55 protein-coding genes (1 of these 55 running past the window's edge) are annotated in these 57,671 nt (G+C 41.0%); 25 read left to right on the top strand and 30 right to left on the bottom strand.

All coding sequences use genetic code 11. From position 1 onward, the window contains the following. Positions 1-514, top strand: partial view of a pyridoxal phosphate-dependent decarboxylase family protein gene (locus OQ279_RS12810; protein ID WP_266070365.1) — the final stretch only. The gene continues 851 nt to the left of window position 1, outside the view; only the last 514 of its 1,365 coding nucleotides appear in the window; the start codon falls outside the window, past its left edge; its stop codon occupies positions 512-514. Positions 515-1,143: 629 nt separating this feature from the next. Here OQ279_RS12810 and OQ279_RS12805 read toward each other — a convergent pair. After that, positions 1,144-1,857, bottom strand: coding sequence for a DUF2071 domain-containing protein (locus OQ279_RS12805; protein ID WP_266070334.1), 714 nt, complete (start codon positions 1,855-1,857; stop codon positions 1,144-1,146). Positions 1,858-2,054: 197 nt separating this feature from the next. Further along, a complete protein-coding gene (locus tag OQ279_RS12800) occupies positions 2,055-2,780 on the bottom strand; it encodes an SIMPL domain-containing protein (protein ID WP_266070332.1) in 726 nt (241 codons plus the stop codon). 87 nt (positions 2,781-2,867) lie between these two features. Between OQ279_RS12800 and guaA the strand changes: the two genes are divergently transcribed. Genes guaA through OQ279_RS12780 form a run of 4 tightly spaced genes read left to right on the top strand, consistent with a single transcriptional unit; the run spans position 2,868 to position 7,281 of the window. After that, a complete protein-coding gene (gene guaA, locus OQ279_RS12795) occupies positions 2,868-4,397 on the top strand; it encodes a glutamine-hydrolyzing GMP synthase (RefSeq protein WP_266070331.1) in 1,530 nt (509 codons plus the stop codon). Positions 4,398-4,407: 10 nt separating this feature from the next. Further along, entirely contained in the window at positions 4,408-6,339 is a 1,932-nt protein-coding gene (locus OQ279_RS12790) for a LysM peptidoglycan-binding domain-containing protein (RefSeq protein WP_266070328.1), read from the top strand. Next, the gene (locus tag OQ279_RS12785; RefSeq protein WP_266070327.1) at positions 6,339-6,755 is read left to right on the top strand and encodes an OsmC family protein; all 417 of its coding nucleotides are present in this window, start codon (positions 6,339-6,341) and stop codon (positions 6,753-6,755) included. The genes OQ279_RS12790 and OQ279_RS12785 overlap by 1 nt, the downstream gene beginning before the upstream one ends. Further along, positions 6,733-7,281, top strand: coding sequence for a DUF922 domain-containing protein (locus OQ279_RS12780; RefSeq protein WP_266070326.1), 549 nt, complete (start codon positions 6,733-6,735; stop codon positions 7,279-7,281). The genes OQ279_RS12785 and OQ279_RS12780 overlap by 23 nt, the downstream gene beginning before the upstream one ends. Here OQ279_RS12780 and OQ279_RS12775 read toward each other — a convergent pair. The 4 genes from OQ279_RS12775 to OQ279_RS12760 form a co-directional block, all read right to left on the bottom strand. Then, a complete protein-coding gene (locus OQ279_RS12775) occupies positions 7,278-8,222 on the bottom strand; it encodes an NAD(P)H-dependent flavin oxidoreductase (protein ID WP_266070364.1) in 945 nt (314 codons plus the stop codon). The two genes, OQ279_RS12780 and OQ279_RS12775, sit on opposite strands and share 4 nt — an antisense overlap. 61 nt (positions 8,223-8,283) lie before the next feature. Beyond that, positions 8,284-9,471 carry a tRNA 2-thiouridine(34) synthase MnmA gene (gene mnmA / locus OQ279_RS12770; RefSeq protein ID WP_266070325.1) on the bottom strand — a complete coding sequence of 396 codons (1,188 nt, stop codon included), beginning with the start codon at positions 9,469-9,471 and terminating at the stop codon, positions 8,284-8,286. 142 nt (positions 9,472-9,613) lie between these two features. Beyond that, complete coding sequence (locus OQ279_RS12765) at positions 9,614-10,000, bottom strand: lipocalin family protein (protein WP_266070324.1); 387 nt, start codon at positions 9,998-10,000, stop codon at positions 9,614-9,616. A 58-nt stretch (positions 10,001-10,058) separates the two neighbouring features. Beyond that, positions 10,059-10,739: a toxin-antitoxin system YwqK family antitoxin gene (locus OQ279_RS12760; protein WP_266070323.1), complete on the bottom strand. Its 681-nt coding sequence runs from the start codon at positions 10,737-10,739 to the stop codon at positions 10,059-10,061. A gap of 89 nt (positions 10,740-10,828) precedes the next feature. On the opposite strand from OQ279_RS12760, the gene OQ279_RS12755 reads away from it, so the two are divergent. Further along, positions 10,829-11,803 carry a fasciclin domain-containing protein gene (locus tag OQ279_RS12755; protein WP_266070322.1) on the top strand — a complete coding sequence of 325 codons (975 nt, stop codon included), beginning with the start codon at positions 10,829-10,831 and terminating at the stop codon, positions 11,801-11,803. A gap of 82 nt (positions 11,804-11,885) precedes the next feature. Here OQ279_RS12755 and yidC read toward each other — a convergent pair whose 3' ends face one another. From yidC to OQ279_RS12740, 3 genes are all read right to left on the bottom strand, one after another. Next, the gene (yidC, locus tag OQ279_RS12750) at positions 11,886-13,724 is read right to left on the bottom strand and encodes a membrane protein insertase YidC (RefSeq protein WP_266070321.1); all 1,839 of its coding nucleotides are present in this window, start codon (positions 13,722-13,724) and stop codon (positions 11,886-11,888) included. Positions 13,725-13,789: 65 nt separating this feature from the next. Further along, on the bottom strand, positions 13,790-15,427 hold the full coding sequence (gene pyrG, locus OQ279_RS12745) for a CTP synthase (RefSeq protein ID WP_266070320.1): 1,638 nt from the start codon (positions 15,425-15,427) through the stop codon (positions 13,790-13,792). A 137-nt stretch (positions 15,428-15,564) separates the two neighbouring features. Then, the gene (locus OQ279_RS12740; RefSeq protein ID WP_266070319.1) at positions 15,565-15,798 is read right to left on the bottom strand and encodes a DUF3820 family protein; all 234 of its coding nucleotides are present in this window, start codon (positions 15,796-15,798) and stop codon (positions 15,565-15,567) included. Positions 15,799-15,966: 168 nt separating this feature from the next. Here OQ279_RS12740 and OQ279_RS12735 point away from each other — a divergent pair, with 168 nt between their 5' ends. Next, on the top strand, positions 15,967-17,508 hold the full coding sequence (locus OQ279_RS12735) for a GH3 family acyl-acid amido synthetase (RefSeq protein ID WP_266070318.1): 1,542 nt from the start codon (positions 15,967-15,969) through the stop codon (positions 17,506-17,508). A 3-nt stretch (positions 17,509-17,511) separates the two neighbouring features. Here the strand turns inward: OQ279_RS12735 and OQ279_RS12730 are convergent, their stop codons facing one another. Next, a complete protein-coding gene (locus OQ279_RS12730) occupies positions 17,512-18,192 on the bottom strand; it encodes a hypothetical protein (RefSeq protein WP_266070317.1) in 681 nt (226 codons plus the stop codon). Positions 18,193-18,320: 128 nt separating this feature from the next. Here OQ279_RS12730 and OQ279_RS12725 point away from each other — a divergent pair, with 128 nt between their 5' ends. Together OQ279_RS12725 and OQ279_RS12720 are read left to right on the top strand one after the other, a co-directional pair. Further along, complete coding sequence (locus OQ279_RS12725) at positions 18,321-19,106, top strand: Fpg/Nei family DNA glycosylase (protein ID WP_266070316.1); 786 nt, start codon at positions 18,321-18,323, stop codon at positions 19,104-19,106. Beyond that, the gene (locus tag OQ279_RS12720) at positions 19,103-19,828 is read left to right on the top strand and encodes a DUF72 domain-containing protein (protein ID WP_266070315.1); all 726 of its coding nucleotides are present in this window, start codon (positions 19,103-19,105) and stop codon (positions 19,826-19,828) included. The genes OQ279_RS12725 and OQ279_RS12720 overlap by 4 nt, the downstream gene beginning before the upstream one ends. On the opposite strand, the gene OQ279_RS12715 is transcribed toward OQ279_RS12720, so the two are convergent. Beyond that, positions 19,825-20,511, bottom strand: coding sequence for an MBL fold metallo-hydrolase (locus tag OQ279_RS12715; protein ID WP_266070314.1), 687 nt, complete (start codon positions 20,509-20,511; stop codon positions 19,825-19,827). The genes OQ279_RS12720 and OQ279_RS12715 overlap by 4 nt on opposite strands. Positions 20,512-20,519: 8 nt before the next feature. Beyond that, positions 20,520-21,806 carry an erythromycin esterase family protein gene (locus OQ279_RS12710; protein WP_266070312.1) on the bottom strand — a complete coding sequence of 429 codons (1,287 nt, stop codon included), beginning with the start codon at positions 21,804-21,806 and terminating at the stop codon, positions 20,520-20,522. A 127-nt stretch (positions 21,807-21,933) separates the two neighbouring features. On the opposite strand from OQ279_RS12710, the gene OQ279_RS12705 reads away from it, so the two are divergent. Further along, positions 21,934-22,908, top strand: a complete 975-nt coding sequence (locus tag OQ279_RS12705; protein ID WP_266070311.1) for a potassium channel family protein — start codon at positions 21,934-21,936, stop codon at positions 22,906-22,908. A 63-nt stretch (positions 22,909-22,971) separates the two neighbouring features. Here the strand turns inward: OQ279_RS12705 and OQ279_RS12700 are convergent, their stop codons facing one another. Beyond that, positions 22,972-23,415 carry a DUF4168 domain-containing protein gene (locus OQ279_RS12700; RefSeq protein WP_266070310.1) on the bottom strand — a complete coding sequence of 148 codons (444 nt, stop codon included), beginning with the start codon at positions 23,413-23,415 and terminating at the stop codon, positions 22,972-22,974. 142 nt (positions 23,416-23,557) lie between these two features. Next, positions 23,558-24,784, bottom strand: a complete 1,227-nt coding sequence (lysA, locus tag OQ279_RS12695) for a diaminopimelate decarboxylase (protein ID WP_266070309.1) — start codon at positions 24,782-24,784, stop codon at positions 23,558-23,560. Between the two features lie 181 nt (positions 24,785-24,965). Between lysA and OQ279_RS12690 the strand changes: the two genes are divergently transcribed. The 4 genes from OQ279_RS12690 (at position 24,966) to OQ279_RS12675 (ending at position 28,229) form a co-directional block, all read left to right on the top strand. After that, on the top strand, positions 24,966-25,622 hold the full coding sequence (locus OQ279_RS12690; RefSeq protein WP_266070308.1) for an LON peptidase substrate-binding domain-containing protein: 657 nt from the start codon (positions 24,966-24,968) through the stop codon (positions 25,620-25,622). A 102-nt stretch (positions 25,623-25,724) separates the two neighbouring features. Beyond that, a complete protein-coding gene (gene sucC / locus OQ279_RS12685; protein ID WP_266070307.1) occupies positions 25,725-26,918 on the top strand; it encodes an ADP-forming succinate--CoA ligase subunit beta in 1,194 nt (397 codons plus the stop codon). Between the two features lie 395 nt (positions 26,919-27,313). After that, positions 27,314-27,661 (top strand): hypothetical protein, encoded by a 348-nt coding sequence (locus OQ279_RS12680; protein WP_266070306.1) that lies wholly within the window; start codon positions 27,314-27,316, stop codon positions 27,659-27,661. Positions 27,662-27,890: 229 nt separating this feature from the next. Continuing rightward, positions 27,891-28,229 (top strand): hypothetical protein, encoded by a 339-nt coding sequence (locus OQ279_RS12675; RefSeq protein ID WP_266070305.1) that lies wholly within the window; start codon positions 27,891-27,893, stop codon positions 28,227-28,229. 58 nt (positions 28,230-28,287) lie between these two features. Here the strand turns inward: OQ279_RS12675 and OQ279_RS12670 are convergent, their stop codons facing one another. Next, the gene (locus tag OQ279_RS12670; RefSeq protein WP_266070304.1) at positions 28,288-28,977 is read right to left on the bottom strand and encodes a phosphoadenylyl-sulfate reductase; all 690 of its coding nucleotides are present in this window, start codon (positions 28,975-28,977) and stop codon (positions 28,288-28,290) included. A 3-nt stretch (positions 28,978-28,980) separates the two neighbouring features. Next, positions 28,981-29,226: a DUF1456 family protein gene (locus OQ279_RS12665; RefSeq protein ID WP_168136812.1), complete on the bottom strand. Its 246-nt coding sequence runs from the start codon at positions 29,224-29,226 to the stop codon at positions 28,981-28,983. Between the two features lie 219 nt (positions 29,227-29,445). Here OQ279_RS12665 and OQ279_RS12660 point away from each other — a divergent pair, with 219 nt between their 5' ends. Continuing rightward, positions 29,446-29,892: an Hsp20/alpha crystallin family protein gene (locus OQ279_RS12660; protein WP_266070303.1), complete on the top strand. Its 447-nt coding sequence runs from the start codon at positions 29,446-29,448 to the stop codon at positions 29,890-29,892. Positions 29,893-29,944: 52 nt separating this feature from the next. Here the strand turns inward: OQ279_RS12660 and OQ279_RS12655 are convergent, their stop codons facing one another. The 4 genes from OQ279_RS12655 to OQ279_RS12640 form a co-directional block, all read right to left on the bottom strand. Then, a complete protein-coding gene (locus OQ279_RS12655; RefSeq protein WP_266070301.1) occupies positions 29,945-31,156 on the bottom strand; it encodes a phage tail-like protein in 1,212 nt (403 codons plus the stop codon). An 89-nt stretch (positions 31,157-31,245) separates the two neighbouring features. Further along, entirely contained in the window at positions 31,246-33,249 is a 2,004-nt protein-coding gene (uvrB, locus tag OQ279_RS12650) for an excinuclease ABC subunit UvrB (RefSeq protein ID WP_266070299.1), read from the bottom strand. 86 nt (positions 33,250-33,335) lie between these two features. Next, positions 33,336-34,172, bottom strand: coding sequence for an ABC transporter permease (locus tag OQ279_RS12645; RefSeq protein WP_266070298.1), 837 nt, complete (start codon positions 34,170-34,172; stop codon positions 33,336-33,338). Further along, positions 34,172-35,074 carry an ABC transporter ATP-binding protein gene (locus OQ279_RS12640; protein WP_266070297.1) on the bottom strand — a complete coding sequence of 301 codons (903 nt, stop codon included), beginning with the start codon at positions 35,072-35,074 and terminating at the stop codon, positions 34,172-34,174. Before OQ279_RS12640 ends, OQ279_RS12645 begins: the two co-directional genes overlap by 1 nt. 89 nt (positions 35,075-35,163) lie before the next feature. Between OQ279_RS12640 and OQ279_RS12635 the strand changes: the two genes are divergently transcribed. Continuing rightward, entirely contained in the window at positions 35,164-36,225 is a 1,062-nt protein-coding gene (locus tag OQ279_RS12635) for a hypothetical protein (protein ID WP_266070296.1), read from the top strand. Positions 36,226-36,331: 106 nt separating this feature from the next. Here the strand turns inward: OQ279_RS12635 and OQ279_RS12630 are convergent, their stop codons facing one another. The 7 genes from OQ279_RS12630 to OQ279_RS12600 form a co-directional block, all read right to left on the bottom strand. Next, entirely contained in the window at positions 36,332-37,390 is a 1,059-nt protein-coding gene (locus OQ279_RS12630; RefSeq protein WP_266070295.1) for a nucleoid-associated protein, read from the bottom strand. Positions 37,391-37,449: 59 nt separating this feature from the next. Next, complete coding sequence (locus OQ279_RS12625) at positions 37,450-37,959, bottom strand: IS1096 element passenger TnpR family protein (protein ID WP_266070294.1); 510 nt, start codon at positions 37,957-37,959, stop codon at positions 37,450-37,452. A gap of 50 nt (positions 37,960-38,009) precedes the next feature. Continuing rightward, positions 38,010-39,023 carry a COX15/CtaA family protein gene (locus OQ279_RS12620; protein ID WP_266070293.1) on the bottom strand — a complete coding sequence of 338 codons (1,014 nt, stop codon included), beginning with the start codon at positions 39,021-39,023 and terminating at the stop codon, positions 38,010-38,012. A gap of 28 nt (positions 39,024-39,051) precedes the next feature. After that, complete coding sequence (locus tag OQ279_RS12615; RefSeq protein ID WP_266070363.1) at positions 39,052-40,476, bottom strand: CCA tRNA nucleotidyltransferase; 1,425 nt, start codon at positions 40,474-40,476, stop codon at positions 39,052-39,054. A gap of 77 nt (positions 40,477-40,553) precedes the next feature. Continuing rightward, on the bottom strand, positions 40,554-40,928 hold the full coding sequence (locus tag OQ279_RS12610; protein ID WP_266070292.1) for a GxxExxY protein: 375 nt from the start codon (positions 40,926-40,928) through the stop codon (positions 40,554-40,556). A gap of 71 nt (positions 40,929-40,999) precedes the next feature. Next, positions 41,000-41,569, bottom strand: coding sequence for an L-threonylcarbamoyladenylate synthase (locus OQ279_RS12605; protein ID WP_266070290.1), 570 nt, complete (start codon positions 41,567-41,569; stop codon positions 41,000-41,002). Then, a complete protein-coding gene (locus tag OQ279_RS12600; RefSeq protein ID WP_266070289.1) occupies positions 41,553-42,668 on the bottom strand; it encodes a glycosyltransferase family 4 protein in 1,116 nt (371 codons plus the stop codon). Before OQ279_RS12600 ends, OQ279_RS12605 begins: the two co-directional genes overlap by 17 nt. Before the next feature lie 191 nt (positions 42,669-42,859). Here OQ279_RS12600 and OQ279_RS12595 point away from each other — a divergent pair, with 191 nt between their 5' ends. Further along, on the top strand, positions 42,860-43,618 hold the full coding sequence (locus OQ279_RS12595) for a lipopolysaccharide kinase InaA family protein (protein ID WP_266070288.1): 759 nt from the start codon (positions 42,860-42,862) through the stop codon (positions 43,616-43,618). 89 nt (positions 43,619-43,707) lie between these two features. Here OQ279_RS12595 and OQ279_RS12590 read toward each other — a convergent pair whose 3' ends face one another. The 3 genes from OQ279_RS12590 to OQ279_RS12580 form a co-directional block, all read right to left on the bottom strand. Then, positions 43,708-44,397 carry a glycoside hydrolase family 20 zincin-like fold domain-containing protein gene (locus OQ279_RS12590; RefSeq protein ID WP_266070286.1) on the bottom strand — a complete coding sequence of 230 codons (690 nt, stop codon included), beginning with the start codon at positions 44,395-44,397 and terminating at the stop codon, positions 43,708-43,710. Positions 44,398-44,538: 141 nt separating this feature from the next. Then, a complete protein-coding gene (locus tag OQ279_RS12585; protein WP_266070285.1) occupies positions 44,539-46,245 on the bottom strand; it encodes a RagB/SusD family nutrient uptake outer membrane protein in 1,707 nt (568 codons plus the stop codon). Positions 46,246-46,256: 11 nt separating this feature from the next. After that, complete coding sequence (locus tag OQ279_RS12580) at positions 46,257-49,262, bottom strand: SusC/RagA family TonB-linked outer membrane protein (RefSeq protein WP_266070284.1); 3,006 nt, start codon at positions 49,260-49,262, stop codon at positions 46,257-46,259. 421 nt (positions 49,263-49,683) lie between these two features. Here OQ279_RS12580 and OQ279_RS12575 point away from each other — a divergent pair, with 421 nt between their 5' ends. From OQ279_RS12575 to OQ279_RS12540, 8 genes are all read left to right on the top strand, one after another. Further along, positions 49,684-50,814: an SIS domain-containing protein gene (locus tag OQ279_RS12575; protein ID WP_266070283.1), complete on the top strand. Its 1,131-nt coding sequence runs from the start codon at positions 49,684-49,686 to the stop codon at positions 50,812-50,814. Further along, positions 50,811-51,737 (top strand): 1-phosphofructokinase family hexose kinase, encoded by a 927-nt coding sequence (locus tag OQ279_RS12570; RefSeq protein WP_266070282.1) that lies wholly within the window; start codon positions 50,811-50,813, stop codon positions 51,735-51,737. The genes OQ279_RS12575 and OQ279_RS12570 overlap by 4 nt, the downstream gene beginning before the upstream one ends. Then, positions 51,727-52,671, top strand: a complete 945-nt coding sequence (locus tag OQ279_RS12565; protein ID WP_266070281.1) for a carbohydrate kinase family protein — start codon at positions 51,727-51,729, stop codon at positions 52,669-52,671. The genes OQ279_RS12570 and OQ279_RS12565 overlap by 11 nt, the downstream gene beginning before the upstream one ends. 2 nt (positions 52,672-52,673) lie before the next feature. After that, on the top strand, positions 52,674-53,495 hold the full coding sequence (locus OQ279_RS12560) for a class II fructose-bisphosphate aldolase (RefSeq protein ID WP_266070280.1): 822 nt from the start codon (positions 52,674-52,676) through the stop codon (positions 53,493-53,495). 104 nt (positions 53,496-53,599) lie between these two features. Continuing rightward, positions 53,600-54,592 (top strand): amidohydrolase family protein, encoded by a 993-nt coding sequence (locus OQ279_RS12555; RefSeq protein ID WP_266070279.1) that lies wholly within the window; start codon positions 53,600-53,602, stop codon positions 54,590-54,592. Positions 54,593-54,767: 175 nt separating this feature from the next. Then, the gene (gene agaR, locus OQ279_RS12550) at positions 54,768-55,529 is read left to right on the top strand and encodes a transcriptional repressor AgaR (protein WP_266070277.1); all 762 of its coding nucleotides are present in this window, start codon (positions 54,768-54,770) and stop codon (positions 55,527-55,529) included. A gap of 51 nt (positions 55,530-55,580) precedes the next feature. After that, entirely contained in the window at positions 55,581-56,126 is a 546-nt protein-coding gene (locus OQ279_RS12545) for a hypothetical protein (RefSeq protein ID WP_266070275.1), read from the top strand. Further along, the coding region (locus OQ279_RS12540; RefSeq protein ID WP_266070274.1) for a glycoside hydrolase 5 family protein at positions 56,113-57,671 on the top strand (1,559 nt) is incomplete at its 3' end. The genes OQ279_RS12545 and OQ279_RS12540, both read left to right, overlap by 14 nt.

Here is a 57,671-nt window from a genome sequence, read left to right as displayed (position 1 = left end):
AGATCCTCATAAATGGCTTTTTTCACCCTATGACTGTGGGGCTATTCTTTATAAGGATATGAGCCTGGCCGCCGAAGCCCATTCACAAAAAGGGGCTTACCTCGAGATCTTTAAAGATGGAGGTGCAGATGGCTTTAACCCTTCCGATTATCAGATCCAGCTTACCCGGAGGGTCCGCGGAATGCCTTTATGGTTTTCCCTGGCAATGCACGGAACCGATAAGTATACCACTGCCATTGAAAAAGGGATCGAGCTTGCGAGGATTGCTGCGGAAAAGATTGAGCAGGATGACAACCTTGAACTGGTAAGGCCAGCGAGTTTATCAGTAGTTTTATTCCGAAGAAAAGGCTGGACTCCCGACGAGTACCGCGACTGGACCTATAGAAATCACAAATCAGGTATGGCTTTAGTGACACCCACGAAGTGGAAGGGAGAAACTATTTCACGTTTCTGTTTCATCAATCCCGAAACCACCGAAGCCGATATTGATGCTATTTTGGAAACGATGAAATAATTCTAAATTCGAGATTCAAAATTCAATATTTAAAATTCCAGATTTAAAGTTCAGGATTCGGGAGCAGATTCAAGTGGAAACCAGGTCACCTCGAGCGGAGTCGAGAGGTTGGGAACCGTGATTTAAAAGCCACGGATGCACGGATGTCTTTTTTTTCCGCGGGAAGATAGATTTGAAAATTTGAAGATGTGTTGATTTGAAGATGAGCACGGATGTTCTATAATAAATTCCTCTACGAAATCTCTTTGTGTGCTTATTTGAACCTTCGTGCTCTTTGTGTGAAATGAAATTCTGTAGTATAGGAGTCACGGATGCACGGATTTCTTTTTTTATTCTGCGGAAATCTGCGAGATCTGTGGGAAATTTCAGCCACGGATGCACGGATATCCATTAATTTGTGTACGGAATTTCTCTGTGAGCTTTTTTGAATCTTTGTGCTCTTCGTGTGAAATGAAATCCTGTAGTTTAAAAGCCACCGATCCTCACGGATATCTTTTCATTTTCTACGGAAATCTGCGAAATCTGCGGGAAAATGAAATTTGACAATTCTGGCATTTGAATATTTTGGGTGATTTAGCGGCCTCTGCGAAAGTTCTTTGCGCTCTCTGCGAGAAATTTTATCTCACATCTCAAGAAGTAACCTCCACATTCTCCCCAATCTCAACTGTTGAGCCTTCTGTAAAGATCACCGAATGCGGGGTTTGGGAATTGAGAATATTAAACGCAGGATCGAACTGCCGGGAGAAATCGACGTCAACGGAATATTCTTCTACACTGTAAAGATGCCAGTCCACGTGATTGAGCCCATATTCGTAGGTCTTTTCCCGGGCTTTGATGTATCCAAAAGAGCGATCTAGAAAAAATGCCACTTTGCTGTCCTTATCATATGGTGCAGCGAGGCGGTTACTTTTTACCCCAAAATTTTGCTGTATACCTTTGTATTGCCAGGAATAATTCGCTTTGATATCGTCCTGTGTTTCCTCTACAGCACTACTTGTGGGAAGGGCTATATAGTTGGTTTTAAATATGGTATTTGCCAATATGGCAGAGCCCGGTTGCTCTAAGATCCGGTGTATAACCACCACTCCTTTTTGCCATTTTGCACCATCAAAACGCCTGACGTAGATCTGAAGATCAATCTCTTCAAAATCCTTCAAAAATGGCAATTTCACGTCGGCTACTTTTAGCTTTTTTACCTGGAAACCCACAAGGCTTATCATGCATAATCCGTTGTAGAGGTCGGGTTTTGTGTGCTTTGGCAGGTATTTCTCCACTACTTCAGCAGGAATAGCGTATTTTATAAGGGCAACCTTCCCAAATTCAGAAGAAATATGCAGTTTCATGGTTTGTACTAATGGGTTTTACCCAAAAATATCGAAAGGATGAGAGGAAATTAGTCAGTTTGGGAAAAATTTAGAATTTCTGGAAAGGTAAATCCTTCAGCATAAAACTTTCAGAAAAGAGCTGAAGATTAAACAAAAATACCTTCCAAAAATGACATTTTCAGAAGGTATTTTTACCAGTTAAAGATGATATTTTCTTAGTCTATTTCAAACTCCAGCCTCATGGTCACCGAGGCTGTTTTCTTCTTATCGGCAGTGTTGTAGGCGCCGCCCCAGGTGAAGCTTTCGCCACTGTTCTGGCCAATGATCTGGAAAACGCCAAGATCGGCACTGCGTAAAGATCCCAGTTCGCTACCGCTGTTTTGGGCAATTTTTTCGGCCCTTATACGAGCATCTTCTGTGGCGGCCGAGATCATCTGGATCTTGAGGTCACTTAATTTTGTGTAGTAGTAGCGGGGAGGAGTAGAATTGAACTGCACCCCTTTTTGGAGAAGTTCGGTGATCTCCCGTGATACTTTTTCGACCATAGGCACATCTGTAGACTCAATTTTTACGGTTTGCTGGAGTTGGTAGCCCTTAAAGATTTCTCCTACATAATTGCCATTCTGGTATTGTGCCTCTCTAAGTTCGGTAGTCTTTACCGAATTGAAGACGATATTCTTTTCGTCTATACCTTTTGAAATGAGGTATTGTCTTACGGTTTCTTTGTCTGCATTGAGTCTTTCAAAAGCAGCCTGTAGCTCCATGCTGGTTTGAGAAAACGTCCCTTCCCACACAATAAGGTCTGAAGTGAAATCTTCACTTCCCGATCCCGTTACTGCAATGACTCCGGGGGGAGTGGCTCTTTTGAGATAAAAATTACCGGCAATGTAGGCGGCCAGTACTATGGCGACCGATACGAAGATGGGAGCAATGTATTTCATAGGGGGTAAACTGAACGATTTTAAGTTTAAAGATATAAAATAAGTCGGCACAGGGGTTAATTTTACCTCAAATTCCTATTTTTGCGCATGCACAACAACGTCCTTATCTTAGATTTTGGCTCTCAATACACACAATTGATTGCCCGCCGGGTTCGAGAACTCAATATTTACTGCGAGATTCACCCTTACAACAAAATTCCAACTGATCTTTCCGGTTTTAAAGCTGTAATACTTTCGGGAAGTCCTTTTTCTGTTAGAGCAGAAGATGCGCCACACCCCGATCTTTCGAAGATTAGGAAGCAGCTTCCCGTTCTGGCCGTTTGTTATGGAGCGCAATATCTCGCGCATTTTAACGGCGGAAAGGTAGAAGCTTCAGAAATAAGAGAATACGGCCGCGCTAATCTTTCGGTGATCAAAGATGATGAAGCCTTGTTTGCCGATATTACTGAAAACTCACAGGTATGGATGAGCCACAGTGATACTATTAAAGAATTACCCGAGAATGGGGTGAGGTTGGCAAGTACACCAGATGTACTGAATGCCGCTTACCGCATAGACGGAGAAGATACTTATGCCATCCAGTTCCACCCCGAAGTTTACCACTCAACAGATGGAAAACAACTTTTGGAAAACTTCCTTGTAAACATTGCAAAAGTTGAGCAGGAATGGACTCCGGAAGCTTTTGTAGACATGACGGTAGCCGACCTTAAGAAACAAATAGGCGATGATAAAGTAGTGTTAGGGTTAAGCGGAGGCGTGGATTCTACCGTTGCCGCCGTACTTCTTCATAAAGCCATTGGTAAGAACCTTTACTGCATCTTCGTAAATAACGGCCTGCTAAGAAAGAATGAATTTGAAAGCGTGCTTGACCAGTACAAGCACATGGGCCTTAACGTAAAAGGGGTTGATGCTTCGGCACGTTTTTTGGATGCTCTGGCAGGAATCTCAGACCCTGAAGGGAAGCGGAAGGCGATAGGCAAGACCTTTATTGATGTATTTGACGATGAGGCTCACTGCATAAAAGATGTGAAGTACCTGGCACAGGGAACCATTTATCCCGATGTTATTGAATCTGTCTCGGTGAACGGGCCTTCGGTGACCATCAAGTCTCACCACAATGTGGGCGGTTTACCTGCTTATATGAAGCTTAAGGTAGTGGAGCCGTTGAGAATGTTGTTCAAGGATGAGGTGAGAAGAGTAGGAGCAGAGCTGGAGATAGATAAGGAACTATTGGGAAGACATCCTTTTCCCGGGCCCGGACTGGCGATTAGGATTCTTGGCGACATCACTCCCGAAAAAGTTCGTATTTTACAGGAGGTTGATGCCATTTTTGTGAATGGATTAAAAGAATGGGAGTTATATGACAAGGTTTGGCAGGCAGGAGCAATTCTTTTGCCAGTGAACTCGGTAGGTGTAATGGGAGATGAAAGAACCTATGAAAAAGTAGTTGCCCTGCGTGCAGTTGAATCTACCGATGGGATGACGGCCGACTGGGTGAATCTACCGTATGATTTTTTGCAAAAAACTTCCAATACAATAATTAACAGAGTTAAAGGCGTTAATAGGGTAGTGTACGACATAAGTTCTAAACCGCCTGCCACTATTGAGTGGGAATAAACAATGATCTATGAAAAAAATTGCAGTTCTTTTTCTCTTTTTGCAAATGTTCGCTGTTCAGGCTTTTGCACAAGAGTATAAATACCACATTGTAAAGAGAGGGGAAACAACAGCGGAAATTGCAAGGCAATACAATATTTCTGAAGAAACGCTCTTTAGGTACAACCCCGATGCCCGTCGCGGGATACAGCCCGATGGAAAACTGGTAGTGCCTCTTAATAGCGGTAGGGATGAAGATATACAGACTTCAGCACAGGAAGATCAAAAATTTGTGACTCATCGCGTGAAGCGGAAAGAGACACTTTTTAGTCTTTCACAGGAGTATAATGTGAGTATTGAAGACATTAAAAGATTCAATAAACATCTTTATTCCGAAGAACTTCGCAGGGGAGAAAAGATCAGGATTCCTAAAAGTACACCTGCCGCAATAGCCAACAATCCTAATCCTTCACCCTCGCCTTCAAATATATTTGATCTAAGTGTGAAGGAGCACGTGGTGCTTCCGCAGGAAACCCTTTACGGCATTTCCAGGAAATACAACATTACCATTGCCGATTTGCAAAGGCTTAATCCAAACATGCAGAACCTGCAACCGGGGATGGTGATCACGGTTAGGAATGGAAATGTCGAGAAAGTGGTTGATGTAGATGGTAAACTTTTCAAGTACTACCAGGTGCAGCCACAGGAGACTATTTTTAGTCTTACGCGTCGCTTCGGAATAAGTCGCGATTCATTGGTGTCTCTAAACCCGGCACTTGCCGACGGATTAAAATCGGGTATGGTGCTTAAAATTCCAAATATTGAGCTTGCTGAAGGTGTAGGTGAATATGAGGCTGAAGAATACGTAAACCTGGAGCGTAAGATCAATAATTATAAAACAAAGAACCTGGTGGTGATGTTGCCGTTCAACAAGAATAAACTTGTAGTTACCGACACATCTGATAATTATGCCGAAAGGATCAAGAAAGACCAGGTAATGCAATTGTCTCTCGATTTCTACACCGGAATTTTAATGGCAGTAGATTCAGCTAAGACTTTGGGAATCTCTACAGATCTTACTGTATTGGATACCGAGCAAAATCCCGGAAAGGTTAATTTGCTGCTCAACACCCAAAATTTTGATAACGTTGATGCTGTGATTGGGCCACTTTTACAGTCTACCGTAGAAACTGCCGCAAGAGGCCTGGAACGTAGGAATATTCCTGTGGTTTCCCCTCTTTCAAAAAATCAAATTACCGCTCTTGATAATTACCTGCAAACCCGTCCTACAGACGAGATGCTGCGTGAAGCGATGATCTCATTTATTTCAGAAAATTCTGCGGGTAAGAACCTTGTGATCATTGCCGACGGGAGCGCAGCCGAGAACAGGAGACGGCTTTCTGCTGCTTTTCCCGCTGCCAGGTTGGTAACGCCCTCAGAAGGTGGTTCCATCAATCAGGCGCAGGTTGCAGGTGCTCTGGATAAAACCCGTCCTAACTGGATCATCCTGGAGTCGAGCAAGATTGGAGTATTGAGCAATGCCACTTCATACCTTAATTCTATTGCCGATGCATACAAGATCACGCTGTTGACAACCGACAGGAATAAGTCTTTTGAAAGTGATAATATTTCCAATAGTCATTTGGGGAAACTCAATTTCCATTACCCTTCTGTTGATCGTAATTTTGATCCTGAAAAGAACCGGAATTTTATTGAGAAATATGTCGAAAAGTATGGCGTAGTGCCAAATGCTGCTGCAGTAAGAGGTTTTGATGTGACTTATGATGTGCTGTTGAGGCTGGCTTCGGCAGAAAATCTCTATGAGTCGTTAAAGACAGACAGCACTACCCAGTATGTAGAAAATAAATTCAGTTACGGAATACGTCCCGATGGTGGCTATATCAATAACTCGGTTTATATCTTATCCTACGGAAGGGATCTCAATTTAAAAGTAGTTAGATAATGACTTCAAAAGTGACTTATCTGGGCGATCTAAGAACCCAGTGTGAACATTTACAAAGCAGTAATACCTTTATTACAGATGCGCCTGTAGACAATGAGGGAAGGGGAGAGGCTTTTTCTCCCACCGATACGGTTGCCACAGCCCTGGGAAGCTGTATGATGACCATTATTGGTATTAAGGCCAGAGATCTGGGTATTAATGTGGAAGGGACCACTGCCGGTATCACAAAAACTATGGCTGCAGATCCAAGAAGGATTTCAGGCATAAAAGTTGAACTTAGCTTTCCGGCTTCCTATGATGAGAAAAACAGGAAGATCCTGGAGCGCGCAGCAAAGACATGTCCGGTGCTGTACAGCCTGCATCCCGATATCGTTCTGGACATTAGTTTTCACTATGAAAATACCATTTCTAAGTAGCCTTTTAATTCTTCTAGCCTCTTTTGGAGCGCAGGCCCAGGTGCCGGAAGAAAAGATAGGATGGGAGGAAAATGCTCTCACCTGGAAAAATTTTCAGGCCGCACCAGATCCTAACAGCTCATTTTCTGCAAATACCAGTTCGGGCATCTCATACTCCTGGTCGCTTAAAACTTCTGTTTTAGGTAAAGAATATCAATTTGAAGTAGAATCTTTTTTCAATCCGCAGAGATCGTGGGTGAAAGACAGTAATTCTGTCCACTTGCTGGCTCATGAGCAGCTGCACTTTGATATCACAGAATTGCACGCAAGAAAGCTTCGGAAAGCGATGGTGGAATTTGATTTCAAAAAAAGCAGGGAGGTAAAATCTTCTTTGCAGGAGATCTATAAAAAAGTTGAAAAGGAGCGGGCACTCATGCAGCAAAAATTTGACAGAGAGACAGGGCACAGTATGAATAAAGAAGCCCAGCTCAAGTGGCAAATATTGGTTAATGAAGAACTGAAAAAGCTGGAGGAATTCTCTTCTTAAAAGCTGGCGACTTCGGCTTTGGCTGCTTCAAATTCTTTGAGCATATCCTGAATAATTTCGGCTGCAGGTTTGATGTCGTGAATCAATCCCGAAATCTGCCCTATTTCCAGTTCTCCTTCCTCTAGATCTCCTTCAAACATGCCTTTTTTGGCTCTTGCACGTCCCAGCAGTTCAATGAGTTGATCTTTTGTAGGGCTTGTAGCATACAGCTCGGTTACCTGCTCAAAAAAGCGGTTTTTCAATAGCCTTACAGGGGCGAGTTCTTTGAGAGTAAGCACTGTGTCGCCTTCTTTGGCCTGTACCACCATTTCCTTGAAGTTTGGATGAGAGGAAGCTTCATTGCAGGCAACAAACCTGCTGCCCACCTGCACGGCATCGGCTCCCAGAACGATCGCAGCCAGCATTCCGCGGCCGGTGGCAATACCTCCTGCAGCTATAAGCGGAATTTTGATTTGTTCCCTAACCATGGGAATTAGGGTAAAAGTTGTGGTCTCATCCCTGCCATTGTGGCCTCCGGCTTCAAAACCTTCAGCTACCACTGCATCTACACCGGCGGCTTCAGCTTTAAGGGCAAATTTTACACTGCTCACCACATGAACCACTTTGATTCCTTTTTCCTGTAAATAGGGCGTCCAGGTCTTCGGGTTTCCGGCAGAGGTAAAGACGATTTTCACTCCTTCTTCTATGATGATCTCCATGATCTTTTCCAGGTTGGGGTAGAGCATGGGAATATTAACGGCAAAAGGAAAGGAGGTCGCTTTTTGACATTTTTGGATGTGCTCCCTAAGAACTTCAGGATACATAGAGCCTGCACCAATAATTCCCAGTCCTCCTTCATTGCTCACGGCGCTGGCAAGTTTCCATCCGCTGGCCCAAATCATTCCGGCCTGTATTATGGGATATTTTATGTCAAAGAGTTGGGTGATCCTGTTGTTGGTCATAATTGGCGGGTATAGTCCCTGTCGTGAAGCCACGACAGGGTTAAAAAGTTCTTTTTCGAAGTTAAGAAATTACTCCTGAACCTATTAGTTCATCTTCCCGGTACCAGGCCACAAACTGGCCTTCGGTAATAGAAGGTTGTGCTTTGTCAAAAATAATATAGAGGCCGTGCTCTGTTTGGTAAAGCCTTGCCTCCTGAAGTTCCTGCCGGTAACGAATTCTGGCCTTTACAGGCATTTCTTCATCTGCCTCCAGCTTTAAATCGGGCCGCACCCAGTGAATTTCATCGGGAGAAATAAAGAGGCCACGACGGTAAATTCCGGGGTGATCTTTTCCCTGTCCGGTGTAAATCACGTTTTCTTTCACATCGGTTTCAATTACGAAAAGCGGTTCGGGGGTACCACCCACGGCAAGACCTTTTCGTTGCCCCTTGGTAAAATAATGAGCCCCCTGGTGACGCCCCACTTTTTTACCTTCGGAAGGCTGATATGAATATTTACGGGACATGAATTGTAGCTCTTCCAGTTTATTCTGAAATTCTTTGGTTTCAGACTGAAATTTTTCTTCTGAAGCAGGAATTTCTACGATGTCACCTTCTTTAGGTTGCAACTTCTGCTGAAGGAACTCCGGAAGTCTCACTTTCCCGATAAAACAAAGTCCTTGTGAGTCCTTTTTTTCAGCAGTAACAAGATCCTGTTCCGCAGCAATTTTTCGTACTTCACTTTTTTGAAGTTCTCCTATAGGGAACAGCGTTTTTGCAAGTTGCTCCTGTGAAAGCTGACAAAGAAAATATGACTGATCTTTGTTTTTATCTTTTCCCGCAAGCAGTTGAAAAGCTGTTTTACCATCAACCTGTGTTTCTCCCTTGCGACAATAGTGACCTGTTGCAACATAATCGGCACCCAGAGAAAGGGCGATCTTCATAAAGACGTCAAACTTAATTTCCCGGTTACAAAGTACATCGGGGTTTGGCGTGCGGCCACGTTCATATTCGTTGAACATGTAATCTACGATACGTTCTTTGTATTCGGCGCTAAGGTCTACGGTTTGAAACGGAATTCCGAGTTTATCGGCTACCAGCATGGCATCGTTTGAATCGTCCAGCCACGGGCATTCCTTGGAAATTGTTACCCCTTCATCATGCCAGTTCTTCATGAACAAGCCAATAACTTCATAGCCCTTCTCTTTTAACAGATAGGCTGCAACACTTGAATCTACCCCGCCAGATAAACCTACAACTACTCTTTTCATAATCTTTCTCTCCCCTTTTTAAAGGTCTTGAATTAAGCTGCAAAAATACAGAAAATTTGCCACTTTTGGAGAGGAAGGGCTTTGAGGAAAAATCATAAAAAAAGCGACTTATTTAAGTCGCTTTTTTTCATTCTGCAAAATTTTATTGTTTTTCAAAAGTAAAACTACCTGTTGAGGCTGTCTGGAATGTAAAGCTGTCATCACCTGTAAAAACTACTGTGCCTTCTACAGCTCCAATGACTGGTACGGCAAGTTTATAACGTGAATCTCCTAAATTTTCCCATTCTCCAGAGGAGGATTGAGGGGTACAGTCAGCCTGCTGAAGATAAAAAGTCGCGCTCCCGGTATTTCCTTTTTTAAGAGTGACAAAAGATTGTTCAGTACAGCCTTCCACATCGAATAGGCTGGCTTCTACCAATGTCCACGTGCCTATTATAGGATCTGCCTCACCGCCGTTGTCATCATCACTACTGCAAGAGGAGAAAAAAATTAGTGTAAATGCCGCTAGTAAGAATAGGTACTTTTTCATAAGGTTCATTTTTTAGGGTTTTGGTAAATATATTAAATCTATAAATGTTGAGGATTGCTTAAAATTCTTTTTCTTCTTTAAGTTTTCCGTTTTCGTAGTATTTCCAGGTGCCGTGGTGTTTGTCGTTTTCATAAATCCCCTTGCTTACAAGCTCACCTTTGCCGTTATAGATCTTTGCAGGGCCGTGAAGTTTACCGGCTTTATAGAGCAGGTCTTCAAGAACAACGCCTTTAACAGAATATAGTTTTCGGAGGCCATCCAGGTGTCCTTTATTATATGTGGCTTCTTCGGCAAGTTGACCATTATCGTAATAGATTTTCTTCTGCCCGTGTAATTCCCCGTTCACATATTGTTCTGTCATCATCACATCATCAGAATCTTGGTGGTAGTAGGTCCAGGTACCGGTGCGTTGTTGACCTGTAAATTCGCCCTCACTTATTGTACTTCCATCCTGCGCCAGGTATCTTGCTGCTACCTTTTCAGAATTGGGGTCAAAATTCATTACGGCAACAGGATGTTTAAGTCCTTCCTGGTAAAATTTAAACAATCCGATTCTTTTTCCATGTTCGTATCTGCCCTCAAATTTTGGTTGGGACTGGTTATTGTCATAATATTCTATCCAGTCTCCATGCTTCTCTCCTCTGTTATCATAGGCGTTGAGCGAGGTTTGAGCCATAGCAGGGGAGGTCAATAAAAGTATTAAGTATAAGGCGCTGAATGTTTTAAATGTTGCTGACATATTTTTGTTTAAAAAAAATTAACTAAACTTAAACATTGTTGTTTGTTCTTTTACTTTAGATTTGAATTGTAACTTAAAATAAACTACAAATGAAAGATTTATTAAACTTAAAAAAAATAGCGGCGGGCCTATTTTTTGTATTGGCTTTTACAGCCTGTAGCGATGATGACGATGACACTGCCGTTCCGGTTGTGGAGACTAACACTATAGCCGACTTTGTTGCGTCAAATGACAATTATTCTTCGCTTGCAGCGGCACTCGAAGTTGCCGGTCTTACTGCAACGCTAGATGGAACACAAAATTATACAGTATTTGCACCCGATAATGATGCATTTGCTGCTTTTCTCTCTGATAACGGGTTTTCTACCCTTGCTGATGTTCCTGTAGACCTGCTTACCCAGGTATTGCTCAACCATGTACAAATGGGGGAAATTATGGCAGCCGATCTTTCTACAGGTTATATTGAAAGTATGGCTACCGGAAGTGCTTCCGAAGAAAACCTTTCTATGTATATAAGTACAGAAAATGGGGTGATGATCAACGGAGTAGCCACTGTGACTGCAGCCGACATTGAGGTAGATAACGGAATTATACATGCAGTAGATGAAGTGATTGGCTTGCCAAGCGTTGTTACTTTTGCACTTGCCGATCCTACTTTTAATAGTTTAGTGGCAGCACTTACCAGGGAAGATGATTTTACTTTCGTATCTACTCTTATGGAAACCGGTTCACCCGCGCCATTTACAGTATTTGCGCCTACAAATGAAGCTTTTGCTGCTTTGCTTGGAGAGCTGGAATTGAACTCTTTAAATGATATCCCTGAAGATGTTTTGGCGTCGGTATTGAGCTATCACGTAGTGGCCGGGGCAAACGTAAGATCATCGGCCCTTACAGATGATATGGAAGTTTCTACGCTGCTGGGACAGTCATTCACTATAGACCTTGATAATGGGGCAGTGATCACTGATGCCAGTGGAAGAACAGCAAATATTATAGTTGTAGATGTACAGGCCAATAACGGTGTTGTTCATGTTCTTGATACTGTTTTGTTACCTGCTATGTAATTGATTGTTTTGGTGGTTGGTTAAATGTAGAAGAGCCCGGGAAATTCCCGGGCTCTTCTTTTTTACTGGTAAATAAAAGCTGTTATTTCTTTCCTTTCTTTTGTTGTTCTGCCTGCTCCATCATCTCCTGCATCTTGCGGGCAAATTTCCCCTGTTTCTTAGGCTTCTTCTTGTTCTCCTGGATTTGTGCGTGAATCTTATCTTCATCAATAATGAAGTTTTTGATCACCAGCATGATTCCAATAGTAATAAGGTTTGAAGTCAAATAGTACAGTGAAAGTCCACTTGCGTAGTTGTTGAAGAAGATCAACATAAAGAGCGGGGAAAGGTACATGATGAACTTCATGTTAGGCATTCCCGGCTGTTGCGTATTCTGCATCGTTTGCCCGGTGGTCATCATCATATAGATAAAGATGGCAATAGAGGCGAGAATTGGAAACAAACTCACGTGATCTCCGTAGAAAGGTATATAAAAAGGAAGCTCTGCAATCTTATCATAACTTGAAAGATCATCTGCCCAAAGGAAGCCTTTTTGCCTTAACTGGAAAGCACTGGGGAAGAACATGAAGAGCGCATAGAATACCGGCAGCTGCATTAAGGCAGGAAGACAACCACTCATGGGGCTGGCGCCGGCTTTACTGTACAGCTTCATAGTTTCCTGCTGCTTTTTCATTGGGTTGTCCTTGTACTTCTCGTTGAGCTCGTTGATCTCAGGTCTTAAAACCTTCATCTTTGCCTGTGAGAGGTACTGCTTGTATTGAACAGGGGAGAGCACAAGTTTAATTGCAATAGTCATTACAATAATGGCTATCCCATACCCCATGTAATTGGTAATAAAGGCAAAGAAAGGAATGAATAAATACCTGTTGATCCAGCCAAAGATTCCCCATCCAAGGGGCATTATTTCGTCAAGGTTCCTGTCGTAATCATTAAGGATCTTGTAATCACTGGGGCCATAGTACCAGTTCATGTTGTAATTAAGCTCCCCGCCGTTAAGCTGTAGCGGCATGGTAGAAGCAAAGGCCTTGGTGTATAATGTATCTACTTCTTCATCTTCCACAAGGTTTTCTGCCTCAAATGTTCCGGTTTCAAAAGGAGTGTCAGTAAGTAGTATAGATGTAAAGAAATGCTGTTTATAAGCGACATAAGAAATGTCCTTTTCTTCATCTTCCCCGTCGTTCACTTCATCATCGTTACCGCCATCATACTCATATACAAGTTTGGTGTACCGGTTTTCATAAGTGATACTTTTTGCATGCCTGTAGCCTTTAAGTTTCCAATCCAGAACTATAGGTGCCGAAGAATTTAGAACGTCATTTAAACCTTGTGATCTAACCGTAAAGTCTATCATGTACTCGCCAGGCTTCAGCACGTAACGATATTCAAGAAATTCTTCAGGAGAAACCTTAAGTTTCATCGAAACAATGGTGTTGTCTCCATTTTTGGTTACAGTCGGCTCAAAATAAAGATCCTTTGTATTGAGTACCCGGCCATCTACAGTTGAAAAACTGAGGTTAAAAGATGCATTATCATCTTTTATAAGGTATACAGGAATAGAATCAAAGGTCTTGTAATTCTTCATCCTTGCTTCGGAAAGGTATCCGCCTTTGTTTGAAAAATTCAAAGCAAGAACATCGTTTTCAACTGAAGTAGTATTCTCTGAAGCTGAAGGTAAAGTAGCCGAATATCCAAATGCACCCAACCTGGCTGCTGCCCGGGCTACCGCTGCCGAATCTGTCTCCTGTACCGCATCGTACTGCGGCACTTCTTCCTGCGCATCGGGAGTGACTACAACTTCATCATTTGCCGGTTCTTCCACAACTTCGGGAGCCGAAGGATTCATGTACAACATCCATAACAGGATTCCCCCAATGAGAAGGAATCCTATTAAAGAATTAATATCTAATTTTTTTTCTTCCATTATAAAAATTAATAAACGCGGATCTTTCCGCTGTCATTGCCAGTCAAAATTGTGACCAAAAAAGACTATTGTGCCAGGCTGGCATTATTTTTTTTCTGTGAGTATTCTTTTGCAGCTTTAATAAAAGCTATAAAAAGAGGGTGCGGGTTCGCAACCGTACTTTTATATTCGGGGTGATATTGCACCCCAACAAACCACGGGTGGTCTTCTATTTCTACAATCTCTACCAGGTTCGTTTTAGGATTTACTCCGGTGCTTTTAAGTCCGTGAGATTCCATTTGGGTGGTGTATTGATTGTTGTATTCGTAGCGGTGGCGGTGTCTTTCAAAGATCTGGTTGGTGCCGTAAACTTCTTTGGCAGTAGAATCATCTTTTACGGTACATTCCCACGAGCCTAACCTCATGGTACCACCAAGGTGGGTAATTTCCTTTTGCTCCTTCATAAGGTCAATCACCGGGTGAGGTGTGTTGGGATCCATCTCTGTAGAATTTGCCTTTTTAAGTTGTAGTACATTTCGGGCAAACTCAATTACTGCCATTTGCATCCCAAGACAAATACCCAAAAAGGGCAATTTGTGCTCTCTTGCAAAACGCACGGCATCAATCTTTCCTTCAACTCCACGCTCCCCAAATCCGGGGGCAACTAAAATTCCGTCAAGGTGAGAGATCTTGTTCTGTATAGTGCTTTGGTTGATAAATTCAGAATGAATGCTTTCTACTTTTACCTTCACTTCATTTGCAGCACCGGCGTGAATAAAAGCTTCCAGAATAGATTTATAAGAATCCTGAAGTTCTACATATTTACCTATCAGGCCAATGGTCACTTCATGTTTTGGATTCTTGTGACGCTTTAAAAATTCATTCCACTGTGTAAGGTTTGGGGTGGTGTCATCGGGAAGGTTAAGCTTCTTCAAAGTCACCGTATCCAGGCCTTCCTGCAGCATCATATTTGGCACGTCATAAATGGTAGAAGCATCTATAGATTGTATAACAGCTTCCTGTTTTACGTTGCAAAAAAGTGCCAGTTTACGTCTTATGTCGTCAGAGAGTTCGTGTTCGGTACGGCATACCAGGATATCGGCCCTAAGTCCGCTTTCCATGAGCGTCTTCACGCTGTGTTGGGTAGGTTTCGTCTTAAGTTCGCCAGCTGCCGAGAGAAAGGGAACCAGCGTAAGGTGAATTACCAGCGCATTGTCATCTCCTAATTCCCACTTTAACTGCCTCACAGCCTCAATGTACGGCAGGGATTCAATATCCCCCACAGTTCCGCCAATCTCGGTGATCACGATATCATACTCGTGGTTCTTGCCAAGTAACTGTACCCGCTCCTTAATCTCATTGGTGATGTGCGGAATAACCTGTACGGTTTTCCCCAAAAATTCCCCGCGGCGCTCTTTTTCAATTACGCTTTGGTAGATGCGGCCGGTGGTAACATTATTGGCCTGGGAGGTGTTCACGTTTAGAAAACGTTCATAATGCCCCAGGTCGAGATCGGTTTCTGCCCCGTCTTCGGTGACGTAGCATTCGCCGTGCTCATAAGGGTTTAACGTACCGGGGTCAACGTTGATGTAAGGATCCAGTTTCTGAATAGTGGTCTTGTATCCACGCGCTTGCAGTAATTTTGCCAGGGAAGCAGCAATTATGCCTTTTCCAAGCGAAGAGGAAACGCCGCCGGTGACAAAGATATACTTGGTTTCAGCCATTGTAGAGAGATGTTTGTGCGTCTTTTTATTCAGGGCGCTAAATTACAAAGAAGAAAAGAAAAAGAAACCATTTGCAGGAGAATATGTTAGCAAAACTTTAAGGAATGAAATCTTAGTAAAATACCGGCAAAACTGCGCTATCTCGGGTATTTTCTTCTAATAGTCCGCAGGATATCTTCCATGCCGTTCACTTTAAGATCCAGCACCTGCTGTAGTTGATCTCCGGTTTTTCCCTTCGGAAATCCCTGTTGCCTAAACCAGACCAGATAGAATTCCGGTAGTTCTGAAAGATATCGGCCTTTGTATTTGCCAAAATGCATCTTCGCATGAGCGAGATCGAGAAGGGCTTTGTAATCTGGTTTAAGATCCATGCCGCTAAGGTCTCAAAAATGGCAAAATTGAGGAGGATTTTTTCCGAAGTATTTCTGAAGAATTTCAGCCTGGCACCAGATCTTTTGAAAGGTTAAAATCTTGGTAATTCCGCCTGTGTTTTCTGGCAAATAATGAGCTTTTGAGTAATTTCAGCCAAAAAGGAATCAATGGCAGTAATAGGATCAATAATAAAAGGACTAATCCAGGTAACCGATGCAGTTTCTTCGGAACCCAAACCTCATGAAGCGCAGGCCGAAGTGTTGAAAAACCTGCTGAAAAAGGCAAAAAATACTGCTTTTGGTCTACATTATAATTTTGAAGAACTTTTAGAAGCAGATGACATAAAGGCAGAATTTGCCCGCCAAATTCCCATTTTTGACTACAATAAGATCAATGAAGAGTGGTGGAGCAAAATGCACGAGGGGGAAGAAAATGTTACCTGGCCCGGCAAACCTCCTTATTTTGCGCTGAGTTCGGGTACTACGGGTAAATCGAGCAAGAGAATTCCCGTTACCGATGATATGGTAGAGGCAATTCGCCAAACCGGGATCAAACAGGTGGCTTCTTTGGCGAATTACGACCTGCCTTCCGATTTTTTTCAGAAGGAGATCATGATGCTGGGCAGTTCCACCGATCTTAAGCAGGTTGAAGACCACGAAGAAGGAGAGATAAGCGGGATTAGTGCCAGCAATATCCCTTTTTGGTTCCGTAATTTTTACAAACCCGGGGTAGAGATTTCCCAAATTGAAGATTGGGATGAGCGGGTACTGCAAATCGCAAAAGAGGCCAAAAACTGGGATATAGGCGCCCTCACCGGAATCCCGTCATGGACAGAGCTTATGCTCAAAAAGATCATTGAATATCACAATGCTTCCAATATTCATGAAATCTGGCCAAATCTTATGGTATATTCAACGGGTGGAGTTGCCTTTGAACCGTATGAAAAAGCTTTTGATAAACTTGTTTCCCATCCGCTGGTGGTGATAGATACTTACCTGGCTTCCGAGGGATTTATGGCTTTTCAGTCACGGCCCGAAACCCGATCAATGCAGCTGGTTGTTGACAATGGGATATATTTCGAATTTGTGCCTTTTAAGCCTGAATATATTGGAGAAAACGGCGCTGTAACCCCCGATGCCCCCGTGCTGCCACTGGAAAAGGTAGAGCCCGAAAAAGATTACGTACTGTTAATTAGTACGGTTTCGGGAGCCTGGAGATATGTCATTGGTGATACCGTAAAATTCACCGACGTAGACCGGCTGGAGATAAGGATCACGGGGAGAACAAAATTTTTTCTGAATGTGGTGGGTTCTCAGCTATCGGTTAATAAAATGAATGATGCCATTAAAGAAATGGAACAAAAATTCAATATTACCATCCCCGAGTTTACTGTGGCCGCGATTAAAAAAGACAGGGAATACATCCATAAATGGTACCTGGGTACCGAAGCTGAAATCAATAACGAAGAACTGGCAGCAGCCCTGGATAAAGCCCTCCAGGAAGCCAATAAAAACTATGGGGTGGCCCGCAGTAAAGCTTTAAAAGGGGTGGAGGTCGTGAAAACCTCTCCCGAGATGTTTACCTCGTGGAGCGCAGCCAATAAAAAGAAAGGCGGACAGGTGAAAATGGAAAAGGTAATGAATGAAGAAAAGTTTGCAGAGTGGGAAGAGTTCGTCGTGAAACAATATTCAATAAACAATAAACAATAATCCTTACTCCTTTAAGAGTTCTTCCGGTTCTTCTTCCAGTTTATTTACCAACACCAGGATTTCTTCGGGCGAGAGGTAGAGGCGGGCGATTCTTTCCTTATAAGTATCAGATAAATGGGAGTTGTTCAGGATAAAATTCTTGGTGGCGAGTATATATTCACTCATTCCGGCATTTACAGCGTAGGTATCGGCAGCACGTTCGGCCCGTTTGATGTAATTTTCTGAAGTGATATACCTGAATCCAAAAATAATAAGGCCCATAGCCGATTTGTCCCGATAGTCCATAACATGCCCCAGCTCATGGCCCAGCCAGCCTATTAGAACTTCTGAAGGTACATCGGACATTGTAAATTCTTCTTTTTCAATCAAAAATCTACTGCTGATGAAAATGTTATAAGTACGGTCATTTTTGCCCTTGAACAAATTCGATTTGTTGGGCTGGGCCTGCATGAAAGATTTCTTGATGTCTTTCTTGTACTTAAAATCAATTTCTACATCCTTGAGTTCGGGGTAGTAGGAGAGAGCCACTTTGGCCTCGTGTAGTAGACTTTCGGGAATGAATTTATTGCCCTGGTAAACGATTTTTTTTTCTTCCATGTCTTTTTTTGCAGCACAGCTCCAGTGTCCTCCCAGCAACGGCAGCAGGAATAGTATCGCGAACATTTTTTTGAGGGATCTATGCATTGAATTTTTTTAATCCTGCCCAGATAAGATATAGTTTCCAACTCCAAATTCTTTGAAATATTTCTTAAAAAATAGGGTCTTCGGCTGATTTTAGGTAATTTGAAAGGAGAACAGAAAAATCAACCACTATGCCAGAACTACCCGAAATTACGCTGTATAAAGAATATCTCGATGCTACTGCACTGGATAAAAAAATCACCTCTATAGATTTTTTGAATACCAGCGGATTACAGGCACCAAAAGAAGCGTTTATTAAAGCTTTTGAAGGAAATAAATTTACAGGAAGCCGTAGGTTGGGGAAATATCTTTTTATCGAAACCTCGGGAGAAAAAGCTTTGGTTTTGCATTTTGGAATGACAGGAAAGCTGGAGTATTACAAGAATCAGGATCCGCCGAAGTATTCCGGAGTGGTTTTCTCTTTTGAGGATAACGATCACCTGGCTTTTGTGTGCAGAAGGAAACTGGGCAAACTTTTTATTGCTGAAAGCCTGGAAGAATTCAGGCAGCGAAAAGAGTTGGGCCATGATGCGCTAGATCTTTCGGAAGATGAATTCCTTGAACTGCTTGAATCTAAAACCGGAATCATCAAAGGAGTGTTGACAGATCAACATGTGCTGGCAGGAATTGGCAATTTGTATTCTGATGAAATGCTGTACCAGTGCAAGATACATCCGAAGACAAAGACGAATTTAATTTCAGAAAAAGACAAGAAGCAGCTGTTCAGAAAGATGCAGAAAGTGCTTGAAATGGCTATAAATAAGGAAGGAGTGCGAAAGGATTTCCCCGATTCTTATCTCATTAAACATCGAAAAGAAGGTGATGACTGCCCTGCTTGTGAAGGAAAGATCAAACAGATCAAGGTCTCAGGCCGTAGCACTTATTTCTGCCCATCCTGTCAAAAAGAGCAAAAATGAAGGTGCATATAGGTTGTTCGGGATATAATTATAAAGACTGGCGGGGAGCTTTTTACCCGCAAAAAATGGCGCAGCGCAAGTGGCTGGAGCATTATTCTGCCATTTTTGACACCGTAGAGATCAACAATACATTTTACAGGTTTCCACGGGAAAAAGGATTGCATACATGGAAAGCGACTGTAGGGAAGAATTTCCAGTTTACTTTAAAAGGGCACCGGTACATCACCCACCGCAAAAAGCTAAAGGATGTTACTCAAAGCGTGAAGGATTTTGAAAGTCTTGCAAGGCTTTTAAAGCAGAACCTTGGCTGCATTTTATGGCAGTTGCCGCCAAACCTGCACCGGAATGATGAGAAGCTCAGGGAGTTTTGTAAAACGCTTGATCCAACATTAAAAAATGTGCTTGAATTTCGTCATGATTCATGGTATGATGAAGGAGTATTTGATATCCTGAAGGAGCACAACATCATCTTCAGCTCAATTTCAAGTCCCGAATTTCCTGAAGAATTAATTACTACCGGCAAAACAGGCTACCTCCGGTTTCACGGCACAGGTAAAGACTGGTATGATTACCTTTATTCTAAAGATGAATTAAAGGAATGGCATAAAAAGATCATGGATAGTGGGCTCAAGGAAATCTATATTTATTTCAATAATGACATACATGCTCACGCCCCCAAAAATGCACAGCAGCTAAAAGAGCTTTTTGGGCATACTAATTAAACCTCCATCTCCATTCCGTCGTGTGCCGGTACCAGCGGGATTTCTTTTTCAAGTGCTTTGATCTTTTGTTTGCTGTTATGCGGAGTGTCTTCAAAGAACCACTCGCCATAGTGACAAAAGACAATTTTTTTGGTGAGCGGAGATAAGAGGCGAATGAGGTTGGGAACACCGGTGTGGCCAAAGATCCTGTCTTTCTTTCGGTTAATTCGTCCGCCTTTCTTTATAAAGGTAGCTTCGGTGATCACGAGATCTAATGGCGGTAAATCGGCAAGGTTCGCTTTTTCTATCCATGCCACATCTCCTGTGATAAAGATCCTTTTTTCGGCTTTTTTGATGATATAGCCAAGGGATTTTAATCTGAGCGCATGAATAACAGGAATAGGAGTAAAGGTATATCCTTCTACTTCAAATTTTCCTGAAATCACCTTGAGCTGCGGAATGAGGTCGTGGGCTTCGGGCCCAAAAAGGGGAGTTTTGGGTATGAATTTTTCTTTATTCGGAACAAAAAAAGCGTGATCTGGATGAAAGTGGGTAAAGACCACAGCTTTTGGGTGTTTATCCATATATTTTTCTTCCCCTACATCAATCAGTATCTTATCATCTATTAAAAATCCGGTGTGATTAACGTGATCTTCAGCTTTGGGTTCTATTTTTCCGCGGGTGCCCAGGATCTTTATCTTCATATTTTATTTTAAATTCCGAAGGGATAAGTTTCAGGAGTTTTGCTGCCGTCGGGTTGCAGGTGTAATGGGTGAAGACCTTTGGTCTTATCAATGTATAAAAAGGCATCGTATCTTTTTGATATTTTTGAAGATACATAATTGCCACGTTCCCGGTGTGGATCGTAAACCACACCAACCGCCCGGTGACCTATCCTGTCCTGTAGTTTTTTGTACAAGTCGGTGCCTTCTTCAAAAAGCAGTAGTTTATTTTCGGCGCCAACGGTGTGCAGTTTTCTTTCAATACTTCCATCAATACCTTTGGGCAGGTCCATTTTTTTCATGGGCGCGCCCCAAAAATCTCCTGCGATCACAGAACCTTCATACGAGCCAAAGCCCACCAGATAGACCCCGTCATCGCTGTGCTGTTGTCTCACCAGTTGCCCCACATTATGCAGGCCCTGTGCTGCCATATCTGTCGCCCTGGCGTCGCCTATGTGGGTATTGTGCTCCCAAACGATCACTTTGGTGTCTTCTCCATGATAATCTGTAAGCGTGTTAAGCGTTTCTACCATATGGCTGTCGCGTACGTTCCAGGAAGAGTGGTCAAACTGAGCCATGGCCTCGTAGTATTTTTCGGCATTTTTGAGTACCAGGGAATTTAGTTCGGCATTGAGCCCTGCTTCCGGTTCATTTTCATATTGAGAAGTCTTTTGCCTCACTTCCTTTAACAGCTGTACCACTTCGTTGCGGCACTTTTGTTTGAGGCCGCGGTAAGCTGTAACATAAGAATCGTTTTGCCGGTAAGGTTCAAAACAATCGGCGGTGCGCTTTGCCAGCGCGGCTACTTCAGGATCTTCTTTTTCAAGGTAGTTCACTATGATCTCCATAGATTCCCAGAGGCTGTACACATCAAGCCCGTAAAATCCTATTTTATTCTTTGTATTCAGGTGTTTATTGTAGCCTTTCATCCATTCGGCGAAAGCGGCAACTTCCCAATTGGCCCACATCCATGTTGGCCAGCGCTTAAAATTTTTGAGCACATCGGCAATGTTTGCAGGGGTGCCGGGAAGATCTTTCACCCAGCGATTGATCTCAAAACAATCTGGCCAGTCACCTTCTACAGCCACAAATGAAAAGCCTTTCTCTTTTATAAGCCGTTTAGAGATTTCTGCTCGCCATGTATAATACTCATGTGTGCCATGGCTGGCTTCCCCAAGTAGCACATATTTTGAATCTCCTATTTTCTCCAGAAGCGGATCCAGGTCTTTTACCTGCTCCAGAGGTTTGATATATTCTTTTTCCTTATCCAGTTGCATATCAGTGGTTTTTATAGAATATAATGTACAAAATCTGAAGCCTTAATGGAAGAGATAAGGTGTGTCTTTAGAAAAGTTTAAGTTGGAATTAATTCTTTTTAAGGGCCTTTTGATTAATTTAGAAATTATGCAAACAGCTCAAATTGTAATTGGTCTCGCTATTATTCTATTTACCTATCTGGATTTTTTTCACACCACCCTTTCCGGAAACGGGTTTGGTATTTTCTCAAGAATAGTAAACCAGATCCTGAATAGGATCATGATTCAAAACCGGACCCGTACTATTTTTAAATTCTCCGGAATAACCCATCTTTTAATAACGACATTTCTTTGGATGTTGTTGTTATTCATTGGAACATACATTGTTTTTAGTGCCGGAGAAGAAATGGTGGTGAATAGCACTACAGGCCTGCCAGCCACACATCCCGAAAGATTCTACTATACCGGATATGTGCTATCAACACTGGGGATTGGAGATTTCGTTCCGGGAACAGATACCAGCAGGATACTTACCGGAATATTGTCTTTTTCGGGGTTCATCCTTATCACTACCGGGTTAACCTACCTTTTAAGTGTTCTCAATGCCGTACTGGCCAAAAAGCAACTTTCCTTTCTTATTTCTACTATGGGAAATGATATTGAAGAGATCTTTATTTTCTATAAACAACAGGACGATCTAGAAAATTTGATCTCGAATGCAGGAGATGTTAGACAGCAAATTTTAAAAAATGCCAGTAGTTACCTGGCTTTCCCCATGGCTAATTATTTTCTTTCCAAGAATCATGAGTCGGCTCTTATTTTACAGCTGGCCCGGCTTTATGAAGTAATCATGATCATTCGGCTCGACTGGAGTGAGGAAACTGTTCAGTATAAGAAGTTAAGTGCGATCATTAATGGTATTAAAAAGTACCTGGAGCTGGGGCTTGAAGATGCCAATGCAGCCAGTCATAATGAAGAGGAGTTAAAAACTTACAGAAGTCATTGGATGAATCACGGATATTATTTCAAAAATGATTTGGCTGTTGACAAGCAGTTTTCTTCAAGTCTTAAATATGCCGGTTGGAACTGGAAAGAAGTATATAAGCTGAAGGATGAAGAGTAGGAATAAAAAAAGGCTGCTCAAAAATGGCATTTTTGAGCAGCCTTTTTTTTGAGCTTAGGAAGCTTAGTTGGTAAGTTCCTGCTTTACTCTCTCCTGGAGTTGGGCATCTTGTTGCAATTGATTTGCAATTTCTTCATACCGCTTAACTGAAAGTCCGCTTTCTGTGATCATGCTTTCCATTTCCTTGCGGAATTCTAATTGCATTTCATTGAGCGCCTTGATAATGGCGTCATATTGCTTTTCTTCTTCTTTAGTAAGATCGGCTTCTGCCTGAGGGTTCATTTGCGCCTGGTGGATGGTGTTGAACCTGGCTATTTCCATACCTTCCCTGGTTATAATTTCGCTTAGATCCTTCTGGGCTTCCTGGTTTATCATGCGCATCTTTTGAAAGGTCACCGAAAATTGTTCAATTTCTTTATCAGTAACATCCGATTGTGCCATTAATGTAGAGGTGCCTATCATCATGAAAAATAAGAGGCTAAAGATCTTCATTTTACTTAAAATCATATTTTTTCTATTAGGTTTAGCACAAACCTAAAGTTAATGATTCAAAAAGGCAAAAAAAGACTGAATTTTAGCGAAATCGAAAGAAAAGTACCTATTTCTTCTCAAAAATAGCAAAAACCGACTCCTTTTTTCTGGTTTCTCCTTAAACGGTTTCTTTTAGTGCTGATAGATCAAGTTTTACCTGTCCGCGCAAAATATCTTCAAAAGTTTCTCTTTTTCTAATCAAATGGGCTTCTCCATTGTACCATAGCACTTCGGGCGGGCGGTAGCGGGAATTGAAGTTGCTGGCCATTGAGTAGCAGTAAGCGCCGGCATTGCTAAAAGCAAGAAGATCCCCTTCTTTGATCTCAGGGATTCGGCGGTTGCTCGCAAAAGTGTCGGTTTCGCAAATATACCCTACTACCGAGTAGAACCTTTCTTTGCCTTCGGGATTTGAAAGGTTGTGAATTTCATGTCTTGAGCCGTAGAACATGGGGCGAATAAGGTGGTTAAAACCGCTGTCTACACCTGCGAAAACAGTAGAGGTGGTTTGTTTAATCACATTCACACGGGCCACAAATTTCCCGGCTTCACTCACCAGGTACTTACCTGGTTCAAAAGCGAGGGTGAGATCGCGCCCATATTCTTTACAAAAAGATTTGAATTTTGCAGTGAGTTTTCCTCCCAGTTCTTCAATATTGGTCTCAATATCACCTTCTTTATAAGGTACTTTAAAGCCACTGCCAAAGTCCATGAATTCAAGATCTTTGAAATTTCGGGCGGTTTCAAAAAGAATTTCCGAAGCATACAAAAACACTTCTATATCAAGGATGTCGCTCCCGGTGTGCATGTGTATGCCGTTTATGTGCATGCCGGTGTTTTCAACAATACGCAGAAGGTGCGGTATCTGGTGAATGGAAACCCCAAATTTTGAATCGATATGGCCTACAGAAATGTTCGTGTTTCCGCCGGCCATAACATGCGGATTTATCCTGATACAAACCGGAACATCTGGATTTCGCGTTCCAAACTGCTCGAGGATAGAAAGGTTATCAATATTGATTTGTACCCCAAGGGCGGCAACTGCTTCTATTTCTTCAAGAGAAACGCCGTTTGGAGTATAAATAATATTAGCCGGATCTACGCCTGCTTCAAGCCCTAATTTCACTTCCTGTATAGAAACGGTGTCAAGCCCGGCGCCCAATTGCTGAAACAACCCAAGCACCGAAATATTGGAAAGTGCCTTAACAGCGTAGTGTATTCTAAGGTTCTTTACCCCGCTAAAAGCACTGGTGAGTCTATTGTATTGGGAGATGATCTTTTCGGCATCATATACGTATACGGGGCTGCCAAATTTTTCTGATATTTCTAAAAGGTCCTGGTTGTTCATAAGTTCATTATTACGGTCACAAAAGTAAAATGGATTTTTGGCTTTTGCCTACAGCCTGTCTAAAATTAACCAATTCTAACAAAATGTTATTTATAACAGGGAGGAAAGCTACAAATTTAGCAGTTCCCAGTCGGGGTAGATAAAAGAATTTTTGTAATTTCAAGTTGTTAATCAAGTATCTATGAAGTCCAGGCTGGCTCTTTTTCCTTTGCAGAGTGTGGTGTTTCCGGGAGAGGTCTTACCCCTGCATATTTTTGAGCCACGTTATAAGGAACTTATAGACGATTGCGAAAGTACCGGCATTAAGTTTGGAATTCCCACTTACATAGAAAATAACCTGGAGTACGGCACCGAAATGGAACTTATTGAAACAGTGCGTCGTTACGAATCGGGTGCCAGAGATATAATTTGCAAAGGGGCCAGGGTTTTCAGGGTTTTGGAATTTGCGCATAATGAAGCTGGAAAGATGTATGCGGGTGGTGATGTTGAATTTTTACCAGATAAGGATGATGCTTCCCAGACCTTAAAAGAGCAGTTACTAAACCTCATTTTTGAGCTCTATGTACATCTGGAAGTACCTCGGCCAAAAATAGATATCCCCAATTTCAGGAGTTACACACTGGCTCACAAAATAGGTCTTCCCCTTCAGCAGGAATATACCTTACTAAAGTTAACTTCAGAAAAAGAAAGACAGGAATTCCTCATTAACCATCTCACCATTACCATCCCTATTTTACAGGAAATGAACCGGGCAAAACAGGTGATAGAACTCAACGGGCACTTCAGAAATTATGATCCTCTGGATTTTCAGGAATTCAGACTACGGACAAAAAATTAGAGAAAATCAATCTCTTTTATGTGGAAATTAAAAAGATTGGCAGATTCCTCTAACATTTGTTACTTTTGTGCACCTTAACGAACACTGAAGAAACACCTTATTATGAACATACACGAATATCAGGGAAAAGAAATCTTGAGCAGCTTTGGTGTCCGCACTCAGCGCGGCATTGTTGCCCAGGACGCAAAAGAGGCAGTTGAGGCTGCAAAAAAACTTACCGAACAAACCGGTACTGGATGGCATGTCATTAAAGCCCAGGTGCACGCAGGTGGACGTGGAAAAGGCGGGGGAGTAAAACTTGCCAAGAACCTACAGGAAGTAGAAGATATTGCAGGGCAAATCATTGGGATGAACCTTGTTACTCCACAAACTTCTGCGGAAGGTAAAAAAGTACACCAGGTTTTGGTGGCCGAAGATGTATACTATCCCGGCGACAGCGAGCCAGAAGAATACTATATGTCTGTTCTTCTAAATCGCGCAACAGGTAAGAATATGATCATGTATTCTACAGAAGGAGGTATGGACATTGAAACAGTGGCCGAAGAAACTCCTCACCTGATATTTAATGAAGAGATTGATCCTGCAACAGGATTGCTGCCTTTCCAGGCAAGAAGGATTGCTTTCAACCTTGGTCTTAGTGGAAATGCTTTTAAAGAAATGACCAAATTTGTAATGTCGCTTTACGAAGCCTTTACAAAGTCAGATAGTTCTCTTTTTGAGATCAACCCGGTGCTTAAGACGAGTGATGATAAGATCATGGCCGTTGATGCCAAGGTGACTCTTGATGATAACGCACTTTTTCGTCATAAAGATTATGCAGAGATGCGTGATATTAGGGAAGAAAGCCCTGTTGAAGTGGAAGCTCGTGAAGTTGGGCTTAACTACGTAGACCTTGACGGAAACGTAGGATGTATGGTTAACGGCGCCGGATTGGCAATGGCTACCATGGATCTTATTAAACAAGCCGGGGGAGAGCCTGCAAACTTCCTTGATGTAGGTGGTACCGCCGACGCAAAGAGAGTAGAAGAAGCTTTTAGACTTATCCTGAAGGATGAGAAAGTAAAAGCTATTTTGGTGAACATCTTTGGAGGAATCGTAAGATGTGACCGTGTGGCGCAGGGAATTGTAGATGCTTACAAAAATATGGGTGACACTATCAATGTGCCTATCATTGTTCGCCTACAGGGAACCAATGCCGACATTGCCAAGGAATTGATCGACAACAGCGGACTTGATGTGTACAGTGCTGTCGAATTCCAGGAAGCAGCAGATAAAGTTCAGGAAGTACTGGCTTAATAAGACTTACATATATAGAAAAACCCCGGAATTTTCCGGGGTTTTTTCGTTTATAATATCTTCGGAAATAATTTACCTCGAATTTTCATCTGGGAAGATTTGATAAACATTCTGCAACATTTTCATAACCCAGAATCTTTCTTCGGAAGCAGGAATTAAAATATTTTTATTCTGAAATGTAAAACAAAGAATAATGAAGGTGAAATCATCCTGAAGGTCTCAAAACACTGGATTTATCAGGTAATAATATAAATACTGGGAAGAAACTACAGGTAGGTTTTTGGCTTAAAAGAAGCATTAGAGTGAAAAATAACTGTAACAATCAAATTGACAAATAGTCTCTAAAGTACAATCATCAATCAATCATTTAATATTAACCTTTAAAACGAACAATTATGAAACGTTGTAAATCATTTTTAGCCGCTGTAGTGATGACCTTATCAACTGTAGCCTTTGCCGGCTCTCCTTCTTCTTTTGAATTTGAAGCAAAGACAGGTTCAATAAGTTATCAAATTGAACGAATGCTCTCCGATTCTGGTTTAGTCATAGAAGAAGATTTTACTGCAACTGTATTTTTTGAAATGACCGGGTCAAGAAAAATTAAGGTCCTGCTAGTTGAATCCCCAAATGAAGAAGTCAATGCTTTTTTGAAGAAGCGACTTACCAATCAAAAGCTCCACGGCGATTCCTGGAAGTCTGAAAAAGTTTATGAACTGCCGGTAAGGGTGCAGGCCACAAGATAAGTTCAAAATCCGGGGGAATACCCGGATTTTTTTATAGGCGCCTTTTCTTCATTCCTAATTCATTAATGATAACAACCAGAAAGCTGTTTTAGGAATCAAAAACCTTACATCAAAATGTGTGAAACTTTTGTTAAAAATATGTAACCGTGTAACAATCAGTATTTTTAAAAGTCTTTATAGTAAATCATCAATCATCAAATCGCATCAATTAATCTAAAAAACGAACATCATGAAAAATTTAAAACTGTTGCTGGTAATGTGTGTAATAATTCTTTCCTCATCTGTTTCAGCAAAGGAAATCAGGAATCTCGCAAATCCCGATTCTGTCTCTGTTGAAGTTGAAAGAATGCTTGAGAACCTGGAATTAGCCAATCAATGTGAGCCACTTGAAATCACAATTTTCTTTTCTGTTTCTGAAGATCAGAAGATCCAGAGTTTGCAGGTTTCTTCTTCCAATGAGGAGGTGAATTCTTACATTCAAAAGCAATTGTCTAATGAGCAATTGCCTGTAGAAGCCTGGGTAAAAGGCAAAATTTATGAACTTACTGTAGTGAAGCGCATGAGTTAAGTCAGGACCCATTAGCTTTAAAAGTAAAAAACCCGGAAGAATCACTCCGGGTTTTTATTTAAAGGTGTAAACCACATTCTGTTTTTGGATTGTTGTTCCAGCGGCCCGATCTTTCAACTCCCGGCGAAGTACAATGGGAACATCCAATAGAATGATATCCTTTCTTTACCAGTGGGTGAAAAGGTAACTGGTGTTTTTTAATGAATTCATCCCGCTCCTCTTTAGTAACGTCTAGCAGCGGATAAAACTTTAGGATGTCTCCGCGGTTCTCGAAGATATTGAGGCTAGCACGATGTTCGCTCTGCCATTCCATGAGTCCGCTTACCCAAACGGTATATTTTGCCTTAACCAGATCAAGGGGTTTTACCTTGTTGATATGGCAACAAAAATCGGGATCTTTTTCCCAGGTCTTATCTTTTTGTGTAAACTCGTGTTCTTCTTTTAGGGCGCTTACAGATTTTACCTTGAGTCCGTAGAGATCAGTAAGTTTTTGTCTGTATTCCAGGGTTTCCTCGAAATGGTATCCAGTATCAATAAAATATACCAGCTGGTCGCGGTTAACGTCTGAAAATAATTTTAAAAGGAAAGCCGAAGTAGCAGCAAAAGAGCTGGTAAGCATAACTTCGGCAAGGTTAAAATCGTTGTATAGTTCTTCGATCCTTTCGTGAAGGTCGAGCTTTCGGTATTTAAGATTCAGTCTGTCAACTTCGGCAGCCGTAACAACTCTTTTTTCTGCAACAATTTCCATCGGCTATTTTTTGTCTTCTTTTTTAGGCATGGGTCCGCGTTTGTAGATTACCAGTCCGTTTAAAAAATTCCGAAGAAACTGGTCTCCACATTCCATGTATTTTGGGTGGTCCTCACTTCTAAAGATCGCACCAATTTCACTTTTTGTGACCTTGAAATCAACAAGGGAGCAAATGTGAACAATATCTTCATCCCTTAGTTTTAAAGCAACTCGCAGCTTTTTGAAGATATCATTATTCGATAAAGGCATAGGTGAATTTTGAGCCGTAAAAGTACGTAACCTGAATTTAAAAATGAAGTTTGAGAGGTATAACTATAATATAAATAAACACCAGAGGATCCTAAAATGTCATTATGTCAGTATATTTTGGTAAAATTATGCCATAAAGTCTTGAATAGCCAGTTGGTATTTAATTTGCCTTACACCGAATGAAAAGTAAAAAAAGTTTAATCTCAAAATATTAATATTATGAACCTTATTAAAAGAAACACCGACAACTGGCTTCCATCAATTTTTGATGACATGTTCAAAACCGACTGGATGGACAATGGAAATTCAGGAATGAACCGTATTGGTACCAGCGTTCCCGCTGTGAATATTTCTGAAAATGATGATGCTTTTAATCTCGAGCTTGCAGCGCCAGGCATGACCAAAAAAGATTTCAATCTTGAACTCGACAACGGCCTACTCACAATTTCTGCTGAAGAAAAGAAAGAAAATGAAAAAAAAGAGAACGGAGGAAGATTTACCCGTCGCGAATTTAGCTACACCAGCTTCAAAAGGGCCTTTAGCCTTCCTGATACTGTAGAAGCCGACAAGATTTCGGCAGAGTATAAAGAAGGGGTGTTGATGATCAACCTTCCCAAACGTGAAGACGCAAAGGTACAGGCAAAACGCATGATTGAGATTGGTTAATTATCGAAATCAGATTTTAAGAATTTTAAAAAAGCGTCCTTTGGGCGCTTTTTTACTTGTCCAGTAAAATCCATCGGTTCCCGGCGCTTTGAATGAGGTATTTCTGTCCCGGTGCAATCGTATTGACCGTAGAGTTTGTAGTAATGTCAAAAAGGTCGTTACTGCCAATAAATTCGAGGGTTTTAATAGTATTTCCCGGCCAGTTGAGCAGGTAAATGAGCCGGCCTTTATTGGTGGCGGCATCGGGTATGACAATGCTGCTCACCTGATTGTTAATACGCAAACTATAAGTTTCGGGCGTAATTTGGAAAGCGCCGGTGCTGGTGGCTGTAGAAGAGTAGATCCCTGAATTCGGATACTTCCATGTCACCAGTCCGTTAGCATCTGTCATAAGCACCTGGTCTGCCAGTCCGCGGGTATCGGGTAATACGTAATCATTTCCTGTAGTTCCTATGCCTACTCTTCCGGCAAAGTAGCCTGCAAATACCTTTTTTGGGTCATTGCCAAAAGCGGTGCTGTAAATGCCGTAGACAAAGCCGTTGCCCTGTTCGGTGCCAATTTCATTGTAGATCCCGTAGTGGTTTTTGGTAGATCCAAAAGTCTTCCCTACATCATTGTAGATTCCGTAGATCTCTTCATTGGTGTTTTGGTTCACCTCGTTAAATATTCCGTAGTGAATTCCAATTCCGGCGCCACTAACCGAGTTTTTTATCCCATATTTCTTATCCTGGGTGGCTGTGTTGTTACTGCTTAAAATGCCATAAGTCACGTTCTTTGTGGTAGCGCTGGTATTTTCTACTTCCAGCGGAGTGCGAATGTTGTGATCTTCAGCATTGTCTATCATTACCTTTAATTTTACATTAGTAGAAGACCCGCCAATACTTACGTTTCCTTTCCTAAATACAGCATCATCGGGGCTGGTTGAGGGGGAGGTGGTTCCTGTTTTATAAAAGTCGGAAGTAGCCTTGCCACCCACGCCCTGCCAGTTACCGCTAACCGAATCCCACCAGTAAAATCCGGGTGAAAATTGCCCTTTTTGAGAGCTGAGAAATACGAGCATCCCGTGCTGCTCGGCGGTGGGATTGGTCGCAGGGAAATTTGAGATGCGTGGGATAAGAATACCGTCGGTAGGTTCGGGGGAATTCGGATTTTCGGTGTAGATGTCGAGCTGAGCTTTTGGCTCATATGTATTGATCCCTACCTGGGCTGTTATTTTTCCACAGAATAGCATCAGGAAAATCCCCGAAATTAGAAGCTTGTACACAAGTTGAAATTTTAAATCGGGGAGACACTAATGCAAATGAAGGTAGTTAATTATCTCACATATTATAAGTTGGGTGTGAAATTTAACATTTAAGAAGCTTCTTTGACTTTCTCCTGAAGCATTTTTATTTCATCCCTTAGTTTAGCAGCAGTCATAAAATCGAGTTCTTTGGCCGCAGCTTCCATAGCCTTTCTTTTTTCCCTGATGCGCTTTTCTAATTGAGGTTTGCTGAAGTATTCTGTTTCTGCTTCAGCAGCTTTTAGATCTGGAGCGACTTCATATATATAAGGTTCAGGTTTTTTGCCTACCAGCATATTTTCGAAAGATTTCTTTAATGCGGTGGGGGTGATATTGTTCTTCTCGTTGTACTGCAGCTGCTTTTCTCGCCTGTATTCCGTCTGGTCAATAGTTTTTTGCATACTGTCCGTGATCTTGTCGGCATACATGATGGCTTTTCCTTCGAGGTGGCGTGCGGCACGACCAATGGTTTGGGTAAGCGACCTGTTGCTGCGTAAAAATCCTTCTTTATCAGCATCGAGAATGGCAACAAGTGAAACTTCCGGAAGGTCGAGCCCTTCCCGTAGCAGGTTCACTCCCACAAGTACGTCAAAAAGGCCTTTTCTAAGGTCCTGCATAATTTCTACCCGTTCTAAAGTGTCAACATCGCTATGAATGTAACGGCAACGGATATTAATCCTGGTTAAATATTTGGTCAGTTCTTCGGCCATGCGCTTGGTAAGGGTAGTAACGAGAATTCGCTGGTCCTTGTCAATCCTTAGCTGCATTTCTTCAATAAGATCATCGATCTGGTTAAGACTGGGGCGCACTTCAATTACCGGATCCAGTAAGCCGGTGGGCCTAATTACCTGCTCAATGTACATTCCCTCTGTCTTCTGAAGCTCATAATCGGCCGGGGTAGCACTTACGTAGATCACCTGATTTTGAAGTACTTCAAATTCCTCAAACTTCAACGGGCGGTTATCCATAGCTGCCGGAAGCCTGAAGCCGTAATCTACAAGCGTTTCCTTTCTTGAGCGGTCACCGCCATACATGGCATGAACCTGCGGAATGGTCACGTGGCTCTCATCAACAATCATAAGGTAATCATCGGGAAAATAATCCAGCAGGCAGAAAGGTCTTGTACCCGGAGGTCTTCCGTCAAGATACCTGGAGTAATTCTCAATACCCGAGCAATACCCAAGTTCCCTGATCATCTCAAGATCAAAATTGGTGCGTTCATCCAGCCTCTTTGCTTCAAGATGCTTTCCAATCTCCTGGAAATAACCAACCTGCTTTACCAGGTCGTCCTGTATATCTTTTATGGCGCCCTGTAAAACATCAGGGGAGGTAACAAACATGTTTGCCGGGTAAATATTGAGTCGGTCGTACTTTTCGATCACATCGTTGGTAGCGGGATCAAAAGCCTCTATTTCTTCAATCTCATCTCCAAAAAAGTGAATTCTGAAGGCGTTATCAGCATAGCTCGGGAAGATATCCACGGTGTCGCCTTTAATGCGGAAATTTCCGTGGGTGAACTCTGCTTCAGTCCTTGAATATAAACTTTGTACCAACTTATGAAGCAACTTTGTACGTGAAATTACCATGTCTTTTTCTATGGAAACCACGTTTTTCTTGAATTCCACAGGATTCCCGATTCCGTAGAGACAGGAAACTGAAGCCACAACAATCACGTCCCTTCTTCCGGAGAGGAGGGAAGAAGTGGTGCTGAGCCGCAATTTTTCAATCTCTTCGTTAATAGAAAGATCTTTCTCTATGTAAGTACCCGAGGAAGGGATAAAAGCTTCAGGCTGGTAATAATCATAGTAACTCACAAAATATTCCACCGCATTCTCGGGGAAAAATTGCTTAAATTCTGAATAGAGCTGGGCTGCAAGCGTCTTATTGTGGGCAAGAACCAAAGTGGGTTTTTGCACTTCTTCGATCACATTAGCAACCGTAAAAGTTTTTCCAGATCCTGTGACCCCCAACAGGGTTTGGTATCTTTCCTTATTGTTTATACCGCTTACCAGCTGCTTTATAGCCTGCGGCTGATCTCCTGTAGGTTTAAAATCGGACTTTACTTTGAATTTCATAGACTTTTTTGCTGACCTGCAAAAATAGCCAATTTGAAGCTACCAACAAATGTTGCCGGTTTCTAAAAAGTTTAAAATCAGGTTAATTAAAGATCCCTTTTCTTCAGAAGTAAATAAGACAGATAAACGAAAATCACAATCCACAACATCACTATGAGAAGCTGGTACCAGTGAATGGAATAGTCTTTTGTGATCTCTGAACCCAGTTGCGTGGCTGCCGATTGTACTGCGTTGAGCCTGGAGAAAGGTTCCCTAACCAACAAAGCCATAGATTCTAAAGGAAAGAACTGTGCAATGTTTTCAGCAATATTAGAATCCCTGAAGATCTTATATTCCATCACGCCTCTCACAATACTTTCCATGATCCACCAAATGAACAGGAAACCCAGCGCAAAAGCCGATCTTTTTACCAAAATCCCGAGGAACATACAGAAGGCGAAAAATCCTGTGAGTTTAATGAAGTAGGCCAGTAGGTATTCCATGTCTGAAAAGATGATGGAAATCTCGGTGTAATCTGAAAAAGAAAGGCCTAAAATAAGCGAAACTACAAACAGGAAAATAGTTGATAAAAGGGCAAAAGAAACCACCGTTAGGAATTTAGAGAGCACGAATTCCTTTTTGCTCAACCCGTCAATGAGGTTCTGTTTAATTGTGCGGTTGCTGTATTCGTTAGACATCATGGATACGATCACAATGGCCAGGAACAGCTTTAAAGTGGCAGCGATGTAGCTGTTAAAATGCCAGATGTACGGAAAATTAAAAATCCCCTGATCGGCCAGCCTGAAATTTACATTCCCAAAATTGAATTCTATGGAAGCGATAAGCGCAATAAATGTAATGAGTATAAAATAGGTGGTGATTAGAACCCTTGAAGATTTACTAAACCTAAGTTTGTGATATTCTATATTGAGTAAACGTAGCATTAGGCAGAAATTTGGTTGGTTAACAATAAGAATTGTTCTTCTAAGCTCTCTTTTCGTTTTACGAGCTGGGAGAGGCTAAGGCCGTTCTCGAAGAGGTAAGTGTTTAGGGCTTCGGCTTCCAGCGGCTCTTCCAAAAATGCCGTTATGATTTCCCCTTTTTGAACCACCTTGCCAAAAGCAGGATGGGAGTTGAGCAGGGACATTAATTTTTCATCATTTGTAGCCTTGAGTTCGAAGAAACCAAAGCTGGCGTTCATCTGGTCTACAGGCCCACTGTAAAGTTTTTCCCCTTTGCGGATAATCACCACGTGGGTGCAAACCTTCTCTACTTCGTCAAGCAGGTGAGAGGCTAAGAGAATAGTAGTTCCGGTAGCAGCAATCCTGGTAATGATCTCCCTTATCTGGTGAATCCCCTGCGGATCTAGTCCGTTTGTGGGTTCATCAAGAATAAGGATCTCCGGGTCGTTGAGCAAAGCTGAAGCAATTGCCAGCCTTTGTTTCATCCCCAAAGAAAATGTTCGGAATTTACTGTTCCTTCTGTCCAGTAAGCCCACCATTTCCAGCTTTTCATCTATATTTTTTGCTGAAACATTCTTGATCTTACACACCAGCTCCAGGTTTTGTGCAGCGGTCATGTAAGGGTAGAAATTGGGACGTTCAATGATGGCCCCCACTTTTTTAAGGGCTTCATGTGTACTCTGCGAACCATCGAACCATTGAAAATCTCCGCTCGTCTTATTTACAACATTCAGGATGATTCCCAGGGTGGTGGATTTTCCGCTTCCATTGGGCCCTAAAATGCCATATACGTTACCTTTTTCAATGGTGAATGAGAGGTCTTTAACCGCCGTGACGGGACCAAATTTTTTAGTGAGATTATTAAGGCGAAGGATTGTCTTCAAAGTAAACCGTTTTAACATTCGACGTCTAAGTTAACGTTTTGTTACACGGCGAAATAAAAAGAAGTCTTATTTTTGAGGAAATTCAGCGTATGCGGGAAAAATTAATGTCAAAAAAGAAACCAAGCTTTCCGGTTAGCGACCGGTTCCATAAATATCTCGCAAAGTACAATCGAAACACCAAAATTCCGGTCTTTTATGATGATCTGCTGAGGTTTTCGGGGTCTATCGTAGTCTATGATCAGCACGATGAAGATACTTTTTGGGTGCGTTGCTATTATCCCGATTATGAACGGGACGATATTGACAATAGTCTTAAACAGGTTTATACCATCCTGCATTCAGATGGAAGTGACGATTCCCTGGAGTTCCTCAATGTTGATGCGATCGACTACTGTACCTTCGGAAATTCAAAACCCTTCCGTATAAAGGTCAGGAATATTCTGAATGACAGTTTCACGTATTTTTATGTCAAGAAAGCGGATGCTTCCCGTATTTACGGATTGGAGTTTGAACATATACTCTCGCCGCACAGGATCAATTTTCTTGTGTACCGGGACACTTTGATTGAAGAGCATATTGCCGGAATTCCCGGAGACGTTTTTATTGAAGATGAACTGCCGTTGTGCGATGACCGTGCAAAAACACAAATTGCGAAACAATTTGTAAAATTTAATGAGCGGTGCACCATCAGGTTGTTGGGTGATATGCGTTCTTATAATTACGTGATCATTCCCACTCACGATTTTGACCATGTAGAGTACCAGATCAGGGCAATTGATTTTGATCAGCAGTGTTTTGAAGGTAATCTGAAGGTCTATCGTCCGCAGTTTTTTAAGGAAAACTTCAAAATGGTACAGTTGGTTAGTGAAAAGCTGCAGGAATCTTCCATAGAGCAGTACAGGAGGGAAGAACGATCTTTACTGGCTAAAAGGATCATTAATGCACAATCGCGCTATAAGGAGTTGATGCGCTGTATTCTCAATGATCAAATTTCTAATGAGCCCAATGTAAAGCAACTACGAAAAGAGCTCTACGAGTTTTCTAATGACATGAAATTTAAAAGAGCCCGTTCAATGGGACAAATCTTGAGAACGGCACTTGATTTTGTGAAGAGGAATTATGAAGATGTGAATATGAAAAGACTCATTTAAAAGTTTAATGTTTAATGAATAAGGAATAATAATAAAAAAAGAGGTCTCAAAAATGACATTTTGGAGACCTCTTTTTATTAGTGCTGGTACAAGAAAAGAAGTGGACTTAACTCTTATTCTCTTTATTAAAATATACCAGGTAATAATACATTTGTCGTTCTTCATCCCATCCTTTTTCCACAAATTTCTCAGCAGATTCGGGATTGATAAAGTCCATCTTGATCTGGATATTGGTGTCTAGATTGATGGTGTTTTTAATCGATTTTCTCGCAGCTGTTACGGCTGTGTTAGAGATTGGGAAGCTGGTGAGATCTTCAATCTTGTATTTTGGAGCTTTTTCGGTCTTGTAATTCTGAAATTCAGGAACGAGGGCCGGGTTGTCTATCACTGAATTCAGGAAAGCAGTCTCTTCAAATTCATCGTTCTTGGCGAAGTAATCTACACTTCGGTTCATAAACATCACTTCTTCCTTTTTATCTTCCGCAGGAAGTACCACGTCTTTAGCGAAATTCTGGCAGAACTTCAGGTACTTTTTGGTGTGGAAATTCTCATCGGCCAAAACATCAACTCCGAGGAAATTCTCCAGCCAGTATTTAGTATCGTATTTATTAGAATCGACTGAAAGGATCTTGAAACCTTCCTCCCGATTTTTGTTGAAAATAATTGCTCCTTTGTCAAGCTTGTTCAGGTTGATTCCCTGCTGAATGATCATCTCCAGAATGCTTTCCTTTTCCTGGAACTGCAGGAAATCGTGCTTTAATTCAGACTTAAAAATACCAATAGCAGTGGTCTTTTCATTGTCAAGCATCATATTGTCAAAAAACACAACATAAACCTCCCCACTTTTAATATGCGGGTGTGCCGATTGTTCAAAGAGCAGGGTAGTGATCTTTTTTGACTGCTCATGAATGGTTTGAGGTGCATCAAAGATTTTGCAGGCAATGTCGTACAACGGATTGAACTCTACATCTACTTCATTTGTGAACTGGAAATAGTTTTCTTCCTTATCTCTAAAAGGCTTTAAAAAATATTCCTTTATGAGCGGGGTGATCTCGTCATTAAGATGAAAAGGCTGGGCAGAAAGAAAGATGTTCTCATTTCTGCTCTTATTGCCAACCCTATGAATAGACAGGGAGTCAATGTGAGCGTTATATAAATTGATCATATTGAAAAGTGCGGTTAAATTACCGGATTAATAAAAGCTGAAAAATAGGAAAATCTGGACTAGTTCCAGTTTTCGTCAAAAGAAAGATCGTCGTAGTCGTCTACGTCAAAATCGTCATCATAGTCGAGACCAAGGTCGTCATCTTCGGCCTGGAAATCTTTCTCGGGTGCGCTCACCGGGAGCTGCCCGTGAACAAAAAGCAGGTTTGGATAATCCATTTGTGGGTCGGGTTCTGCGATCTCGGCTAGCTCTACAAGAAAAGTCCACATGCTAAGAAAATCGTAGACATAGATGAGTTTGGTCTGTTGTTCAGAAACCACATCATCAAGGGTAGTCTCATTCATAACCCTTACAGAACCTGTACCTTCGGTCACATCAAACTGGGAAATCTCTTCGCCCTGGTTCCAATCATCATCACTAATGTAGAAAGAAGCCATCTCGGTGCCATCAAACCCGAAGGATTGTAAAATGGTATTATGTAAATCTTCAAGCGTATTGTCGGCCATAATTTCTATGTCACGAAATACGTCTTCTTCGGCATCGAGGATAATTCTAAATCTATACAGCATAATTCAAAAAATTGGATTGCAAAGATACATTTTTAGATGACAAATTTCAGCTAGCGACTAAATCTATGCAAGGTAAAAGTCATAGCCGTTAGCAGGAAAAATGCTCCTACCTGGTGGGCTACACCCAGCCATAAAGGCACGGCATATATCAAAGTGAGTACCCCCAGCAGGAATTGCAGAAAGACAAGGCCTACCAGCCAGTTGATCCCTTTTTGCTGCGGAAGGGTAAGCTGTAAATTTCTTGATTTATACCATATGAAGAGAATAATGGCTACCACGCCGTACGCCAGATAGCGATGTACAAACTGAACGCCACTTTTACCTTCAATGAAATTACGCCACAAGGGTTTTTGCTCTATGTAAACGGTCTCATGTATCCATTCGCCACCGGTCATTTTTGGCCAGAAATTGTGGATCCATCCGGCGTCGAGGCCGGCTACAAATGCGCCCCAGATGATCTGTAAAAGCAGGACGACCATTCCCACCCAAACCAGGTTCCTGAAGCTTTTGTTGATGTCTTTTTTCTTAGGATAAACCAAATCCATAGCCACCCAAAAGCAGTAGGCAAAAGTGAGGAATGCCGTGGTTAAATGGGCAGCAAGCCTGTAATGACTCACGGCCGGCATATCTACCAGGCCGCTCTTAACCATATACCAGCCTAAAAATCCCTGGAAACCACCTAAAAAGAGCAGTACGAGAGATTTGTAAATAGTGGGTTTTGTAAGTTGTTTGGTGATAAGAAAATAGAGGAAAGGGATAATGAAAACCACTCCTATTAAGCGCCCAATAAGCCTGTGGAGCCATTCCCAGAAGTAAATGCCTTTAAAATCTTCGAGAGTGAAATGGTAATGCAGTTTCTGGTATTCGGGAAACTGTTGGTAGAATTCAAATTCCTCAACCCATTGCTCTTCTGTAAGAGGCGGGATAGTGCCGGTAATGAGTTTATAATCGGATATTGATAACCCGGAGTTGGTAAGGCGGGTGATTCCACCAACCACTACCATTACAAAAATTAAGAAACAGCCGGTGTACAGCCAGTAAACTACTTTTTTATTGTCTTTCATGGGGATAAATGTGAAGGTAAAGCATGTCTTATTTTGGAGATAAACCTATTTCCTTTCCTTTTTGAAGCATATAAGCTTTTGCAGCGTCATAATCGTTGGGGATCACCCCTTCTAAAATGGCTTCTTTAATGGCATCTTTGATGATCCCAATCTCGCGTGATGGTTTCAAACTAAAAGTATCCATGATCTCTTCTCCCGAAACCGGCGGCTGGAAGTTACGTACATGGTCGCGTTCTTCAACTTCTTTAATTTTTTGCCTTACAAGCTTAAAGTTGTTGTGGTACTTTCTGTACCGTCTCGGGTTCTTTGTGGTAATATCGGCTTCACAAAGCGTCATCAGGTCTTCAATGTCTTCACCGGCATCAAAGATGAGTCGGCGTACAGCCGAATCGGTCACATCTTGTGACAACACGATAGGGCGGGAGCTCATGTACACCATTTTTTGTACAAACTTCATCTTTTCGTTGAGGGGCATGCGCAGTCGCTTGAAGAGCTTAAACACCATTTTTGAGCCCACAAATTCATGACCGTGGAAGGTCCAGCCCAGTTTTTCATCAAACTTCTTGGTGGGAGCTTTCCCAATGTCATGTAGTAATGCAGCCCAACGCAACCAGAGGTCATCTGTGTTTTCTGAAATATTATCTACAACTTCAAGCGTGTGCCAAAAATTGTCTTTGTGGCGCTGCCCTTCAATTTCATCAATCCCTTCCAAAGCCGTGAGTTCAGGAAGAATAATGGGTAATAGCCCGGTTTTATGAAGTAAGCCAAATCCTACTGAAGGTTTCGGGGAAAGCAGGATCTTGTGAAGTTCATCTACAATCCTTTCCCTCGAAATGATCTTGAGTCGCCCCCTGTTTCGAATAATTGCCTGTAGCGACTCCTTTTCAATCCTGAATTGCAATTGAGAAGCAAAACGCACTGCCCTTAACATTCTGAGAGGATCATCAGAATAGGTGATATCGGGATCTAACGGCGTGCGAATAACGCCTGAACTTAGGTCCTGAAGCCCATTAAATGGGTCCAGCAGGTTTCCGTAAGTGTCTTCATTAAGGCTAAGCGCCAGGGCGTTGATGGTGAAATCCCTGCGGTTCTGGTCATCTTCAAGACTTCCGCTTTTAACGTCGGGATTTCTGCTTTCTTCGGAATAACTTTCCTTGCGGGCGCCTACAAATTCTACTTCCATGTCATAAGCCCTGAGCATGGCAGTTCCGTAGTTTTTAAAGATTTGTACTTTAGGCTTATGCGGAAGCAACTCAGAAACTTTCTGCGCCAGTTCAATTCCGCTGCCCACAGCTACTATATCAATATCTTTGTGCTCGCCACGTTGCAGGATATAATCCCTTACAAAGCCGCCTATAACGTAACTTTCCAGCTCCAGCTCTGTGGTTGCAAGAGAAATTACTTTGAAAATATTATTGGTTAGGGCCTGTTTATAGTTGTTCACTTTTTTTATTCTTTTTTCTGCTATGAATCTCAAATGGGCTCATTAAAAATGCTACTTTTTTTTTGCCACGAATTCACGAATAATCTTTATAAAACAATTCGTCGATGATCCAGCAGGTCTTTATGAAAATTAGCCAATATTGCTAATTGGCAATTAGACACTTTTAGGTAATTTATGCATTGAGAAATAAATTTATCATTGATATCCTCTACTGCCTTTATTTCCAGAATTATTTTATCCTGTATTACAAAATCAGCATAAAATTTATGTGACAGAACAATGTCTTTATAAGATACAGAATATTTTTTTTCGCGAGTGAATGGAATTTTTCTGTTTTTAAGTTCATATTCCAGCGCATCCTTGTATACTATTTCTGAAAACCCGCTACCTAAATTATTATATACCTCAAAAAGGGCGCCTACAATGGCATAACTCTCATTTTTGTATATAATATCGGTCATAAATTTAAAGATTCGTACTACTTGAGTAAGAGCCAGGAAATATTCGTGTATTCGTGGCTCCTTTGGTTTTATTATTTTCTAATCACCTTTACTTTCCCGTCATTACTCAGCTTGATTATAGCTGAAGGTTTAGGGGTTTTAATTGCCTGCTGTAAATTTACCACGTAGTCTACGCCATCTATAATCTCCTTGCTTATTTCGCTAAAAGAATTTGGAGTGGGTTGGCCGCTTAGGTTTGCAGAAGTAGATACCAGGGGTCGCTTAAGTTTTCTTATAAGCTGCTCGCAAAATTTGTCTTTGGTCACCCGTATACCCAGCGTATTGTCTTCTCCTACCAGGTTTTCGGCCACTCTTATAGGTTTGTCGTAAATTATAGTGGTGGGTTTGGCAGCATATTTCAGAATGTCGTAAGCCACTTCGGGTACTTCTTCAATAAACTGGTTGAGCATTTTAAAATCAGAAACCAAACAGATCAATGCCTTTTCCTCACTTCTTCTTTTAAGGGCAAAGATCTTGTCTATAGCCTCAGGATTGGTGGCATCACAGCCAATTCCCCACACCGTATCGGTAGGATATAGAATTATTCCGCCTCTTTTAAGGACGTTAAAAGCATTGTTGAGTTCTTCAGTGTAATCTCCCATTTAGTGCGTTTTTATATGCTTCCAGGGTCTTCCCGGCCATAATCTGACTGGTGAAGGATTCAAATAGTTTGTTCCTGGATATTTTTGCAAAGTTCGGGATTACCTGCGGATTTTCAAGTAAAAACAGCAGGTTTTCGCCCAGCCCTTTAAAGTCATAAGGATCGCTCAATAGGCCGTTGATTTTATCTTCAATAACTTCGGGGATTCCGCCTACATTGGTGCTTACTACAGGAACTTTGTAATAAAAAGATTCGTAGATCACCTGGGGGATGCCCTCACTTTTGGAAGTGTGGAGCAGCATGTCAAACTGTGGTATAAAAGCTGAAGCATTCGGAATATAACCTGAAAAAAACAGATGGTTATCGAGATTGCATTCCTGCACAAGGTCTTTTAGAGCAGGGGTTAGCTCGCTGAAGTTACCCACCTGAAAAAAGTAGAGGTCCTTCAGGTTCTTCTTGTTTACGAGAAAATCTGCGGTGCGAACAAAAGACTCAAGGTTCTTTGCATCAATATGATTCCCAATGTTGCCAATAATTTTTGAATGCTCCGGAAGCTTATATTCGCTACCTATCCAAAAAGGGCATTTTTGATCTTTATTTTTCAGGCTTGTGCCGTGATAAATTACTTCAAACCTGTCAGGATCACTCAGAGTCTCCAAGCTCACGCGTTTTGTTTCTTCTGAAACACATAAAATGCGTTTAATCTTGGGGTAATTGTATTTAAAAAGGGTTTGGCGGCGTGCCCTGATGGGGAAACTGGTCTTTTTACTGAAAATAAAGGGAGGCAGGTCAAAAAAATGATCGGCTAATACGGCCAGTGATAGTGCATTGGGATCATGAATATGGATGAGGTCAATTTTTTCCCTTTTTGAGACCTGAATGATTTTTTTGACATACCTGAAGTCGAAACTCGTAAAAACGGGAGCAGTATAATGCCTTAATTCTAGATTTTTAAGGCTTTGCTCAAAAAGGCTTCCTTTTCTGCACAGTATAATATTGGATACTTCCGGATGGTGTTCAGACATCTCCAGGGACAAGTTTTCAATATGTTTTTCACCGCCGCCCCAATTTCTTACTGCCGATAAATGAAGGATATTCATATATTTTTTCTGTATAGGTCTTTTCAAAGCCTGGTATTGCGAATTTATAATAAATCTATTCAAGGCAGGCAGGGAAGAATCTGGAAACAGGTATTTCTAAGGATGCTGTGGAGGTGATGAGGCTTATAAATTCTGAAGTTTAAAGTTAATGCAAACTCAAATAGCTAACTTTGCAAAAAGGTTGAGAAAATATGAAGGTAGTTGTAAGTGCAGCATATTCATCTTATAAAAAAGAGATTATTAATGCTTTAAATAATTTTGAAAAGGAAGGTCGAAAAATCGGTCCGGGAAAAAGAAATGTTTTAAAAGCAGTAGTCATAAAGAAGAAAGAGCTTAACATTAAAGCTTTTAAGATCCCTAACGTTGTAAATAAAATTGCTTACAGGTTTTTTAGAAAATCAAAAGCCGAAAGATCTTTTATATATGCCAGTGAACTTTTAAAAAGAGGAATTAATACTCCGGCTCCTGTGGCTTATGCTGAAGAAACTACTTCTTTTTCTTTTTTAAAAAGTTATTATGTTAGCGAACAGCTGGAGTACGATTTAACTTTTAGGGATATTGACCTCGACAAAAAGGGGCATGAAGAAATTCTACGCGCCTTTACCAGATTTACTTTCAAATTGCATGAAGAAGGGATTGAATTCCTGGATCATTCCCCCGGTAATACGCTTATTCAAATTAACGAAAACGACTACAAATTTTATCTCGTGGATCTTAACAGGATGAATTTTAAATCGCTTAATTTCAATGAACGAATGAAGAATTTTGAACGTCTTACTCCAAACAAAAAACAGGTGGAAGTAATGGCGGATGAGTATGCTAAATTAATCAATAGGCCGAAAAACGAAGTTTTTGAAAAGATGTGGTCTTTAGTAGACACGTTCTTTAAGAACCGTGGGAAGAAAAGGAAATTAAAAAAGCAATTAAAGAAGTCGGTAGGAATTAAATAGATCAAAAGGAGTTTTAACCTTTTATATGCTTCAGAAAAAAGTTCAAAACTACCTTAGAAGACTATAAAGGGATTAAGCAAAAGTGATTTTTAAAGTATCTTCCCAGCTATAATAGCCATCTTTTGCTGTGAGTTCGGGATATTTTTCGCTTTCCAGGCGGTATAAACTGTAACCTCCCCAGGAATTATCACTAAGATGTAATGAACTTCATTCATCTTTACCCAGGCCATAATCCTTATAAAATTCTTCAATTCATCTACAGTAAAAAACTTTCGGGCCATATCAATCATTAGTATGGGTTTTTCGTACTGTGGGGAGTCGATAATTGTGCAGGCTGAAAGTTTACCATTTTGGTTAGCCTGAGAGAATAACTGCAGCAATGTTCTGGTAGCGTGAACCAGGCCAGTGTATGAGTCGGCTTTTATAGCGGTATTCATACCCAGTTCTATCTGGTAGGCATCCTCTTGAGCTTTAATGTTTAAATACGCTGTGTCAAATTCCAGGTTGAGAACAGAATCTCCCGGAGCATCAACAAGCGGAATCTCAAGATCTATCAGTTCAAGTTTAAATCTATGTAACAGTAGTTGTTCTTTATTATTAATATCAGAAGGGAATTTTACATGTATTGCTTTAAAATGTATTTGACTTCCCGTGGGATTCCACTGTTGGGGTGCAGGGACGATATTTATGGAATGTTGGGCAAGAGCACAGAAGTGGACTAATGCAACAATAAAGATTAGAGTTAATTTTTCATGAAAATTGGGAGAGGGGTTATACAATTAGCTACAGCCTAATACAGGATATGAGCAACAGAAACAAAAATATAGTAAAAGCCCTGCTGAAATTTCAGCAGGGCTTTTACAGTAGAGGGTAATTATAATTAGGGAAGTCTTATGCCTATTATTTTAGAAATTCAGTAATTATTGAGTGGGGTTCTGAGTTAAAGTTCCGGGGTATGAATTGATTGCATCTTGTGGAATGAAGAATATCACTCTATAATCAGTGGCTGAAATATCCTCACGCTGGTTGTGGGGACCTGGATACTCCCGTTTTAGAGTTTTCCCATTCCTAAAAACATCGTAACTTCGTTCTGCCTGGAAAGCAAGTTCCAATTGGCGCTCCTTATCAATTAATGTGCTGGCGTTTGTATCGCTTATTTCATTATATCCTCCGTTTACAATAGAACGTTCTCTAACAGTATTTAAATCTGCCAAAGCAGCACCATAATTTCCTAATTTCGCATAGGCTTCTGCTCTATTGAGATAGATCTCTCCTAAACGGCTTATAACAGGGGAGTGCAAATGCGATTCCTCTCCTTCAAGTGAGGCTTTGGTAATGTAAAATTGAGGGTAAACCCGGTTGAGTGTTATATAGTTGTCTATAACTCCCGTATAAGATTTATTTCCATATTGAATAGAATAAATACCCTGTTCACTGTCAATGGGAGTGAGTGAATAATCGTTAGAGCCTTCTGTTGCAGTAAGGTTACCGCCGTTTCGGGTAATCTCTGCCTGTACATAATTTAAAACTTCGCCATCTTCCTTAATAAAACGAAAAACTTCGGTGTATTCTCCTGTCTCAGCATTTGTTGCATAAGTAGGGCGGATGAAAGCTGCACGTGCATCTTTCATGTGATAGCTTTCAGGACGCCAGTCATTTCGTCCTGTTTCACTTAATAATTCGAGGTGTCTGGCACTGGCATACATTTCTCCCCAGCCCATTCCGCCTATATTGGCATACATTCCCCCTACACCATAATAGTGATCATAACCCGAGAATTCTGAAGCTACACGTTTAATTGCAAATATTGTTTCTGGATTGTTTTCAGGAATATAGGTGTTATATTTCATGAACTGTTCTCTTGGCAATAGAGAAAACTTGCCAGAATTGATCACTTTGTCAGAGTACTCTATTGATAGTTGAGCGAATTCTGTGTTTGGAGATTCATAAGTACCGCTCATGTACAAATATATACGCGATAACATGGCTTGAGCTGCTTCTTTTGTAGCATAGATTGGTTCTTTATCTAGAGTTAAAAGTTCCTCTGCTTTTTTCAGGTCTTTAATGGCTTGCAGGTAGCTCTCTGCTACTGTAGCGCGATCGGGTAATTCGAGGTTGATAACATCTTCAGGAGTGCCATTAACAATAGGAACTCCCAGGTTTGTTTCTGGATTTTGATAGTATGGACGGCCAAAAGCCCGGGTAAGATAAAAATACATCATTCCACGAATGTAGTATGCCTCACCTATACTGTTGTCTATTTCTGTACTCTGCCCCTCGTCAATCATAGCTATGACATTAGAAGCTTGAGCAATAGCTTTGTAACCAGAATCCCAGAACTGGGTGAGTCTATAGTTGTTGGGAGTGCGGGCATAGGAGATAAATTCATAAAAAGCATCTGTAGATGATCCACGTATCATCATATTGTCTCCTGCATATTCTCCCATCCTGTGCATGGGATCCGACCATGCTTTTAACTGTGCATAGGTTCCATTTAGCAATGCCTCAAGCGCAGCATCAGGATCATCTACAATTGTTCCAGAATCCATACTACCATGAGGTAAGCGGTCAATTTCACAGGCTAGAAATAATATTGCGGCCAAGAAAGTTGTAAATATTTTTTTCATGATATTCCTATTTAAAATGATACGTTAAGTCCAAACATATATTTACGAGTGGAGGGATATACACCTGGACCAGTTGATCCCATAATAGCTCCTCCGCTACCTGCTGGGATTTCAGGATCTACTCCGGAGTAATCTGTAATTACAAATAGATTCTCTCCAGATAAAGAAATACGCAAATTGTCTATTGATAATTTGCTGGTAGGAACATTATATCCTAGTGTTAGAGACCGTAGCTTCAAAAAATCTCCATCTTCTAAAAAACGTGTAGAAGGTGCATTTGCTTTGTCTTGATTATTATATCTAGCAATGGGATGTGTGGCTATATCACCTGGTTTTTCCCAACGACTCCAACCTGGTCTTAATTTCATTTGATTTCTGTCTGTGTATGTGCCGTCGGAATCATATTCTTGTCGGGAATAGTTATAGATTTTACCTCCTATGGCAAACCCGAACATGGCGCTAAGGTCAAACTGTTTATAATTTATAGCAGTTGAAAAACCACCGAAAAGATCAGGAGATACCTTTCCTGTTTTTTCAAAAGTAGCTTCTGAATAATTGCTTGTAGTAGTTCTGGACAGTTCGTTCCCTTCACCATCTCTCTCCACCTTATACCACAGTGGTAATCCATTTTCCGAATTTACACCTGCCCATTCCTTGAGGTAATAAGTGTCAACAGGGCGACCTGGTTCCAGCATGCGTTGTGCAGAACCTGCAATGCCCAGTCCATCACTTATAATTATAGGCCTAACAATGTAATTTCCGTCAGAATCTTTTGTTTTGTACAATTTGGTTAATTCATTGGTATTATGACCTAGGTTGATATCTAAACTCCAGATTAAATCTTCATTGTTTATGAGATCTCCTCCAAGACCAATTTCAAATCCTTTGTTTTGCATTTCCCCAATGTTTTGCCAAATACTGGTAACACCTGTCAAACCAGTAATTGGAACCCGGTAGAGAATATTTTCTGTATTTTTAATGTAATAATCAAAAGTAAATCTTAAACGATTTTTAAATGCACGTGCGTCTAATCCGATACCGCTTGTATAGGTTTTTTCCCAAGTGAGGTCATTATTCCCTATTTGGCTAATAAGAGCTCCGGATTGTTCATTATAACTAGCACCACTAGAAACGGAATATAAATCGTACTGGGGGTAAAGAGATGTGGGTCTATTCCCTACTGAACCGTAAGCTGCTCGTAATTTTAAAGCGTCTATCTGCTGTACCCGAAACCATTTTTCAGTATGAATATTCCATCCACCACTGACTGAAAAGAAATTCCCGTATTTAGCATTCTCACCAAAATTAGAAGCGCCATCTCTTCGAAAAGAAATTTGAGCTAAATATTTACGGTCATAAGCATAATTAGAATTAAAAAGAACTGATTGTACAGCCCATTCACTTACACCTCCTTTAGTACGTTCAGGTTTGGCCACGACATCCAAAACCTCAAAGCCTGGAATAAAACCTGTACCGTAGGCATCGAGAGATGCTCCTAAATAATCATTAAATTCATAAGCTATTAAGCCCTGTAGATCATGCTTATTCCATTTTTGATCAAATCTTAAAATTTGATTAGTATATCGGCGGGTACTTTCTGATCGGTAATCTGTTATTCTTCCATCTACACTTTCACCACCATTTGATCGGGGGTCGGTATAACCATTAGCCTTATAATGAATGTAACGATAGCTGTTGACAGAAGAAAAAGTTAACCAATTGGTCAATTTGATGTCAAAATCCATATTTCCCATGAACTGGTAGTTTTTATTTGACGAGTGATTCCATTGGAGATCATATAAATAATTTGTGCTCGCACTATTCACCCAATTGCTGGAACGGTGAGATACAAGGTTTGCCTCATCATCATAAGGACTATCCCACGGCAGGTTTGAGTACATAGCTGTTGTCGAGTATTGACGATCCTCGACATCACGCAAGGAACCGGTTAAAGATGGTTTGATGGTTAACCATTCAGTAGGTCTGTACTCAGTATTTAATCTGAAGTTGTAACGTGTGTAATCGTATCCTTTGACTGCTCCTTGTTCATCGTATAAACCTAAGGACAAATAAGAACGAAGAGTCTCGCTCCCTCCTTGAACAGAGACATTAATATCCTGCGTAAAACTATTTCTTGTTGCCAAATTCCACCAGTCAAAGTTACTATTTCGCAAATCAGCATTCCAACGGGGAAACGAAATTTGGTCAGAATTAGAAAATGAGGCATAATAGTCATAGAGCTCTGTCCCATTCATCATTTCTAAATTTCCATTGGTTAATTCATTAAAGCCTATGTTGGATGACAGACTTACTTTTGTCTCTCCCATTTTAGCCCTTTTGGTTGTTACTACAATCACACCATTGGCTCCTTGTGACCCATATATGGCTGTAGAGGCTGCATCCTTGAGAATTGTTATAGATTCAATGTCGTCTGGATCCATTTCTCCTGCATCAGATCCAATTATTACACCGTCTACTACCCAAAGAGGGCTGGTCGTTCCGCTTAAAGTAGCCTGTCCACGAATTACCACACCTCCTCTTGAGCCTGGTTGCCCAGACCCTGGAGCCACATAGACCCCCGGGGCTTTTCCATTAAGCATATTTTCAACAGAAGGGGATGTAATATCTCTCAATTCTGTGCCTCCAACAGTTTCTAAAGCTCCAGTAAGACTTTCTCTTTTCTGGGTGCCATAACCCACTACTACAACTTCATCTAAAGCAGCAGCACCTTGCTGGAGCGCGATATCGATTTCGCTCCTGTTGTTAATATTAATTTCCTGAGTGGTGTAGCCTAAGTATGAAATAACTAAAGTTGCGTTGGCGGGAGCCTCAAGTACAAAATTCCCGTCAAAATCGGTCATGGTGCCATTAGTAGTACCTTTTTCAATGATGTTGACACCTGGAATAGGGATTCCTGTATCATTGTCTACGACTTTTCCGCTTACTTCTACTGTAGTTTGTCCCAACATAATGATGGAGAAGAGTAGAAAATAAGTGGTTAATACGATTTGTTTCATAAGTCTGTTAGAGTTGTTTTTTGGTTAGTTTTAAGAAGTTGAACAGAAATTAAACAGTAATCGAAAGAATTTATTCTTCGATAACTTCTGCTAAGTTATGTTTTTGCGTATTAATTCCAAACAAAATATTAATAATTATTTATGGAATTATGAGTGTTTTACTGTTTATGGATGTATTTTCTGTAATGAATGCCTTATAATATAAGGGTTTCGCCTCTATTCTGAATAAATTTTAAAAATTGTAAAATTGGAGGTGTATATAAATTAATTTAAATGCGGAAGTATTAATTAGCTAAATAATAGGCAAACGAATATTTTTAATTTCCGAAATATTTCATTTCTTTTGTAAAGACAAATTTTTTGTAGTTTTACTTGAACAGTTAAATTGTCAACTTTATCACCCATCTTAAAAATAAAATTTGTGAATATATACACGCAACAGGAGATTACAGGGCAGCCCGAAATATGGCGGTTAACCTTTGAGTTGATTCGGCAGAGATCGAAGGAAATAAATGAATATTTACAGCCTATTTTGGCAAAAAAGGAATTGCAGATCCTTCTGGCTGGTGCCGGGTCTTCTGCTTTTATAGGCGAGGCAGCCCAGGGTATTATTCAAAAACAAACAAATCGTGATACAAGAGCTATAGCTACGACCGATGTTGTGACTCATCCTGAAAATTTCTTGTGTGTAAATCGTCCTACTTTGCTAGTGTCTTTTGCCCGTTCTGGGAATAGTCCAGAAAGTTTGGAAACGCTGAAGTTAGTCAATCAGTTCTGTGAGGAGGCTTATCATTTGGTGATTACTTGTAATAAAGATGGTGACTTGGCTCAGTACGCTTTGGCTCATCCAAAAACAGCCTTTGCTTTTTTATTGCCTGAAGGTGCCAATGATAAGAGTCTGGCTATGACTGGAAGTTTTTCTTCTATGTTGCTTAGTGTTTTATTGATCTTTAGTAAAGAAAATGTAGAAGAAAAGAAAGGCGAAATAGCCTCTCTTGTGCGACAGGCTCAAAATATACTTGCGAAAAAGAAAGATTTAAAAGAAATAGCTACAGCAAAATACGAGCGGGTAGTTTTTTTAGGATCTGGACCTTTATTAGGAATTGCGCGCGAATGTGCTCTTAAACTTCAGGAGCTTTCTGATGGGATAGTTATTTGCAAACACGATTCTTTTCTTGGATTTAGACATGGCCCCAGGGCGGTTACCAACGAAAAAACTTTGATGGTTTACTTATTCTCATCAAACGACCACGCATATCAATATGAATTAGATCTTGCTAAATCTATAGCCGGCGATGAGCGAAATATAGCTTGTGTTACTATAGGTAGGGAGCAGGAGGTTGAATTAAATCCGCTTCTTAATATCGATCTTAATTTTGAAAAAGGAAAAGAACTTTATATAGTAACAGTGGCCCTGGTTGGGCAGTTGTTAGGATTATACACCTCCCTGGAGCTTGGCCTGGACCCCGATAATCCCTCAAAATCTGGTGCCATAAGCAGGGTCGTAGAGGGTGTGGTGATTTATGACTATCCAAATAGTACAAAAGCATGATCTTAAGTGTTTGTCCAAATCCTTCTGTAGACACTTATGCATGGATCGACACCTTTAAAGCAGGTGGGGTAAATCGCATAGAGCGGGTGGAGGAATTTCCGGGAGGCAAGGGAGTGCACGTGGCCCTTGCCCTTGCCGAGTTAGGTAATACATCAAGCCTAATAGGTGCATGGGCAGGAGGTGCAGGTAATTGGATTAAAGACCAATGTGCGCAGAAGAATGTAGCTGCTTTAGGCATTGAGCTGGAAGGTAACAATAGAAAGTGTTACACGTTTCGGTCGGGTAAAAGTGAGATAAATAATTCTGAACTGCTTGAACCTGGACCTGAATTCACCTCTCAAAAATGGCATTTTTTTAAAGAGTTTTTCCAGGATGCAATTGGTAATACCAGGATAATTTGCATGGCGGGTTCCTGGCCTGAAAATGCCCCCGTAGATGCTTATGCGCAGCTTATTGAAGCAGCAAATAAACAAAATGTTCCCGTGATACTTGATTGTACTGGGATTCAACTGAAGGAGGCACTTAAAAAAGGGTTTTTTGGGCTTCATTTAAACCAGGAGGAAGCCAAAAATTTATGCGGGAGTGAGGATATCCAAGATGTAATGAAATTTCTGAGTGGTAAGGTAGAGATGGTGGCTTTAACCAGGGGAAAAGACGGGCTGGTGCTTGCATATCAAAACAGGGTTCTATCGGCAAATGTAAAAATAGACAAAGTGGTAAGCACGGTAGGCAGTGGCGATTGTCTTACAGCCGGACTGGCACATGTCATTTCCAGGAATTTAAGTATCGAAGAAACAGCTGCATATGGAGTAGCATGTGGCGCTGCAAATTGCCTTTTTGAAGACCTGGGCCAGTTAAGAATAAATGATGTAAAAAGTCTTTTGCAAAGAGTTGATATAAAGGAAATAATACATGAGGCGTAAAAAATTATTGGTGGTAGGGGAGTTGAATATTGATTTGATCTTAAACAACATCAACGGATTTCCCAAAATAGGCGATGAAATTGTTGCTGAAGAAATGGATTTTACACTTGGTAGTTCTTCAGCTATAATGGCTTCCAATGTGGCAACTATGGGGACTCTCACTTCTTTCTGCGGAAAAATTGGAGCAGACAGGTTTGGAGAATTTGTGCTTACTGAACTTCAGAAGAAGAATGTAGATACCGGCTATATTAGGAAATCTGATACCCACAAAACCGGAATTACCATAGTTATGAACTACGACCAGGACAGGGCAAATGTAACTTATTGTGGGGCGATGGAAGATTTTACAATTAGTGACATTCCGTGGGGGGCATTAGATGAATTCGATCACTTTCACCTTTCCAATTTTTACCTTCAGAAAGGTATTAAACCAGATATTTTAGAAATTTTCAAAAAAGCTAAAGCCGCCGGGCTTACTACATCTCTTGACTTGCAGGTAGACCCCGAAGATAAATGGGATTTTGACTATAAAAAAGTCCTGCCCTATGTAGATATCTTTTTTCCAAACCAGTCTGAATTGCTCAATCTTACCAAAAAAGACAACCTGGAGGAGGCAATTTTAGCCTTAAAACCTGAAGTAAATACTGTAGCTATTAAAATGGGGACTGAAGGATCACTTTTGATCTCTGGAAACGAGCGAATAATTGAACCTCCCTTTATCAATCGGTATTTTAAAGACGCCATAGGTGCAGGTGATTCTTTCAATGCCGGGTTCATTCATGAATATCTCAAAGGCTCTTCCTGGAAAGCCTGTTTAAAAAATGGCAACCTTATGGGGTCTTTAAATACAACCTGTGCAGGAGGTACCACGGCATTTACTACCGCTTCAGAAATAGCATTAAAAAAACAACAAATCGAGAATAAAGAACTTTAAGTATGAACCTAAAGGAAAAATTACAGGAATTTACCACTCAAAAAAGAGGTTTACTGGCTACCAATTTTTACAATCTTGAAACGCTGCACGGGGTGCTGCAGGCCGCTGCAAATGTTGGGGAGCCAATAATACTTCAGCTTACCCAAAGCTCTATAGATTATATGGGTTTAGATACTGCCGTGAAACTTGGTAGGGCGGGCTTGAAGCAATTTGGCGTTGAAGGTTGGATTCACCTTGACCATGGTGGTTCTGTAGCGCTGGTGCAACGTTGCCTTGATGCAGGTTTTGATTCTGTAATGATAGACGGAAGCGAACTTCCATTTGAAGAAAATATAAAAATTACTCGTGAAGTTGTTGAAAAGGCTAAAAGTTACGGGGCACATGTAGAGGCAGAGCTCGGTTTTGTTGCCAAGCTTGGCCAGGAACACGGGCAACAGGGCTTTACCCAACCCGGGGAAGCAAAAGAATTTGTAGAAGCTACCGGTGTCGATGCTCTTGCTATTGCTATTGGGACTGCCCACGGGTTTTATAAAGAAGAACCTAATTTAGATATTGAGTTACTCTCAAAAATATCAAAAAGTACTGCGGCTACACTAGTGTTACATGGTAGTTCTGGTGTGCCACATCAACAGGTGCAGGAAGCTATTTCTAACGGAATTTGTAAGATCAACCTGGCCACCGAGATCAAGAATATATTTATGAATACTTTAAAAGAAAGATTAGCTACCAATGAAGAAATTGATCTTAGAAAATTATTTCCTATAGCAACACAGGCTATAACTCAATTAGTTTCTGAAAAACTGGAAATGGTAAAGAACGTTTAAGCCCTACTTCAGAAGATAAGAAAAGATGTGTCAAAATCAAAACCTGAATTAACCGATGGCTTAACGTGAAGAGAATCCTTAAGTGATCAGTAAAAAATATCATTATGTTAGACAATTTTATAGATGCTCATGTTCATTTAAATACACGTTCTACTGCTAAGCTCGATACAGCAAAAAAATGGAATGCAAGGTTCTTATCTATTAATACTGATATTCCGTTTTTTGAAAGTATAGAGGAGCAGGAGGCAGTTATTCACGATCTTCAAAAAGAATATCCGCAGGGAATAAAATTCATCACAAGTTTTGATACAAAATTCTGGAATACTGAAGACTGGTTGCCTCATGCCATGCAGCAAATAAAGATTGGTTTGGCTAATGGTGCTGCAGGTGTGAAAATTTGGAAGAACATCGGGATGGATAAGTCGGTGAAAGATAAGGATGGGAAATTTGTTATGGTTGATGATAAAAGATTTGATCCCATTTACGAATATCTTGCTAAAAATGACATTTTGCTTATTGGGCATCAGGGAGAACCCCGTAATTGCTGGTTGCCCTTAGAAGAAATGACGGTTAACAGTGACCGCGATTATTTTGCCGGTCATCCCGAATATCATATGTTTAAGAATCCCGACTATCCTTCCTATCAGGCACAAATGCAGGCAAGGGATAATGTGTTGATCAAGCACCCCGATTTAAAATATGTGGGATTACACCTTTTTAGCATGGAATATAGCCTTGACGAAGTTGCCAAAAGGCTTGAAAAATTCCCTAATTCTAAGACCGATTTAGCCGAACGTATTTGTCATGTACAATTACAGGCTATGGAAGATCATGAAAAAGTGAGAGAATTTTTCATCAAATATCAGGACCGGATAATATATGGTACAGATGTTATTGAAGATGGTTCTATGACTGATGAAGAAGTTAAAAATAGGTTTGAAGGATTGTGGCAGGCCCACTGGGACTTTTTTGCCACTTCTAAAGAGCTCACTGCGCCCGAATTCGACGGAAGTTTTAAAGGTCTTGCGTTACCACCTGAAGTTCTGGAAAAGATTTTTCGTGATAATGCCATCAAAACTTACGGTTTTCTTACATAAGAAAGAGAGGATTAATTTTATCTTTTAAAAAAAATCAGCAAAATTTAAATAAAGTTGTTCGAAAGAAGAACTTTATTTACTAGATTGACAGTAAATTACCGAAACTTAAAATTAGTGTAGGAATTTATTATTTTTGCAAAATCCTTTCGTTCTTAAAGAATCAATCGTAAAAGTTATGAATAAAACAGCGTATCGCAGATCTCTTATTTTAGAAAAGCTAGATGATGCAGGCCAGGTGAATGTTACCGAATTAAGTCAGTTGCTCAACGTGAGTGAAGTTACTATTCGCAATGATCTTGATAAGCTAGAAAAAAATAAACTCTTAATAAGAGCTCATGGCGGTGCTTTTAAAGCAAATAATATTGCTTTAAATGTTTCGGAAAAGAAAAAAATAAACCTCGATTACAAACGTCTTATCGGGAAAAAAGCAGTGAGTCTCATCAATGAAGACGAGAGTATAATTTTAGATTCGGGAACTACAACTTTCGAATTGTCAACAAACCTGAAAGATTTTAAGAACCTCACTGTAATTAGCAATGCCCTTGACATTGTAAATAATTTATCCCAATACAAGAATCTGGAGGTCTTTATGCCTGGCGGCTATTTAAAAGAATTCAGCATGTCTTTAGTGGGGCCCATGGCCGAGCGAAACTTCAGGCAGTTATATTGTAATAAACTCTTTCTTGGAGTAGATGGCATAAAGGAAAATTCAGGAATTTACACACATTATATGGAGGAAGCCTATCTCAACCAAATCATGATTGAGGTGGCCGAAGAAGTGATTGTAGTGGCCGATTCTTCTAAGTTTAAAAAATCTGGACTTGCATTTATTTGTGGCTTCGATAAAATAGATAAAATAGTGACCGATGCAGGGATTGAACCCGAAATGGAGGAAGCCTTAAAAAAGAAAAATATTGAAGTAATTAAGGCGCAGTAAACCCTAGGGCGCTTTAATTTTCTTATTTTTACAGGAGCCTAACAAGTCGTAATGTTTTATTTGGCCAATTACTGGCAGCCCAATTTTACTATAGATATTACCTTCTACAGCAATACTAAAGAAGTGCCCTTTTATCTTACAGCAAATCGGGTAGAGAAAAAGAAACCGGAAACCCCTTCATTTTCAAATGAAATGTACCATCCATTTGGTGCTTTTTTTATTACTGAATTGTTTCAGAGGAAATTGAAAGCCTTTGAGTTGATTGGTGCAAAAAAAGTTGCGGCCCGGCTGACTCTAACTTTGGCAGAGGTGTCAAAAATGGCATTTTCAGCAGGTGTTTCAGCAAAAGATATCGCCCCAAAAACTTCAGGTGTAGTTTCCATATCTTCCAAACTTTTACATGAAAAAAGGAAATTGGTAAACAATAGTCCTTTGCCGGTAGCCTATGAGCTAACTTCCGCAGAAAACAACAAAATTATTGATGAAGATTCCGTTTATGTCAAAGCTGGAATTTTCACCAGGTTATTACACAGCAACAATTTTACAACTTCTGGCCACTTCAAGCATTTTGAAATAAACAATCATGAAGAATTTTAGATTTAAAATTTTCCTGGCCCTGAGTATCGCAGTTGCGAATCCGGTTGTGGCGCAGGCTGTCAAAAATGGCAAAAAAGCAGATGTTTTTGTAGATGATAGCGGCGTGATGCGCTGGGGGCATAATAAAGAGGAGGTGAAAGGTTTTGGGGTGAATTATTCTGTGCCTTTTGCCCATGCTTTTCGGTCTGGTAAGAAGATGGGAGTGGATCTTAAAAAGGAGATGCAAAATGATGTTTACCATTTTTCCAGATTGGGTTTTGACCTGTACCGTATTCACATCTGGGACACCGAAATAAGTGATGTAGAGGGAAATCTTCTCAAAAACGAGCATCTTGACCATTTTGATTTCCTTATAAACGAACTTAAGCAACGCCGAATCAATTTCGTACTCACGCCCATTGCCTATTGGGGCGGTGGCTGGCCGGAACCTGATACAGAAACTCCCGGTTTTTCTCATAAATACGGAAAAGAGGGCAGCCTCACTCATCCCGATGCCATTAAAGCCCAGGAGAATTACCTGGCCCAGTTCCTTGAGCACGTGAACCCTTACACGGATATTGCTTATAAAGACGAGCCCAATGTGATTGCTTTTGAAGTCAGTAATGAGCCGCACCACCGGGAGAGTCCGGAGAAAGTGCAGGAATTTATTGAAAGGATGATCGCCTCCATGAAATCTACCGGCACAAAAAAGCCTATTTTCTATAACGTGACCCATAGCATCCAGTTGGCCGAAACTTACGCAAAAGCCGGGATAGACGGCGGGACTTTCCAGTGGTATCCCACCGGTTTAGGCTTTGGAAAAGAACTGGAGGGCAATCTCCTGCCCAACGTGAATAATTATGAGATTCCGTTTGATGAGGTTTGGGAGGAACACGGACTGGCAAAACTGGTCTATGAGTTTGATGCGGCCGATGTGATGAAATCTTATATGTATTCGGCTATGGCACGTAGCATCAGGCAGGCCGGCATACAGATTGGCACTCATTTCGCTTACGATCCCACCTTCATGGCGCCCTATAACACCGAATACGACACGCATTACATGAACCTCGCTTACACACCTTCAAAAGCCCTGGCGTTGATGATTAGCGGTGAGATTTTTCATGAGTTGCCAATGAATGAAGATCTGGGCAAATATCCTGCTAATCTTAACTTCGGAAATTTCAGGATTAGCTATGAAAAGGATCTTGCTGAAATGAATTCTGATGAAAAATTTATTTATACCAATACCACCGAAAGTCAGCCGAAAAATCTCAAAAAACTGAAGCAAATAGCAGGAGTTGGAAGTTCTCCTGTAGTAAAATATGAGGGCAAAGGAGCTTATTTTCTTGATAAGCTCGAAAAAGGCGTGTGGAGGCTTGAGCTAATGCCCGATGCTATTGTGGTTAAAAATCCCTTCGGAAATAACAGCCTGGACAAAACCCTGGCAGTTATAAATCATGCGGAATGGGAGATGAAGGTCACACTTCCCGACCTTGGAGCTGATTTTTTGATTACCGGACTTAATTCCGGAAATGAAGTTTCTGAAAATGCTACTGAAAACGG

The organism is Salinimicrobium profundisediminis, assembly GCF_026241755.1.
In the GTDB taxonomy this organism is placed as follows: Bacteria; Bacteroidota; Bacteroidia; order Flavobacteriales; family Flavobacteriaceae; genus Salinimicrobium; species Salinimicrobium profundisediminis.
This window is presented reverse-complemented; position numbering and strand designations above follow the sequence as displayed.

Bases quoted from the DNA above. Each gene is read 5' to 3' on its own strand.
- OQ279_RS12805 (WP_266070334.1), bottom strand. From the start codon at position 1,857: ATGAAACTGCATATTTCTTCTGAATTTGGGAAGGTTGCCCTTATAAAA.
- OQ279_RS12800 (WP_266070332.1), bottom strand. From the start codon at position 2,780: ATGAAATACATTGCTCCCATCTTCGTATCGGTCGCCATAGTACTGGCC.
- guaA (WP_266070331.1), top strand. From the start codon at position 2,868: ATGCACAACAACGTCCTTATCTTAGATTTTGGCTCTCAATACACACAA.
- OQ279_RS12790 (WP_266070328.1), top strand. From the start codon at position 4,408: ATGAAAAAAATTGCAGTTCTTTTTCTCTTTTTGCAAATGTTCGCTGTT.
- OQ279_RS12785 (WP_266070327.1), top strand. From the start codon at position 6,339: ATGACTTCAAAAGTGACTTATCTGGGCGATCTAAGAACCCAGTGTGAA.
- OQ279_RS12780 (WP_266070326.1), top strand. From the start codon at position 6,733: ATGAAAATACCATTTCTAAGTAGCCTTTTAATTCTTCTAGCCTCTTTT.
- OQ279_RS12775 (WP_266070364.1), bottom strand. From the start codon at position 8,222: ATGACCAACAACAGGATCACCCAACTCTTTGACATAAAATATCCCATA.
- mnmA (WP_266070325.1), bottom strand. From the start codon at position 9,471: ATGAAAAGAGTAGTTGTAGGTTTATCTGGCGGGGTAGATTCAAGTGTT.
- OQ279_RS12765 (WP_266070324.1), bottom strand. From the start codon at position 10,000: ATGAAAAAGTACCTATTCTTACTAGCGGCATTTACACTAATTTTTTTC.
- OQ279_RS12760 (WP_266070323.1), bottom strand. From the start codon at position 10,739: ATGTCAGCAACATTTAAAACATTCAGCGCCTTATACTTAATACTTTTA.
- OQ279_RS12755 (WP_266070322.1), top strand. From the start codon at position 10,829: ATGAAAGATTTATTAAACTTAAAAAAAATAGCGGCGGGCCTATTTTTT.
- yidC (WP_266070321.1), bottom strand. From the start codon at position 13,724: ATGGAAGAAAAAAAATTAGATATTAATTCTTTAATAGGATTCCTTCTC.
- pyrG (WP_266070320.1), bottom strand. From the start codon at position 15,427: ATGGCTGAAACCAAGTATATCTTTGTCACCGGCGGCGTTTCCTCTTCG.
- OQ279_RS12740 (WP_266070319.1), bottom strand. From the start codon at position 15,798: ATGGATCTTAAACCAGATTACAAAGCCCTTCTCGATCTCGCTCATGCG.
- OQ279_RS12735 (WP_266070318.1), top strand. From the start codon at position 15,967: ATGGCAGTAATAGGATCAATAATAAAAGGACTAATCCAGGTAACCGAT.
- OQ279_RS12730 (WP_266070317.1), bottom strand. From the start codon at position 18,192: ATGCATAGATCCCTCAAAAAAATGTTCGCGATACTATTCCTGCTGCCG.
- OQ279_RS12725 (WP_266070316.1), top strand. From the start codon at position 18,321: ATGCCAGAACTACCCGAAATTACGCTGTATAAAGAATATCTCGATGCT.
- OQ279_RS12720 (WP_266070315.1), top strand. From the start codon at position 19,103: ATGAAGGTGCATATAGGTTGTTCGGGATATAATTATAAAGACTGGCGG.
- OQ279_RS12715 (WP_266070314.1), bottom strand. From the start codon at position 20,511: ATGAAGATAAAGATCCTGGGCACCCGCGGAAAAATAGAACCCAAAGCT.
- OQ279_RS12710 (WP_266070312.1), bottom strand. From the start codon at position 21,806: ATGCAACTGGATAAGGAAAAAGAATATATCAAACCTCTGGAGCAGGTA.
- OQ279_RS12705 (WP_266070311.1), top strand. From the start codon at position 21,934: ATGCAAACAGCTCAAATTGTAATTGGTCTCGCTATTATTCTATTTACC.
- OQ279_RS12700 (WP_266070310.1), bottom strand. From the start codon at position 23,415: ATGATTTTAAGTAAAATGAAGATCTTTAGCCTCTTATTTTTCATGATG.
- lysA (WP_266070309.1), bottom strand. From the start codon at position 24,784: ATGAACAACCAGGACCTTTTAGAAATATCAGAAAAATTTGGCAGCCCC.
- OQ279_RS12690 (WP_266070308.1), top strand. From the start codon at position 24,966: ATGAAGTCCAGGCTGGCTCTTTTTCCTTTGCAGAGTGTGGTGTTTCCG.
- sucC (WP_266070307.1), top strand. From the start codon at position 25,725: ATGAACATACACGAATATCAGGGAAAAGAAATCTTGAGCAGCTTTGGT.
- OQ279_RS12680 (WP_266070306.1), top strand. From the start codon at position 27,314: ATGAAACGTTGTAAATCATTTTTAGCCGCTGTAGTGATGACCTTATCA.
- OQ279_RS12675 (WP_266070305.1), top strand. From the start codon at position 27,891: ATGAAAAATTTAAAACTGTTGCTGGTAATGTGTGTAATAATTCTTTCC.
- OQ279_RS12670 (WP_266070304.1), bottom strand. From the start codon at position 28,977: ATGGAAATTGTTGCAGAAAAAAGAGTTGTTACGGCTGCCGAAGTTGAC.
- OQ279_RS12665 (WP_168136812.1), bottom strand. From the start codon at position 29,226: ATGCCTTTATCGAATAATGATATCTTCAAAAAGCTGCGAGTTGCTTTA.
- OQ279_RS12660 (WP_266070303.1), top strand. From the start codon at position 29,446: ATGAACCTTATTAAAAGAAACACCGACAACTGGCTTCCATCAATTTTT.
- uvrB (WP_266070299.1), bottom strand. From the start codon at position 33,249: ATGAAATTCAAAGTAAAGTCCGATTTTAAACCTACAGGAGATCAGCCG.
- OQ279_RS12645 (WP_266070298.1), bottom strand. From the start codon at position 34,172: ATGCTACGTTTACTCAATATAGAATATCACAAACTTAGGTTTAGTAAA.
- OQ279_RS12635 (WP_266070296.1), top strand. From the start codon at position 35,164: ATGCGGGAAAAATTAATGTCAAAAAAGAAACCAAGCTTTCCGGTTAGC.
- OQ279_RS12630 (WP_266070295.1), bottom strand. From the start codon at position 37,390: ATGATCAATTTATATAACGCTCACATTGACTCCCTGTCTATTCATAGG.
- OQ279_RS12625 (WP_266070294.1), bottom strand. From the start codon at position 37,959: ATGCTGTATAGATTTAGAATTATCCTCGATGCCGAAGAAGACGTATTT.
- OQ279_RS12620 (WP_266070293.1), bottom strand. From the start codon at position 39,023: ATGAAAGACAATAAAAAAGTAGTTTACTGGCTGTACACCGGCTGTTTC.
- OQ279_RS12610 (WP_266070292.1), bottom strand. From the start codon at position 40,928: ATGACCGATATTATATACAAAAATGAGAGTTATGCCATTGTAGGCGCC.
- OQ279_RS12605 (WP_266070290.1), bottom strand. From the start codon at position 41,569: ATGGGAGATTACACTGAAGAACTCAACAATGCTTTTAACGTCCTTAAA.
- OQ279_RS12600 (WP_266070289.1), bottom strand. From the start codon at position 42,668: ATGAATATCCTTCATTTATCGGCAGTAAGAAATTGGGGCGGCGGTGAA.
- OQ279_RS12595 (WP_266070288.1), top strand. From the start codon at position 42,860: ATGAAGGTAGTTGTAAGTGCAGCATATTCATCTTATAAAAAAGAGATT.
- OQ279_RS12585 (WP_266070285.1), bottom strand. From the start codon at position 46,245: ATGAAAAAAATATTTACAACTTTCTTGGCCGCAATATTATTTCTAGCC.
- OQ279_RS12580 (WP_266070284.1), bottom strand. From the start codon at position 49,262: ATGAAACAAATCGTATTAACCACTTATTTTCTACTCTTCTCCATCATT.
- OQ279_RS12570 (WP_266070282.1), top strand. From the start codon at position 50,811: ATGATCTTAAGTGTTTGTCCAAATCCTTCTGTAGACACTTATGCATGG.
- OQ279_RS12565 (WP_266070281.1), top strand. From the start codon at position 51,727: ATGAGGCGTAAAAAATTATTGGTGGTAGGGGAGTTGAATATTGATTTG.
- OQ279_RS12560 (WP_266070280.1), top strand. From the start codon at position 52,674: ATGAACCTAAAGGAAAAATTACAGGAATTTACCACTCAAAAAAGAGGT.
- OQ279_RS12555 (WP_266070279.1), top strand. From the start codon at position 53,600: ATGTTAGACAATTTTATAGATGCTCATGTTCATTTAAATACACGTTCT.
- agaR (WP_266070277.1), top strand. From the start codon at position 54,768: ATGAATAAAACAGCGTATCGCAGATCTCTTATTTTAGAAAAGCTAGAT.
- OQ279_RS12545 (WP_266070275.1), top strand. From the start codon at position 55,581: ATGTTTTATTTGGCCAATTACTGGCAGCCCAATTTTACTATAGATATT.